At 65.9% G+C, this 56842-nt stretch carries 51 protein-coding genes, 2 tRNA genes and 1 other RNA gene (2 of these 54 cut by a window edge); 31 read left to right on the forward strand and 23 right to left on the reverse strand.

Annotated features, from left to right (window positions below; all coding sequences use genetic code 11):
• The 3 genes in view from pgi to pyk are tightly spaced (at most 40 nt apart) and all read right to left on the reverse strand, a layout consistent with a single transcriptional unit that may run on beyond the window.
• On the reverse strand, positions 1-459 hold the start of the coding sequence (pgi, locus tag HOP53_RS19465; protein ID WP_234271524.1) for a glucose-6-phosphate isomerase. 1206 nt of this gene lie to the left of the window's left edge; only the first 459 of its 1665 coding nucleotides appear in the window; its start codon is at positions 457-459; its stop codon lies beyond the left edge, outside the window.
• 40 nt (positions 460-499) lie between these two features.
• The gene (locus HOP53_RS19470) at positions 500-976 is read right to left on the reverse strand and encodes a methylglyoxal synthase (protein ID WP_234271525.1); all 477 of its coding nucleotides are present in this window, start codon (positions 974-976) and stop codon (positions 500-502) included.
• Positions 973-2436 carry a pyruvate kinase gene (gene pyk, locus HOP53_RS19475; RefSeq protein ID WP_234271526.1) on the reverse strand — a complete coding sequence of 488 codons (1464 nt, stop codon included), beginning with the start codon at positions 2434-2436 and terminating at the stop codon, positions 973-975. The genes HOP53_RS19470 and pyk overlap by 4 nt, the downstream gene beginning before the upstream one ends.
• A gap of 352 nt (positions 2437-2788) precedes the next feature.
• Between pyk and gap the strand changes: the two genes are divergently transcribed.
• Both gap and HOP53_RS19485 read left to right on the forward strand, forming a co-directional pair.
• The gene (gene gap, locus HOP53_RS19480) at positions 2789-3811 is read left to right on the forward strand and encodes a type I glyceraldehyde-3-phosphate dehydrogenase (RefSeq protein ID WP_234271527.1); all 1023 of its coding nucleotides are present in this window, start codon (positions 2789-2791) and stop codon (positions 3809-3811) included.
• A gap of 166 nt (positions 3812-3977) precedes the next feature.
• Positions 3978-4223 carry a hypothetical protein gene (locus HOP53_RS19485; protein ID WP_234271528.1) on the forward strand — a complete coding sequence of 82 codons (246 nt, stop codon included), beginning with the start codon at positions 3978-3980 and terminating at the stop codon, positions 4221-4223.
• Positions 4224-4295: 72 nt separating this feature from the next.
• Here HOP53_RS19485 and HOP53_RS19490 read toward each other — a convergent pair whose 3' ends face one another.
• The 3 genes from HOP53_RS19490 to HOP53_RS19500 form a co-directional block, all read right to left on the reverse strand.
• Positions 4296-5600 carry an aspartate kinase gene (locus HOP53_RS19490; RefSeq protein ID WP_234271529.1) on the reverse strand — a complete coding sequence of 435 codons (1305 nt, stop codon included), beginning with the start codon at positions 5598-5600 and terminating at the stop codon, positions 4296-4298.
• A gap of 145 nt (positions 5601-5745) precedes the next feature.
• Positions 5746-6906 carry a carboxynorspermidine decarboxylase gene (nspC, locus tag HOP53_RS19495; protein WP_234271530.1) on the reverse strand — a complete coding sequence of 387 codons (1161 nt, stop codon included), beginning with the start codon at positions 6904-6906 and terminating at the stop codon, positions 5746-5748.
• On the reverse strand, positions 6903-8102 hold the full coding sequence (locus HOP53_RS19500) for a saccharopine dehydrogenase family protein (protein ID WP_234271531.1): 1200 nt from the start codon (positions 8100-8102) through the stop codon (positions 6903-6905). Before HOP53_RS19500 ends, nspC begins: the two co-directional genes overlap by 4 nt.
• Positions 8103-8419: 317 nt before the next feature.
• Here HOP53_RS19500 and HOP53_RS19505 point away from each other — a divergent pair, with 317 nt between their 5' ends.
• A complete protein-coding gene (locus tag HOP53_RS19505; RefSeq protein ID WP_234271532.1) occupies positions 8420-9163 on the forward strand; it encodes a Crp/Fnr family transcriptional regulator in 744 nt (247 codons plus the stop codon).
• Between the two features lie 130 nt (positions 9164-9293).
• Here the strand turns inward: HOP53_RS19505 and ssrA are convergent.
• Positions 9294-9673, reverse strand: a transfer-messenger RNA (tmRNA) gene (gene ssrA / locus HOP53_RS19510).
• A 123-nt stretch (positions 9674-9796) separates the two neighbouring features.
• A complete protein-coding gene (smpB, locus tag HOP53_RS19515; protein WP_010625725.1) occupies positions 9797-10288 on the reverse strand; it encodes an SsrA-binding protein SmpB in 492 nt (163 codons plus the stop codon).
• A gap of 127 nt (positions 10289-10415) precedes the next feature.
• On the opposite strand from smpB, the gene HOP53_RS19520 reads away from it, so the two are divergent.
• Together HOP53_RS19520 and HOP53_RS19525 are read left to right on the forward strand one after the other, a co-directional pair.
• Positions 10416-10850, forward strand: a complete 435-nt coding sequence (locus HOP53_RS19520; RefSeq protein WP_234271533.1) for a type II toxin-antitoxin system RatA family toxin — start codon at positions 10416-10418, stop codon at positions 10848-10850.
• Position 10851: 1 nt separating this feature from the next.
• Positions 10852-11139 carry an RnfH family protein gene (locus HOP53_RS19525; RefSeq protein ID WP_234271534.1) on the forward strand — a complete coding sequence of 96 codons (288 nt, stop codon included), beginning with the start codon at positions 10852-10854 and terminating at the stop codon, positions 11137-11139.
• 18 nt (positions 11140-11157) lie between these two features.
• Here HOP53_RS19525 and HOP53_RS19530 read toward each other — a convergent pair whose 3' ends face one another.
• A complete protein-coding gene (locus HOP53_RS19530; RefSeq protein ID WP_234271535.1) occupies positions 11158-11643 on the reverse strand; it encodes an outer membrane protein assembly factor BamE in 486 nt (161 codons plus the stop codon).
• A gap of 72 nt (positions 11644-11715) precedes the next feature.
• Between HOP53_RS19530 and fur the strand changes: the two genes are divergently transcribed.
• A complete protein-coding gene (gene fur, locus HOP53_RS19535) occupies positions 11716-12162 on the forward strand; it encodes a ferric iron uptake transcriptional regulator (protein ID WP_010625721.1) in 447 nt (148 codons plus the stop codon).
• A gap of 97 nt (positions 12163-12259) precedes the next feature.
• On the opposite strand, the gene recN is transcribed toward fur, so the two are convergent.
• The gene (gene recN / locus HOP53_RS19540) at positions 12260-13936 is read right to left on the reverse strand and encodes a DNA repair protein RecN (protein ID WP_234271536.1); all 1677 of its coding nucleotides are present in this window, start codon (positions 13934-13936) and stop codon (positions 12260-12262) included.
• A gap of 235 nt (positions 13937-14171) precedes the next feature.
• Between recN and grpE the strand changes: the two genes are divergently transcribed.
• The 5 genes from grpE (at position 14172) to HOP53_RS19565 (ending at position 19479) form a co-directional block, all read left to right on the forward strand.
• Positions 14172-14801 (forward strand): nucleotide exchange factor GrpE, encoded by a 630-nt coding sequence (grpE, locus tag HOP53_RS19545; protein WP_234271537.1) that lies wholly within the window; start codon positions 14172-14174, stop codon positions 14799-14801.
• Between the two features lie 121 nt (positions 14802-14922).
• Positions 14923-16854, forward strand: a complete 1932-nt coding sequence (gene dnaK, locus HOP53_RS19550) for a molecular chaperone DnaK (protein ID WP_234271538.1) — start codon at positions 14923-14925, stop codon at positions 16852-16854.
• Positions 16855-16959: 105 nt separating this feature from the next.
• On the forward strand, positions 16960-18111 hold the full coding sequence (dnaJ, locus tag HOP53_RS19555; protein ID WP_234271539.1) for a molecular chaperone DnaJ: 1152 nt from the start codon (positions 16960-16962) through the stop codon (positions 18109-18111).
• 175 nt (positions 18112-18286) lie between these two features.
• On the forward strand, positions 18287-18568 hold the full coding sequence (locus tag HOP53_RS19560; protein WP_234271540.1) for a DUF2218 domain-containing protein: 282 nt from the start codon (positions 18287-18289) through the stop codon (positions 18566-18568).
• Complete coding sequence (locus tag HOP53_RS19565) at positions 18565-19479, forward strand: DMT family transporter (RefSeq protein ID WP_234271541.1); 915 nt, start codon at positions 18565-18567, stop codon at positions 19477-19479. Before HOP53_RS19560 ends, HOP53_RS19565 begins: the two co-directional genes overlap by 4 nt.
• On the opposite strand, the gene HOP53_RS19570 is transcribed toward HOP53_RS19565, so the two are convergent.
• Positions 19476-21440, reverse strand: a complete 1965-nt coding sequence (locus tag HOP53_RS19570; RefSeq protein WP_234271542.1) for an MBL fold metallo-hydrolase — start codon at positions 21438-21440, stop codon at positions 19476-19478. The two genes, HOP53_RS19565 and HOP53_RS19570, sit on opposite strands and share 4 nt — an antisense overlap.
• Positions 21441-21572: 132 nt before the next feature.
• On the opposite strand from HOP53_RS19570, the gene dapB reads away from it, so the two are divergent.
• The 4 genes from dapB to greA all read left to right on the forward strand — a co-directional run bounded on the left by dapB (position 21573) and on the right by greA (position 27541).
• On the forward strand, positions 21573-22379 hold the full coding sequence (dapB, locus tag HOP53_RS19575) for a 4-hydroxy-tetrahydrodipicolinate reductase (protein ID WP_234271543.1): 807 nt from the start codon (positions 21573-21575) through the stop codon (positions 22377-22379).
• A 255-nt stretch (positions 22380-22634) separates the two neighbouring features.
• Positions 22635-23780 (forward strand): glutamine-hydrolyzing carbamoyl-phosphate synthase small subunit, encoded by a 1146-nt coding sequence (carA, locus tag HOP53_RS19580; protein ID WP_234271593.1) that lies wholly within the window; start codon positions 22635-22637, stop codon positions 23778-23780.
• A gap of 57 nt (positions 23781-23837) precedes the next feature.
• Positions 23838-27068: a carbamoyl-phosphate synthase large subunit gene (gene carB / locus HOP53_RS19585; RefSeq protein WP_234271544.1), complete on the forward strand. Its 3231-nt coding sequence runs from the start codon at positions 23838-23840 to the stop codon at positions 27066-27068.
• The gene (gene greA / locus HOP53_RS19590) at positions 27065-27541 is read left to right on the forward strand and encodes a transcription elongation factor GreA (protein WP_234271545.1); all 477 of its coding nucleotides are present in this window, start codon (positions 27065-27067) and stop codon (positions 27539-27541) included. Before carB ends, greA begins: the two co-directional genes overlap by 4 nt.
• A gap of 109 nt (positions 27542-27650) precedes the next feature.
• On the opposite strand, the gene yhbY is transcribed toward greA, so the two are convergent.
• On the reverse strand, positions 27651-27977 hold the full coding sequence (yhbY, locus tag HOP53_RS19595) for a ribosome assembly RNA-binding protein YhbY (RefSeq protein WP_234271546.1): 327 nt from the start codon (positions 27975-27977) through the stop codon (positions 27651-27653).
• 164 nt (positions 27978-28141) lie between these two features.
• On the opposite strand from yhbY, the gene rlmE reads away from it, so the two are divergent.
• From rlmE to pnp, 15 genes are all read left to right on the forward strand, one after another.
• Positions 28142-28852, forward strand: a complete 711-nt coding sequence (gene rlmE, locus HOP53_RS19600; RefSeq protein ID WP_234271547.1) for a 23S rRNA (uridine(2552)-2'-O)-methyltransferase RlmE — start codon at positions 28142-28144, stop codon at positions 28850-28852.
• Positions 28853-29076: 224 nt separating this feature from the next.
• Positions 29077-31098, forward strand: coding sequence for an ATP-dependent zinc metalloprotease FtsH (gene ftsH / locus HOP53_RS19605; RefSeq protein ID WP_234271548.1), 2022 nt, complete (start codon positions 29077-29079; stop codon positions 31096-31098).
• Positions 31099-31181: 83 nt separating this feature from the next.
• Positions 31182-32048: a dihydropteroate synthase gene (folP, locus tag HOP53_RS19610; RefSeq protein ID WP_479688672.1), complete on the forward strand. Its 867-nt coding sequence runs from the start codon at positions 31182-31184 to the stop codon at positions 32046-32048.
• Complete coding sequence (gene glmM, locus HOP53_RS19615) at positions 32041-33390, forward strand: phosphoglucosamine mutase (protein WP_234271550.1); 1350 nt, start codon at positions 32041-32043, stop codon at positions 33388-33390. The genes folP and glmM overlap by 8 nt, the downstream gene beginning before the upstream one ends.
• Positions 33391-33462: 72 nt before the next feature.
• Positions 33463-34212 carry a triose-phosphate isomerase gene (gene tpiA / locus HOP53_RS19620; RefSeq protein WP_234271551.1) on the forward strand — a complete coding sequence of 250 codons (750 nt, stop codon included), beginning with the start codon at positions 33463-33465 and terminating at the stop codon, positions 34210-34212.
• 4 nt (positions 34213-34216) lie between these two features.
• Positions 34217-34576 (forward strand): preprotein translocase subunit SecG, encoded by a 360-nt coding sequence (secG, locus tag HOP53_RS19625; RefSeq protein ID WP_234271552.1) that lies wholly within the window; start codon positions 34217-34219, stop codon positions 34574-34576.
• A gap of 24 nt (positions 34577-34600) precedes the next feature.
• Positions 34601-34687: transfer RNA gene (locus HOP53_RS19630), tRNA-Leu, on the forward strand.
• Between the two features lie 137 nt (positions 34688-34824).
• Positions 34825-34901 (forward strand) — tRNA-Met (locus HOP53_RS19635).
• A gap of 214 nt (positions 34902-35115) precedes the next feature.
• Positions 35116-35577: a ribosome maturation factor RimP gene (gene rimP / locus HOP53_RS19640; protein ID WP_234271553.1), complete on the forward strand. Its 462-nt coding sequence runs from the start codon at positions 35116-35118 to the stop codon at positions 35575-35577.
• Positions 35578-35629: 52 nt separating this feature from the next.
• Positions 35630-37123 (forward strand): transcription termination factor NusA, encoded by a 1494-nt coding sequence (nusA, locus tag HOP53_RS19645; RefSeq protein WP_234271554.1) that lies wholly within the window; start codon positions 35630-35632, stop codon positions 37121-37123.
• A 27-nt stretch (positions 37124-37150) separates the two neighbouring features.
• Entirely contained in the window at positions 37151-39688 is a 2538-nt protein-coding gene (infB, locus tag HOP53_RS19650; RefSeq protein WP_234271555.1) for a translation initiation factor IF-2, read from the forward strand.
• 18 nt (positions 39689-39706) lie between these two features.
• Complete coding sequence (rbfA, locus tag HOP53_RS19655) at positions 39707-40123, forward strand: 30S ribosome-binding factor RbfA (RefSeq protein WP_234271556.1); 417 nt, start codon at positions 39707-39709, stop codon at positions 40121-40123.
• Entirely contained in the window at positions 40123-41037 is a 915-nt protein-coding gene (gene truB, locus HOP53_RS19660; protein WP_234271557.1) for a tRNA pseudouridine(55) synthase TruB, read from the forward strand. Before rbfA ends, truB begins: the two co-directional genes overlap by 1 nt.
• 103 nt (positions 41038-41140) lie before the next feature.
• Entirely contained in the window at positions 41141-41410 is a 270-nt protein-coding gene (gene rpsO, locus HOP53_RS19665; RefSeq protein ID WP_010625696.1) for a 30S ribosomal protein S15, read from the forward strand.
• 169 nt (positions 41411-41579) lie between these two features.
• Positions 41580-43712: a polyribonucleotide nucleotidyltransferase gene (pnp, locus tag HOP53_RS19670; protein WP_234271558.1), complete on the forward strand. Its 2133-nt coding sequence runs from the start codon at positions 41580-41582 to the stop codon at positions 43710-43712.
• Positions 43713-43790: 78 nt separating this feature from the next.
• On the opposite strand, the gene HOP53_RS19675 is transcribed toward pnp, so the two are convergent.
• The 11 genes from HOP53_RS19675 to dksA all read right to left on the reverse strand — a co-directional run bounded on the left by HOP53_RS19675 (position 43791) and on the right by dksA (position 55975).
• Positions 43791-44966: an acetyl-CoA C-acetyltransferase gene (locus HOP53_RS19675; RefSeq protein ID WP_234271594.1), complete on the reverse strand. Its 1176-nt coding sequence runs from the start codon at positions 44964-44966 to the stop codon at positions 43791-43793.
• 120 nt (positions 44967-45086) lie between these two features.
• Positions 45087-45467 carry an aspartate 1-decarboxylase gene (gene panD / locus HOP53_RS19680; RefSeq protein ID WP_234271559.1) on the reverse strand — a complete coding sequence of 127 codons (381 nt, stop codon included), beginning with the start codon at positions 45465-45467 and terminating at the stop codon, positions 45087-45089.
• A gap of 36 nt (positions 45468-45503) precedes the next feature.
• The gene (gene panC, locus HOP53_RS19685) at positions 45504-46352 is read right to left on the reverse strand and encodes a pantoate--beta-alanine ligase (RefSeq protein WP_234271560.1); all 849 of its coding nucleotides are present in this window, start codon (positions 46350-46352) and stop codon (positions 45504-45506) included.
• Positions 46353-46410: 58 nt separating this feature from the next.
• Positions 46411-47202: a 3-methyl-2-oxobutanoate hydroxymethyltransferase gene (gene panB / locus HOP53_RS19690; RefSeq protein ID WP_234271561.1), complete on the reverse strand. Its 792-nt coding sequence runs from the start codon at positions 47200-47202 to the stop codon at positions 46411-46413.
• A gap of 120 nt (positions 47203-47322) precedes the next feature.
• Positions 47323-47817, reverse strand: a complete 495-nt coding sequence (gene folK / locus HOP53_RS19695) for a 2-amino-4-hydroxy-6-hydroxymethyldihydropteridine diphosphokinase (RefSeq protein WP_234271562.1) — start codon at positions 47815-47817, stop codon at positions 47323-47325.
• A complete protein-coding gene (gene pcnB, locus HOP53_RS19700; RefSeq protein WP_234271563.1) occupies positions 47814-49214 on the reverse strand; it encodes a polynucleotide adenylyltransferase PcnB in 1401 nt (466 codons plus the stop codon). The genes folK and pcnB overlap by 4 nt, the downstream gene beginning before the upstream one ends.
• Before the next feature lie 855 nt (positions 49215-50069).
• The gene (locus tag HOP53_RS19705) at positions 50070-51461 is read right to left on the reverse strand and encodes a sigma-54-dependent transcriptional regulator (RefSeq protein ID WP_234271564.1); all 1392 of its coding nucleotides are present in this window, start codon (positions 51459-51461) and stop codon (positions 50070-50072) included.
• Positions 51439-54396 carry an ATP-binding protein gene (locus HOP53_RS19710; protein ID WP_234271565.1) on the reverse strand — a complete coding sequence of 986 codons (2958 nt, stop codon included), beginning with the start codon at positions 54394-54396 and terminating at the stop codon, positions 51439-51441. The genes HOP53_RS19705 and HOP53_RS19710 overlap by 23 nt, the downstream gene beginning before the upstream one ends.
• Positions 54386-54562, reverse strand: a complete 177-nt coding sequence (locus HOP53_RS19715) for a hypothetical protein (RefSeq protein ID WP_010625686.1) — start codon at positions 54560-54562, stop codon at positions 54386-54388. Before HOP53_RS19715 ends, HOP53_RS19710 begins: the two co-directional genes overlap by 11 nt.
• A 9-nt stretch (positions 54563-54571) precedes the next feature.
• Complete coding sequence (gene gluQRS / locus HOP53_RS19720) at positions 54572-55450, reverse strand: tRNA glutamyl-Q(34) synthetase GluQRS (RefSeq protein WP_010625685.1); 879 nt, start codon at positions 55448-55450, stop codon at positions 54572-54574.
• Between the two features lie 87 nt (positions 55451-55537).
• Complete coding sequence (gene dksA, locus HOP53_RS19725) at positions 55538-55975, reverse strand: RNA polymerase-binding protein DksA (protein ID WP_010625684.1); 438 nt, start codon at positions 55973-55975, stop codon at positions 55538-55540.
• Between the two features lie 229 nt (positions 55976-56204).
• On the opposite strand from dksA, the gene HOP53_RS19730 reads away from it, so the two are divergent.
• A protein-coding gene (locus HOP53_RS19730) for a pyridoxal phosphate-dependent aminotransferase (RefSeq protein ID WP_234271566.1) crosses the window boundary here: on the forward strand, positions 56205-56842 show its 5' portion. It continues 523 nt past the right edge of the window; the window shows 638 of its 1161 coding nt (coding positions 1-638); it begins with the start codon at positions 56205-56207; the stop codon falls past the right edge of the window.

The following is a 56842-nucleotide window of genomic DNA, read 5'->3' on the forward strand; positions in this document are numbered from 1 at the left end:
GCCGATGCCGATGTTGACCACGTCCTTGATGCGCTCGCCGCTGTAGCCGCGCCACTCGCCGCTGCGCACCGCCTCGGAGAACTGGCGGATCTGCTCACGGGTGCGCTGGATCTCGGGCATCACGTCCTTGCCGTCGACCATCAGCGGGCCCTCGCCGAGGTTGCGCAGCGCGGTGTGCAGTACCGGACGGTCCTCGGTGACGTTGATGATGTCGCCGGAGAACATCTGGGCGCGGCGCTGCACCAGCGCCGAGTGATCGGCCAGCTCGAGCAGCTTGGCCAGCACCGCCTCGGAGACGTGATGCTTGGAGTAGTCGAGGAACAGCCCGCCGACGCGCAGGCTCATCTTGTCGAAGCGCTGCGGGTCGGCGGCGAAATAATCGCTGATACGGTCGTGGGCGGTGGCCTGATGCAGCCGCTGGAGTGCCTGCCAGGTGACGCTGCGGGTCAGATGAAACATGGTTTCCTCGCACGTGCGGGCGCGGCCCGCCATCTCGTTATCAGGGGTTGCGTGAGGCCACCCAGGCCTCGGCGTCGGGAATGGCCATCTCGTAGGACTGGTCGAGCCAGGGCGAGCTGGCCAGGAAGTCGGCGCTGGCCGCATTGCACGCCACCGGTACGTTCCACAGCGCCGCCAGGCGCAGCAGCGCCTTGACGTCCGGGTCGTGGGGCTGGGGGGCGAAGGGGTCCCAGAAGAAGACCAGCAGGTCTAGGCGCTGTTCGGTGATGCGCGCGCCGATCTGCTGGTCGCCGCCGAGCGGACCGCTCATCAAGCCTTCCACTTCGAGCCCGAGGCTGGCCGAGAGGCGCCCGGCCGTGGTGCCGGTGCCGACCAGCTCATGCTTGGCCAGGGTGTCGCGCCAGCGTGCGGCCCATTCCAATAGTTCTGCCTTCTTGCCGTCGTGGGCGATCAGGGCGATGCGCTTGCGTGCCGGCAGGGTGCGGCGAACGCTGCGCTGGGGGCGGCTGTCGGTCATGGCTGGCCTACCTCGAGTATCTTCAGGGTATTGGTTCCACCGTGGGCGTTCATGTGATCGCCTCGGGTCAGAATGACATGATCCCCCGGTTCGGCAATCCCCTGTTGCACCAGCAGCGCCAGCGCCCGGTCGTTGAGCTCGCTGGCCGCCATCGCGCTGGTGTCGAACGGCAGCGAGACCACCCCGCGGTAGAGCGCCATGCGGCGCTGAGCGATGGGGCTGTGGGCCAGCCCGACGATGGGCAGCCCCGAACGGATGCGCGAGGCGATCAGCGGGGTGTAGCCGGTCGAGGTCATGCAGGCGATGGCGGCCACCCCGGTAAGGTGGTTGGCGGCGTACATGGCGGAGAGCGCGATGGTCTCGTCGATACGCGAGAAGCCCTCGTGAATGCGGTGCCCCGACTCCTGGGCCACACGCTCGCGCTCGGCGCCCAGACACACCCGACGTATCGCTTCGAGGGTCTCCACCGGGTAGTCGCCGGCGGCGGTCTCGGCGGAGAGCATTACCGCGTCGGTGCCGTCGAGCACGGCGTTGGCGACGTCGAATACCTCGGCGCGGGTGGGCAGCGGTGAGGAGATCATCGACTCCATCATCTGCGTCGCGGTGATCACCGCGCGGTTGAGGGTGCGGGCACGCTTGATGATACGTTTCTGCATGCCGATCAGCTTCTCGTCGCCGATCTCCACGCCGAGATCGCCACGCGCCACCATCACCGCCTCGCTGGCCTCGATGATGCCGTTGAGGGTGTCGTCGTCGGCCACCGCCTCGGCGCGCTCGAGCTTGGCCACCAGGCCGATCTCCTTGCCCGCTTCGCCGAGCAGGCGACGCGCTTCGCGCATGTCCTCGGCGTGGCGCGGGAAGGAGACGGCGAGATAGTCGACGCCGATCTCGATGGCGGTCTCGAGGTCGGCCTTGTCCTTGTCGGTGAGCGCCGGAGCCGAGAGCCCGCCGCCCTGCTTGTTGATGCCCTTGTTGTTGGAGAGTTTGCCGCCGGTGACCACGACGGTATGGACCTGCTGCCCCTCGATGCGCTCGACGTCGAGCACCAGGCGGCCGTCGTCGAGCAGCAGGCGGTCGCCGGGAGCGACGTCGTCGATCAGCTGCTTGTAGTCGCAGCCGACGCGGCTGGCGTCGCCGGCATCGCTGTCCAGCGCCATGTCGAGGACGAAGGGCTGGCCCTCGGTAAGCGTCACGGCGCCGTCGCGAAAGCGGGCGATACGGATCTTGGGCCCCTGCAGGTCGCCGAGGGCGGCCACGCTCCTGCCCAGGCGGTCGGCGATCTGACGCACGGCGATCAGCCGGCGGCGATGGTCGGCGGCGCTGCCATGGGAGAAGTTGAGGCGCACCACGTCGACGCCGGTGCGGATCATCGCCTCCAGCACGCCCTCACGGTCGCTGGCCGGGCCCAGGGTGGCGACGATCTTGGTGCGGCGGATGGGTGTGTGCGGTGGCTTCGGCATGTCGTAGCGCCTCCTGAAGGAAGGGGATGTCGTTAAGCTACAACAATATCGGTTCTGCGGTAAGTTTACTACATGTCGTTGCGATGGGGGATGTGTACTCCATGGCTGGTCACGCTTGATTATCCTGCTAAGCAGCAAAGCCATGGCGGAATGGCTGCCGATTGCGATGAATCGATTCATCATAATGCTTATGTTGTAAAGTTACTAAAAAACCCTTGAGTCTGTCGCCGTCCTGCGCCACATTGTGGGTATTGCCATGAGCCGTGGGCCTGCGCGTATTCCACCCAGTGAGCACGACCTCCGCCAATCGGCTCGACTCCATACCGACAGAACACTTACGGAGGAACGAACCATGACGCTCAAGATCGCCATCAACGGATTCGGCCGCATCGGCCGCAATGTGCTGCGCGCTCTGTACGAGAACGGCTATCGCAATCAGGTCCAGATCGTCGCCATCAACGACCTGGGTGATCCCGCGCTCAACGCCCACCTGCTGCGCCACGACACCGTGCACGGCCATTTTCCGTTCAAGGTGGAGCACGACGAGGAGAGCCTCAGCGTGGACGGCGATCGCATTGCCATCTTCTCCCAGCGCGATCCGGCCACACTGCCGTGGAAGACGCTGGGCGTGGACCTGGTGATGGAGTGCACCGGTCTGTTCACCAAGCGTGAGGACGCCGCCAAGCATCTCGAGGCGGGGGCCAAGCGCGTGCTCATCTCGGCGCCGAGCCCGGATGCCGACGCCACCATCGTGTTCGGGGTTAACGAGCACGTGCTGAAGCCCGAGCACAAGGTGGTCTCCAACGCCTCCTGCACCACCAACTGCCTGGCGCCGGTGGCCAAGGCGCTCAATGACACGGTGGGCATCGAGAATGGCCTGATGACCACGGTGCACGCCTACACCAACGACCAGAATCTCTCCGACGTCTACCACAGCGACCCCTACCGGGCGCGCAGTGCCACCCACTCGATGATCCCGACCAAGACTGGCGCTGCCGCCGCGGTGGGGCTGGTGCTGCCGGAACTGAAGGGCAAGTTCGACGGCCTGGCGGTGAGGGTACCGGTGATCAACGTCTCGCTGGTGGATCTGGTATTCACCGCCGGGCGCGATACCAGCAGAGAAGAGATCAACGAGATCCTCGCCAAGGCCGCCGAGGCATCCCCGGTGCTGGCGGTGAATGCTCAGCCGCTGGTGTCCATCGACTTCAACCACGACGCCAACTCCTCCACCTTCGACAGCAACCACACCCGGGTAAACGGTCGCCTGGTCAAGGTGATGGCCTGGTACGACAACGAGTGGGGCTTCTCCAACCGCATGCTCGACACGGCGCTGTCCATGCATGCCGCGGGTGACGCCAAGCGCGAAGCGGCCTGACGCGTCGATACGGACCGAGTGGCCGGAACCGTGCGCGCCGGAGCGAATCTTCGCTCCGGCGCTCGTTCATGTGGGCTTCACTTGTCCACCGCTTCGCTTCGCTTGGCTTGTCACCGGGGCCATTGACTATGCTGGAAAGGTACATCCATGGATCGGGAGGTATGTGATGAAGCGCTTTGGAATGCGTAGCGCCCTGGTGGTCTTTGCCGCATCGCTGATGCTGGGCTTGGCGGGCTGCGGTACCGGTACCGGCGAGCGGGCTGCCAGCGGTGCCGGCGTTGGTGCGGCCGTCGGCGGTGCCGCCGGTGCTGCCACGGGAGGCAGCGTGGTGCGGGGAGCCGCCATTGGGGCCGGCGCGGGTGCCGTGACCGGTGCAGCGACCGACGAGGACGATATCGACCTCAGCGATTGATGTCGCTGCCGTCAGGCAACGACCGATGGGCCGCGCATGCGAGCATGCGCGGTCTTTTCGCCTCTGCTGGCCTTACTCGGGGATGTGCCAGGTCTCCGGGCACTCTCGGCTGCGGAACAATCGCTGGGCGGTGGTGGCGTTGCGGCGCTCGGCAAGCGATTCGCGTCCTTCGCTGAGGAAATCCAGCATGCCGGGCCGGGGGTGGCGCACGGTGAGCAGTGTCAGTGCGTCCTCGCGGTCGACCTCGTAGTCGCCCCGCAGGGACTCGATGAGGGGCTCGAGCCGCTCGGGCTTGTCGTCGAGGCAGAAGGCGAAGCGCATGGCGCCGCTGTCGACCAGGTTGGCGTGAAGGCCGGCCTTCACCAGGCGGCCGAGAATGTCGTGCTGGCGCGGCTCGTCCATGAAGGAGAAGTCGCGCGGTCTCACCTCCACCCACACCTGCGCTTCGCGCAGGATGCAGCTGGCCACGTCGCTGTCGAAGCGCCGCTCGGCGTCGATGACGGTGGGTTCGGCATCGGGCGTCTCGAAGGAGCGCACCGTCAGCGGAATCGACTTCTCCTGCAGCGGCCCCAGGGTCTTGGGGTGGATCACCTTGGCGCCGTGCCAGGCCAGCTCGGTGGCCTCGGCGTAGGAGATTCGCTCGAGCTGTACGGCGTTGTCGAAGCGCCGTGGGTCGGCGTTGAACAGCCCGGTGACGTCCTTCCAGATCACCACCTCGCGGGCATCCAGGCAGTGGGCGAAGATCGCCGCGCTGAAGTCCGAGCCCTCGCGGCCCAGGGTGGTAGCCTCGCCCTCCGCGGTGCCGCCGATGAAGCCCTGGGTCAGGATCACCCGGTCGCTGCCCGCCAGGCGCTGGCGTACGGTCTCGGCGGTGGTGGACCAGTCGAGGTTGGCGGCCTGATGGTAGGCGTCGGTGCGCACCAGTTCGCGGGCGTCGTGCCAGTCGGTGGCGATGTCGTTGTGGTTGAGCCAGGCCGCGACGATGGTGGTGGAGATCAGCTCGCCGTAGCACACGGTCTGGTCGTAGTGCTTGGCATGGTCGCTGTCGCGATGCCGGCGATGCTGGGCGTCGAGTTCGTCGAACAGGGCGTCGACGTATTCGCGCGGTGAGTCGGCGGCGTCGCCGAACAGCGCCTCGATCGCCTCGCGGTGCTCGGTCTGCAGGGCCTCGAAGCAGCGGCGGTACTCGTCGCCCTGCGTCCCGCCCTCGCCGCGGGCGGCGGCCAGCAGCGCTTCCAGCTTGTTGGTGGTCTTGCCCATGGCCGAGACCACCACGACCAGCGGGCGGTCGCGATGCCGCTCGAGCAGCGGGGTCAGGTGGCGTATCGCATCGGCATCCTTGATCGAGGCGCCGCCGAACTTGAATACGGTCGTCATGTCGGGCTCTCCCTGTCTGGTGACGTCGTGCCCTACACCATGGGTCATAACGGCGGCCAGTGAAAGGGGAGCCCGCCGCGCCGTGCAAGTGGCGGTGCAGATACGAAAAAAGCCCCCGCAGGGGCTCTCTTCGTGCAGCGGTGTCTCAACTCAACCGCTGCATGTAGTCCTCGTAACCGAAGGTCTTCACCGTGCGTACCTCGCGGCTGCGCTCGTCGACCCGGCAGATCGACGGCAAACGAATGCCGTTGAAGGTGGTGGTCTTGACCATGGTGTAGTGGGCCATGTCGGTGAACACCAGGCGGTCGCCGATGGCCAGCGGCTGGTCGAACGAGTAGCGGCCGATCACATCGCCGGCCAGGCAGGTGGTGCCACCCAGGCGATAGGTGAAGGGTTTCTCGCCCGGCTCGCCGGCGCCAATGATGTGCGGGCGGTAGGGCATCTCCAGCACGTCCGGCATGTGCGCCGTGGCCGAGGTATCGAGGATGAGGTTGGGACCATCGTTTTCGACGATATCGAGCACCGAGCACACCAGGTAGCCGGTATTCAGCGCGATTGCCTCGCCCGGCTCCAGGTAGACGATGAGGTGAGGATGACGCTCGCGGAAGCCGCGAATCACCCGCACCAGCCGCTCGATGTCGTAATCGGCGCGGGTGATGTGATGGCCGCCGCCGAAGTTGACCCAGCGGAGCCCGGCCAGGTACTGACCGAACTTCGCCTCGAACGCCGCCAGGGTCTCCTCCAGGGCGTCGCTGTTCTGCTCGCACAGGGTGTGAAAGTGCAGTCCCTCGAGCCCTTCCAGGTCGCCCTCGGCGAGATCCGACACCCGCGTGCCGAGCCGTGAGCCCGGCGCGCAGGGATCGTAGAGCGGTACCGCGCCGGTGGAGTGCTCGGGGTTCACTCGCAAGCCGCAGGAGACCTGGCGCGGCGCCGCCGCGACGGTCTCGCGGAAGCGGCGCCACTGCCCCGGGGAGTTGAAGCTGATGTGGTCGGCGTACTGCAGCACCACCGCCATCTCCTCGGGGGTGAAGGCCGGCGAATAGACGTGCACCTCGCCACCGAAGGTCTCCGCGCCCAGTCGCGCCTCGTCCTGCCCGCTGGCGGTGGTGCCCACCAGGTACTGGCTGACCAGCGGGAAGGTGTCCCACATGGCGAAGCCCTTCAGCGCCAGCAGGATCCTTGCGCCGCTCGCCTCCTGGACCTGCCGCAGCAGCTCCAGGTTCTTGCGCAGCAGCGCGTCGTCGACCACGTAGGCCGGCGACGGACAGGCGTGGATGTCGAAGTCGGGGCTCGTCATGCTACTCATGCCAGCGGGTCGTGCTCCGGGTCGAGCTCGACCACTTGCCACGGCAGGCCCATGTCGCCGATGCGCGCCATGAAGGGGTCGGGATCAAGCTGCTCGACGTTGAATACGCCCGCGCCCTTCCAGATGCCTTCCAGCATCAGCATGGCGCCGGTCACCGCCGGCACGCCGGTGGTGTAGGAGATCGCCTGGGACTTGACCTCGCGGTAGCAGGCCTCATGGTCGCAGATGTTGTAGATGTACACCTTGCGCCGCTTGCCGTCCTTGATGCCGTCGGCAATGATGCCGATGTTGGTCTTGCCCTTGGTGCGCGGGCCCAGCGAGGCCGGGTCGGGCAGCACCGCCTTGAGGAACTCCAGCGGGGCGATCCTGGTGCCGCCCACTTCGATCGGCTCGATGCTGGTCATGCCGACGTTCTCGAGCACCTTGAGGTGGGTGATGTACTTCTCGGAGAAGGTCATCCAGAAGCGAATGCGCTCCAGCCCCTTGATGTTCTGGCTGAGCGACTCGAGCTCCTCGTGGTAGAGCAGGTAGATGTCCTTCTCGCCGATGCCGTCGAAGTCGAACTTGCGCTTCACCGCCAGCGGGTCGGTCTCCTTCCACTCGCCCTTCTCCCAGTAGCGACCCTTCGCGGTGATCTCGCGAATGTTGATCTCCGGGTTGAAGTTGGTGGCGAAGGGGTAGCCGTGGTCGCCGCCGTTGGCATCGAGGATATCGATGCGGTGGATCTCGTCGAACAGGTTCTTCTGGGCGTAGGCGCAGTAGATGTTGGTCATGCCCGGGTCGAAGCCGCAGCCCAGGGTGGCCATGTTGCCGGCCTTGACGTAGCGGTCGTGAAAGGCCCACTGCTCCTTGTACTCGAACTTGGCCTCATCCGGGTGCTCGTAGTTGGCCGTGTCGAGGTAGGGCACGCCGGTCTTGAGGCACGCCTCCATGATGGTCAGGTCCTGATAGGGCAGGGCCACGTGGATCAGCACGTCCGGCTTGAACGACTCGATGAGCGCGACCAGGTCGTCGACGCTGTCGGCATCCACCTGGGCGGTCTGGATCGGGCGATCCAGTTGGGCGGCGATGGCCTTGCACTTCGCTTCGTTGCGGCTGGCCAGGCAGATCTCGCTGAACACTTCGGGGTGCTGGGCACACTTGTGGGTGACAACGCCTCCGACGCCACCGGCGCCGATAATCAGGACTTTGCTCATGGGCCTCTCGAATCCAGATCGGGGATGTGTATGAAAGCGTAGGGTCTTATCGGTGTTTCGGCCATCTCGTATGCCCGTGCCCGATGCCACCCCGGTCTCGCTCGTCGCTTGCGCGCTGATGATGGCCCCCAGCGAAGCCGGGGGCAAGTGATTTTGTCATGGCGCGTTAGACCAAAGAAGGGGGTGGGTCGGCTCGGCGCCCATGAATAGTGGGGCGTTTTGGCATTATTTCTCGTCTATAACCTGCGTTATGAATCTCTATATAAGCTTGTGTTTTAGTATTGCGCGGAATCAACCATAAGCCGGAGAGGCAGAGCGTGACCCTACTGGACAGTATAGTGATGCAGGGCTTGGGCAGACACGGCGCTTTGACGGCAGAAGAGAAGACCCTGCTGCTTAACCTGGAACTCAATCCCAGACGAGCCATCGCCGGCGAGGTGCTGTGGCAGGAGAGTGCGGACGTGGACCTGTTCTGCGTGGTCAAGGAGGGCTGGGCCTACTCCTACCGCAACCTCGGCAACGGCTCGATGCAGATTCTCAAGGTCTATCTGCCCGGCGACATCATCGGCATGCGGGACTTCGGCTTCGCGCGCCGGCTGGCGGGTGTCGCGATGATCAACGATGGTGTGATCAGTCCCTTCACGCATCAGCAGCTGTTCGAACTCATCGGCCGCTCGCCGGCGCTGGCCGCGAGCATCATCGCCACGGTCGTGCGCCAGCAGGCGATGCTCACCGAGCGGCTGGTCTATCTCGGTCGCTACGCTGCTCACGAACGGCTGGCGCATTTCCTCTACGAGCTCTATCTGCGCTTGAAGCGGATCGGGGCGGTGGCGGAAAACGGTTTCCAGATGCCGCTCTCCCAGGAGCAGATCGGCGATGCGCTGGGGCTGAGCGCCGTGCACGTGAGCCGCACCTTCTCCATGCTGCGCGACGAAGGGCTGGTGGTACGCGACCGCCAGCATGTGGTGCTGCTCGATCCGCAGGCGCTGGCGCGGCTGGTCGAGTTCAACGACACCTATATCGACGAAACGCTATCCCCGGCGTTTCACAGTTTTCATTAGCCCCAGACTTTCATTGGCTCCAGGCTCCTCGCTGGCACCATGCTGCGTTGGCGGCGAGAGCGGCCGGCGTTGGGAAAGGTACGGCAGAAACGAAAAAAGCACCCCGTGGGGTGCTTTTTTCGTACTCGATTGGTGGAGGCGGCGGGGATCGAACCCGCGTCCGCCGACACTCGCTCTTCGGCTCTACATGCTTAGGTCCGTTTTTTGATTTAACGCATCTGGCTCCAACGGGCAGGATCCAGCTACGCGATTCCTCTAAAGTTTAGCGATTGGCGAGAGGACACCACCAACCGCGATCCCATCAGTCTTGGCTCATATCCCCTCCGCGATGAATGGGCACATCGCTTTGGGGCCGGACTAGAAGCTAACAGCTATTAAGCTGCCAGCGCGCCCTGAGCGTAGTTGTCGTCGTTTGCGACTATTTAGTCGTGATGTTGGATTTACGAGATACATCACGCTCTCGGCATGCACCTAGGAGGTTGTCATCGGCGTCGAAGCCATGTCGCCCCCGTAGCAGTCCCATCTTACCAGCATGGGTACGTCTATGACACCTGTTGGCAGGGCTGGTTCCCTCGCTTCCCCGATTCTTGCCGTTTTCGGGGAGCCAATCGACATCTCTTGCGGTAAGACGCCTCAGGCCTTGGTATGTTCCCGCATGATCCGGCCCTTCTGCCGCTGCCAGTCGCGGTCCTTTTCGGTGGCACGCTTGTCGTGCAGCTTCTTGCCCGTCACCAGGGCCAGCTCGCACTTCACTTTGTTGCCTTTCCAGTAGAGTTTGAGCGGCACGCAGGTGTGGCCTTTCTCCTGGGAGCGCGAGAAGATCTTGGCGATCTCCTTGCGGTGCAGCAGCAATTTGCGAGTGCGGGACGGATCGGCGATCTCGTGGGTGCTGGCGGTATTGAGCGGGGTGATGTGGCTACCCAGCAGCCAGGCCTCGCCATCCTTTATCAGGATGTAGGTGTCGGTGAGCTGGGCCTTGCCGGCGCGCAGGCTCTTCACCTCCCAGCCGGCCAGCACCAGGCCGGCCTCGAAGGTCTCGTCGATGTGATACTCGAAGCGAGCTTTCTTGTTCTGGGCGATGACGCCGCCGCCAGGGCCCTTGCCCTTGCCTTTCTTGTCGGCCATGGAACCTCTTGTCACGTTCTGCTGATGGCACGCCTCCTTCGATATGAGGGGAAGCGTGTTACCATTCAAGGCATGAAATAACCGCTCATGATACGCCCTGGGCACTGTGAAGTCAGCGGAGAGCTCAATGCCAATGGTCAATCGGTCCGCCCTGGTGCGGCACACCCCTCAGGACATGTTCGAACTGGTCAACGACTTCGAGCGCTATCCGGAATTCCTGCCCGGCTGTCGGCGGGCGCGGCTGCTCGAGCGCGACGACTCGCACCTGATCGGTGAAATGACCCTGGGGCGGGCGGGTATCGAGCAGAGTTTCACCACGCGTAACGACCTGATCGAGCCCGAGCGCATCGAAATGTCGCTGGTCAGCGGCCCCTTCAAGCGTCTGCGTGGGCGCTGGCTGTTCCTGCCGATGGGCGAGGGCGCCTGCAAGGTCTGCCTCGAGCTGGAGTTCGAGTTCGCCAACCGGCTGCTGGGCATGGCCTTCGGCAAGCTGTTCCAGCAGGTTGCCGGCCAACTGGTGGACTCCTTCACGCGTCGCGCCGACGAGCTGTACGGGCGCTGAGGTGGCGCTTCAGGTAGAGGTCGCCTTCGCGCTGCCCGAGCGGCAGCGCATCGTGACGCTGGAGGTGCCCGCGGGCACCACGGCGCGCCAGGCAGTCGCTCTGGCCGAGCTGGAGCGGCACTTCCCGGAACTGCCGGCGACGCACTTCGCCACGGCGGATCTGGGCATCTTCGGTCAGCTGCTGCGCGACCCCGATAACCATCGCCTGCGTGCCGGCGATCGGGTCGAGGTCTATCGCCCTCTCGAGATCGACCCCAAGGAGGCGCGGCTCCGGCGCGCCGGGCGTTAACCCGGCTGCGCGTTCGCGTTACTGTGCCAGCGGCTCGGTGGTTGCCGGCTCACCGCCCTGGGGCAGCGTGCCGCCGGCATCGGGTGCTGCCTCGGGAGCGGCTTCCGGCTGGGTGGCCGGCAGTTCGCCCATGGGGTCGGCGCCCTCGATGGCTGGGCCGACACCGTTCTGCGGCCGCAGTTCGATATCCCCGGAGAAGTCGCCCTCACGCTGCACGTTGACCAGGCGCTCACCGTCGAAGGTCAGCGTGACCCGGCGCTGCTGCACGCCGCCGTAGGCTTCGTCGAGGCGGAACACGTAGTCCCACTGGTTGGCATTGAAGGGCGCTTCCAGCAGCGGGCGGCCCATCACGTCGACGACCTGGGTGCGGCTCATGCCGGGCTGGAGCTGCTGCACCATGCCCTCGGTGATGTAGTTGCCCTGGGGCAGATCCCGCTTGTAGACGCAGCCGCTGACCACGGTCAGGGCGATGACGAGGGGTATGGTTTTGATCAGCTTTTGCATTTGTGTCCGTTCTTCACTATCGTGGATTCGGTCGATCATACCCGACCCTACCTGATACTGCGAAGAGCGAACATGGCCGACCAGAACCATGAACTGCGCAAGGCAGGCCTGAAGGTCACCTTGCCCCGAGTCAAGATCCTGCAGATCCTCGAGAATGCCACGGGTCAGCATCACCTGAGCGCCGAGGATGTCTACAAGACCCTGCTGGAAGCCGGAGAGGACGTCGGTCTGGCGACCGTTTATCGCGTGCTGACCCAGTTCGAGTCGGCGGGCCTGGTGATTCGTCACAATTTCGACGGCGGCCATGCCGTGTTCGAAATCTCCCAGGAGGAGCACCATGACCACATGGTGTGCCTCGATAGCGGCGAGATCATCGAATTCTTCGACGAGACCATCGAGCGGCGCCAGCAGGAGATCGCCGAGGAGCACGGCTTCGAGCTGGTCGATCACGCCCTGGTGCTCTACGTGCGCCCACGTGGTTCCAATGCCACTCGTCAGGACGGCACGCCGCGAAAATAAGCGACCCGCTATCAAAGCTTAGTGATAATGCGGCCCCGATCATCGATCGGGGCCGCTTTGCTTTACCTTGCGTCAACCGGTCGCAGGCAGTGGGCCCTCAGTGCGACGCACCCTGCTGGCTGGCATCCAGCATCTCGCGAGCGTGCGCCAGAGTGCGGTCGGAGAGGTTCACCCCGCCCAGCATGCGCGCCAGTTCGCTGACCCGACCGGCCTCGTCGAGCAGCGCCATGCGGGTCAGGGTGGTGTCGCGCTTGGCCTGCTTCTCGATGTGCAGATGGTGGTGCGCCTGCGCCGCCACCTGGGGCAGGTGGGTCACGGTCATCACCTGGCCCTGCTCGCCCAGCCGGCGCAGCAGTTGACCGACGATCTCGGCGGTGGCGCCGGAGATACCCACGTCGACTTCGTCGAATACCAGGCTGGGGATGGTCGAGTGGCGCGCGGCGACCACCTGGATCGCCAGGCTGATACGCGACAATTCGCCGCCCGAGGCGACCTTGGCCAGCGGGCGCGGCGGCTGGCCGGGATTGGCGCTGATCAGAAAGCGCACCTCCTCCATGCCGTCGGCCAGCGGGCTCTGGCGCGGCGCGACTTCCACCTCGAAGCGCGCCTTGCCCATGGCCAGGAAGGCGAGCTGCTCCTGCACCGCCTTGCCGAATCTGGCTGCCGCCTGTTGGCGGGAGTCACCCACCCGCCGCGCCTGCTCGCGCCAGCGGTCGCGAAGATTCTCGACCTCGGCGCGAAGTGCCTCGAGGTCGTGTTCGCCGCCCTCCAGGCCCTCCAGCTCAGCCTGCAGCCGGCGGTGCAGGGAAGGTAGTTCCTCGGGCATGACGTGATGCTTGCGGGCGATGCGATGCACCTCGCCCAGACGCGACTCGACCCAGGCCAGGCGCTCCGGGTCCAGCTCGGTAGCGTCGGCGAAGCGGTGTAGTTCGCGCACCGCCTCCTCGACCTGGATGCGCGCCTCGCCCAGCATGGCGAGGATCTCGGCCAGTGCGCCGCGGTCGCTGCCCGGCAGCGGATCGAGCCGATGCATCGCTTGGTTGAGCAGGGTCAATACGCCGCCTTCGTCGTTGTCGCAGCATTCGGCGGCGTGCTGCGCCTCGCGCAGCGTCTCCTCGGCGTGGGCGAGCTGTTCCTGCTCGTGCTCCAGGGTGGTGAGCTCCTCGTCGCCCAGTGCCAGTAAGTCGAGCTCCTCGACCTGGTAGCGCAGTAGCTGGCGGCGTGCCTGCACCTCGTCGCCGCTCTCGGTCAGCTGCTTCAGGCGTTTGCGGGTCGCCTGCCAGCGGCGGAACGTCTCGCTGAGTTCGTTCACCGCGGCGCGGTTGCCGGCGAAGTCGTCGAGCAGACGCAGATGGGTCTCCTCGCGCAGCAGTAACTGGTGGGCATGTTGGCCGTGGATCTCGACCAAGTGCTCGCCCAGCGCCTTGAGATCGGCCACCGTGGCCGGCTGGCCGTTGATCCATGCCTTGGAGCGGCCGCTGGCGGTCACCACCCGGCGCAGCAGGCAGTCGTCGTCGGGCAGCTCGCGCTCCGTGAGCCAGGTGCGGGCGGCGGGCAGGGCGGCGATGTCGAAGCGCGCCGAGAGATCGGCGCGCTCGCAGCCGTGGCGTACGCTGGCGGCGTCGCTGCGCTCGCCCAGGCACAGCCCCAGGGCGCCGAGCAGGATCGACTTGCCGGCGCCGGTCTCGCCGGTGATGGCGGTCATGCCACCGGCAAGCTCCAGATCGAGTGTATCGACGATGGCGTAATCGCGAATGGCAAGCTGAGTCAGCATGGGACCTCCCGGCGGCCGGTATCCTGGTGAGCTGGATATCCATACACGTTATTGCGTTTTTATACAGTAGTCGAGGTTCGCTCACAACACATGTGCAAGCCAGACCCCTAACGTTAAGGCCCGATCACTTGAGTTTGTGGCGAAGACCCCCATATAGGCCGCAGACCTTACAAGGCATTCGCCGATTCGAAATCTTTCCGGCCTCGCTGGGCCGGTGTTGCTTCAGGAGATGCGCATGGCTAAAGAACCCCAGACCCCGCTTGACGACGAGCTGGCGCGGCGCGAGGAAGAGGCCCGGCCGAAGCCGCTGGAAGGCGAGCTGGACGATGCGGCCAGCCTCGTTGAGAACGCTGCCGCGGCGTCCGAGGAGCCGGCGGAGGTGAGCGACAACCCCGAGGCCGACATGCTGGCAGCCCAGGTCGAGGAGCTGGAGCAGAGCCTGGCGGAGGCCAAGGATCAGGCGCTGCGCGCCGCCGCCGAAGCGCAGAACGTGCGGCGTCGCGCCGAGCAGGAGGCCGAGAAGGCGCGTAAGTTCGCCCTGGAGCGCTTCGTCAAGGAGCTGCTGCCGGTGGTCGACAGCCTGGAGAAGGCGCTGGACGCCATGGGTGAGGACGCCAGCGACGTTCACCGTGAGGGCGTGGCCATGACGCTGAAGATGCAGCAGGACGTGCTGGCCAAGTTCGGCGTCGAAACGGTCGAGCCGGCCGGCGAGCCGTTCGACCCGCAGTTCCACGAGGCGATGGCCATGGTGCCGAACCCCGAGCTCGAGCCCAACAGCGTGATGGAAGTGATCCAGAAGGGCTACCTGCTCAACGGACGCCTGGTGCGCCCGGCCATGGTAGTGGTCAGTCAGGCCGCCGGCTGAGGCCTAGCGAATGAAAACGGGGGCGGGGCTTGAAAAGCCACCCGACGCCCCCAGATAGACGTCAACCGCGGCAATCGCCGCAGCGATGGATTCAAGGCAAACGAATTTTCGAGGATTTCCTATGGGACGCATCATCGGTATTGACCTGGGGACCACCAACTCCTGTGTGGCCGTACTCGACGGCGACAGCGCCAAGGTGATCGAGAACGCCGAAGGTGCCCGCACCACGCCTTCCATCATCGCCTATACCGATGATGGCGAGATTCTGGTGGGGCAGTCGGCCAAGCGCCAGGCGGTCACCAACCCGCAGAACACCCTGTACGCCATCAAGCGCCTGATCGGTCGTCGCTTCAAGGACGACGTGGTGCAGAAGGACATCAAGATGGTGCCCTACGGCATCGTCGAGGCCGACAACGGCGACGCCTGGGTGGAAGTTAAGGGCAAGAAGCTGGCACCGCCGCAGGTCAGCGCCGAAGTGCTGAAGAAGATGAAGAAGACCGCCGAGGACTACCTGGGCGAGACCGTTACCGAGGCGGTGATCACCGTACCGGCCTACTTCAACGACAGCCAGCGTCAGGCCACCAAGGACGCCGGTCGTATCGCCGGTCTCGAGGTCAAGCGCATCATCAACGAGCCCACCGCGGCGGCGCTGGCCTACGGCATGGACAAGTCGCGCGGCGACAAGACCATCGCCGTGTACGACCTGGGCGGCGGTACTTTCGACATCTCCATCATCGAGGTGGCCGATGTCGACGGCGAGACCCAGTTCGAGGTGCTGGCCACCAACGGCGACACCTTCCTCGGCGGTGAAGACTTCGACATGGCGCTGATCAACTACCTGGTCGATCAGTTCAAGGCCGACAGCGGCATCAACCTGTCCGGCGACAACCTGGCCATGCAGCGCCTCAAGGAAGCCGCCGAGAAGGCCAAGATCGAGCTTTCCAGCGCCCAGCAGACCGACGTCAACCTGCCCTACATCACCGCCGACAACACCGGGCCCAAGCACCTCAACGTCAAGGTGACCCGGGCCAAGCTGGAGTCGCTGGTGGAAGAGCTGGTGCAGCGCTCGCTGGGGCCGTGCAAGACCGCGCTGTCCGACGCCGGCCTGTCCGCTTCCGAGATCGATGACGTGATTCTGGTCGGTGGCCAGACCCGCATGCCGATGGTGCAGAAGAAAGTCGCCGACTTCTTCGGCAAGGAAGCGCGCAAGGACGTCAATCCCGACGAGGCCGTGGCCGTGGGCGCGGCGATCCAGGGCGGCGTGCTGGGCGGCGACGTCAAGGACGTGCTGCTGCTCGACGTCACCCCGCTGACCCTGGGTATCGAGACCCTGGGCGGCGTGATGACCCCGCTGATCGAGAAGAACACCACCATCCCGACCAAGAAGACCCAGACCTTCTCGACCGCGGATGACAACCAGACCGCCGTGACCATCCACGTGCTGCAGGGTGAGCGCAAGCAGGCGGGCGGCAACAAGTCGCTTGGCCGCTTCGACCTGGCCGACATCCCGCCGGCGCCGCGCGGCGTGCCGCAGATCGAGGTAGCCTTCGATCTCGATGCCAACGGCATCCTCAACGTGTCCGCCAAGGACAAGGCCACCGGCAAGGAGCAGTCGATCGTCATCAAGGCCTCCAGCGGTCTGACCGACGAAGAGATCGAGCAGATGGTGCGCGACGCCGAGGCTCACGCCGACGAGGATAAGAAGTTCGAGGAGCTGGTGGCCCTGCGCAACCAGGCCGACGGCATGGTCCACGCCGCGCGCAAGACCGTGCAGGAAGCCGGCGAGCATGGCACCGACGAGGAGAAGCAGGCCATCGAGACGGCCGCCTCCGAACTCGAGGAAGCGCTCAAGAGCGACGACAAGGACGACATCCAGGCCAAGCTGGACAAGCTGACCGAGCTTTCCGGTAACCTGGCGCAGAAGATGTACGCCGCCCAGGCCGAAGCCGCCCAGCAGGCCGGTGGCGAGGGCCAGGAAGCCGGTGCCAAGCAGGAAGAAGACGTGGTCGACGCCGAGTACGAAGAAGTCAACGACGACCAGAAGAAGCAGTAATCGCCAAGGCGATGCCACGGACGACGGTAGCGCGGGGGGACGACTCCCGCGCTGCCGTTTCCGCGGATCGGGCAGCACTGCCTAGACCAGGAGGCGCATGGACCCATGTCCAAACGCGATTATTACGAGGTGCTCGGCGTCGAGCGAGGGGCCGACACCAAAGATATCAAGAAGGCCTACCGACGGCTGGCGCAGAAGTACCATCCGGACCGCAATCCGGATGACGACAAGGCCGCCGAGAAGTTTCGCGAGGTCTCCGAGGCCTACGAGATCCTCTCCGACAGCGAGAAGCGTGCCGCCTACGACCAGTTCGGCCATGCCGGGGTAGACGGACAGGCCGGAGGTTTCGGCGCCGGCGGCTTCGGCGGTGCGGGTGCCGGCGGCTTCAGCGACATCTTCGGCGACGTGTTCGGCGACATCTTCGGTGGCGGCGGCGGCCGGCGCAGTCCCCATGCGCCGCAGCGCGGCAGCGACCTGCGCTACAACCTCGAGCTCGATCTCGAAAGCGCGGTGGCCGGCACCACGGTGGACATTCGCGTGCCGCGTCACGTGGAGTGTAGCCGCTGCGACGGCGAGGGCGCCGAGCCGGGCTCCACCAAGGAGACCTGCCCCACCTGTAACGGGCTAGGCCAGGTGCGCATGCAGCAGGGCTTCTTCGCCGTGCAGCAGACCTGCCCCACCTGTCACGGCAGCGGCGTGCACATCAAGGTGCCGTGTCACAAGTGTCACGGCGAGGGCCGCGTGCGTGAGACCCGCACCCTGTCGGTGAAGATTCCCGCCGGGGTCGATACCGGCGACCGCATTCGTCTCAACGGCGAGGGCGAGTCCGGCATCAACGGCGGTCCGCCCGGCGATCTCTACGTGCAGGTGGCGATCAAGCCGCACCGTATCTTCCAGCGCGACGGCAAGCATCTGCAGTGCGAGGTGCCGATCAACTTCGTCGACGCTGCGCTGGGCGGCGAGCTCGAAGTGCCCACCCTGGACGGCCGGGTCAAGCTCAAGATCCCGCCCGAGACCCAGACCGGCAAGCTGTTCCGCCTGCGTGGCAAGGGCGTCAAGCCGGTACGCGGCGGTCCGCCCGGCGACCTGCTGTGCAAGGTGGTGGTGGAGACCCCGGTCAACCTCAGCGAAGAGCAGAAGGCCCTGCTACGCCAGTTCCAGGAGAGCCTGGGGGGCAGCAACAGCGCCCACCACTCGCCCAAGAAGAGCGGCTTCTTCGACGGCGTGAAGAAGTTCTTCGAGGACATGAAGCCGTAAGGCGGAACTGCGCCATGAAAGCCCCCGAGCCCTGGCGGTGTCGGGGGCTTTTGCATTTTCAGTGTGGTCGGTTCCTTCGAACCCAACGTTCCGCCCGGTGCTGCGCATCGGGGCTGGCGCCAACCCGCTCCGGCGTCTTAGTCTGTTGGCTCAGATACGAAGGGAGATCGTTGCTATGCCGATGTCGCGTGCGGTGATCGCTACCGAGTCCGGGGCGAGGGTGATGAACCGGCTGTGCAAGCACTGGGCGCACAAGCTGGAGGTGGAGCAGGGTGAGGAGCAGAGTCGCGTGGCGTTCGAGGGCGGCTCCTGCGTCATGCGCGTCGAGCCGGGCAAGCTGCTGGTGGCCATCGAGGCGCTGGACGATGAGGTGCTCGACCGCCTGGAGGGCGTGGTGGATTCCCACCTGCAGCGCATGGCGGGCGACGAGGAACTGGCCATCGTCTGGGAAAATTGAGCACCCCGCCGTCGCCCCGCCTGGCCCACCTCGGCATGCTGCTGTGGGCTCTGCTGGTGGGGCTGTCGTTTCCCGCCGTGGGGCTGATGAGCGAGCTGCCGCCGCTCTCGCTCACCGCGCTACGTTTCGCCATCGCCTGTGCCGGGCTGTGGTGGCTGGCGCGGCGCTCGTCCGACTTCCTGCCCACCTGGCGGCTGCTGCCGCTCTACACGCTGATGGGGCTGTGTCTGGCCGGCTTCTTCGGTGCCATGTTCTGGGCCGCCCATCACGCCACCGCGCTCTCCATGGCCACCCTCTACGTCACCGTGCCGCTGCTGGCCTACCTGCTGGGGCTGGGGTTCCGCGTCGAGCGACTGGGCTGGCAGCTGCCGGCCATCCTCGCGCTGGGCGCCGCCGGGGCATTGGCGCTCGCCTTCGCCGAGGCCCGCAGCCACGGTGAAGGCATGCGGGTGGGGATCGGCGAGGCGGTGTTCTTCTTCGGCTGCGTGGCGTCGGCGCTCTATCCGGTGCTGAGCAAGTGGGGGCTGGCGCGGGAGTGGTTGCCCGAGTCGGCGGCGGTACGCACCTTCTGGAGTCTGGGGCTTGGCGGGATCGCCATCGGCCTGCTGGGGCTCGCCATCGAGCCGGCTACCCACCTCGTCGCCATGCGCTGGCAGGATCTGGCCCTGGTGGTCTATCTCGGGCTCTTCTCCAGCGCGCTCACCTTCTGGCTGATGCAGCGTGCCACGGCGGTGCTCACACCGGGAGCCGTGACCGCCTACGGCTACATGGTGCCCTTCGTCTCCATGCTACTGCTGTTCGTTACCGCCCCCGAGCAGCTCGGCTGGCACTGGCTGCCGGGCAGCGCGCTGGTGCTCGCCGCCATCGGGCTGCTGCTGCGTCAGGACGGCAAGGCGGCCCAAGAGCGTTAATCCAGCTCCTCGGTGTCCGGTTCACTGCCTGGTGTGGCGGACAGCCGCGGAAAGTGGCGGCGAATCTCGGCGTAGAGCTCGCTCACGTCCGCCACGTGACGGCGCGAGAAGTGGAACGGCACCAGCTGGCCGACCCCGGCCGCGGCGGCGATCTCACCGCAGGCGCGGGCGGTCAGATGGCCGGTGCGCCGGGCCTGCTCGGCCTGGTCTTCACGAAACGAAGCCTCGCAGAACAGCACCTCGGCGCCGTGGGCAAGCGCACACAGGCGCTTGCGGTTCTCCGGTGTGTCGCCGAAGTCGGTGGCATAGACCAGGCGCTGGCCCGGCTGCGCGAACAGCAGTTGCTCGGCCAACCCGGCGACGGGCTGACGGCTGCCGTCGGGCAGGGTGATCTCGCCTGCGTCGCCGCCTTCCTGCGCGCGCTGCTTGAGCTCGCCGAGCCAGGGGCCGGGCGCCCAGCCGTGTGCGTTCAGGCGCTCCTTGCGCACCTTGAGCTGGGTCGCCGGCTCATAGGCGAAGGCCAGTACCGGGGTGCCATGATCCAGCGTGGCGGCGCGCACGCGAAAACCGGGCTCGGCGTGGATCACGTCGCCATCCACCTCGCATGGGGAGAGCACCTGCATCGGCTGGCCGGCGACGAGCCGATAGTGGGCCAGGCGTTCACCGTGCAGCTCGAAGACCTCGAAGCGAGGCGCCTTCTGCTCGACCCGGTCCCACAGGATGCCGCGCAGAAAGCCGTCCAGGTGAGCGGCGAGTCCGGGCGGGCCGTAGACCCGGCAGGCCGAGTAGTCGCCGATGCGTGAGCGCAGCAGCCACAGGAAACCGCCGATGTGGTCGACATGGGCATGGCTGATGAACACGTCGCTGATCTGGTGGGCCAGCCGCGCCGGCAGCCGGCCGGGGTCGCCCAGGTCGAACAGCAGGCTGCGCTTGCGGTGGCGCAGGCGCAGATGCAGCAGCGGATCGCCGAACACGCCGTTGACCAGCGTGGCGCGCAGGCCATCGAGGCGCAGCGTCGGGCGGGGGCCGGTGGCGCTCTCCTGAGGAGTGTACGAGAGCGCCGGCGCTTCACCGGATGCGGTCGAGGAGCGAGGATGAGGGCGCGCCGTGCCGAGCTGTCCTTCGGCGCTGCGCCGGGCATCGCGAATCACCAGGGTACGCGGCGTGCCCGTCAGGGGCGGCGTGCGCACGCTGAGCCGATCCCCCACCAGAGCCAACACTTCGCCCATGGCCAGGGTCGCCCCGCCGGCATCGAGCAGGCCGATCTGACGCCCTGGCCAGGCATGAGGCGCGCCGCCGGGCGGCGGGGCGCCGACGAAGGTCAGCGCCGACAGCTCGAGTTCCCGCATCTCGGCGCTGTCGAGATAAGCATCCCAGGCGTCGGTGCGCCACTGGCGGCGCAGCTGTTTGCCGGGGTGGCGCGCCTGAGGGTGCGCGGGCAGGTTCAGCGTTGCCAGGCCGAGGGCGGCGCGCTCATGCGGATACGGGTCGCGCTCCTGCGCCGGCGCCAGGCGTACCACGGCACTCACCCGGCCGGCGCCGACCAGTGCCGGCAGCAGCTCGGCACCGCCGATACCGCGCTCCACGCCGGGGGCGTCGATGACCAGCGGCGTCGCGTCGAGCCGTGCGACCATGCGGCGTACGGCGTCTGTCAGCGGCAGGCGGAAGCGGGCGCTGTCGAGGGTGGCGAGCGCCTCGATGGCCTCCAGCTGCCACTCGCCCAAGCGCTCATCCCAGTGCCCCAGGCATACGGCACCGGGCGGGCCGAAGCCGGGCAGGCCGGGGTCGGCGGCCAGGCAGCGGCACACCTGGCCGCGTTCGGCCAGGGCTGCCGCCGCACTTCGCGCCAGGGTGCTCTTGCCGCTGCCGGGCGGGCCGGTGAGCAGCACGCGCGGATGACGTTCGAGCAGCTCTAGCAGGGCGGCTGCGCGGGTGGTATCGGGCGGCATCGACTCAGACATGGCGTTCCTTGAGTGGTGTTGTCATGCCCAGTGTGGGCGATTCCGCCGTCGCTGCCCAAGCACTCGGCCAGGCGGGCTCTGGCTCTGATATACTGCCTCGATCCCCACTCGTCAGCTTTCGCAGGAGTCCGCATGACCCGTATCGCCATCGTCGGTGTCGCCGGCCGCATGGGCCGCACCCTGGTCAACGCCGTGCAGGAGGATGCCGGTGCCACCCTGGCCGGCGGTATCGTCGAGCCGGGCAGTTCGCTGGCCGGGGCCGATATTGGCGAGCTGGCGGGGCTCGGCAAGCTGGGTGTCGCCGCGGTGGACTCCCTCGATGCCATCGTCGACGACTTCGACGTACTGATCGACTTCACCGCCCCCCGGGTCACGCTGGCCAACCTGGCCTTCTGCGCAGCGCACGGCAAGCGCATGGTGATCGGCACCACCGGGCTCTCCGACGACGAGCTGGCCGAGCTCGACGGTTACCGCGAGCGGCTGCCCTTCGTCTTCGCTCCCAACATGAGCGTGGGGGTGAACCTGACCCTCAAGCTGCTCGAGACGGCGGCCCGGGCGCTGGGCGACGAGGGCTACGACATCGAGGTGATCGAGGCCCACCATCGCCACAAGGTCGACTCGCCCTCCGGCACCGCGCTGAAGATGGGCGAGGTGGTGGCCGAGGCGCTGGGGCGCACGCTCAAGGAGCACGGCGTGTTCGAGCGTGTCGGCCAGTGCGGGCCGCGGGATCCCAAGGAGATCGGTTTCGCCACGGTGCGCGCCGGCGACATCGTTGGCGAGCATACGGTGATGTTCGCCACCGAGGGCGAGCGCATCGAGATCACCCACAAGGCCTCGAGCCGCATGACCTTCGCCAAGGGCGCGGTGCGGGCGGCGCGCTGGGTGGCCGACCAGGAAAGCGGTCGATACGGCATGCAGGACGTGCTCGGATTGGACTAAAGGGGTGGTCGAGAAGGGCAGAATCCTGTAACATCTCCAAAATTTTGGCCGGGCGCCTGAAAACAGCAGTCCAACTGCGCGCTTGTTGCGTGGCCAGCCCCGAGCAAACAGAGACAACAAGCGGGATGAAACCGGTTCCATCGGCTTCGTCCCGCTTTTTTACGAGCCAAATCTGTCGCCGCGACGATAGCCGCCGAGCCTGCGCCCCTCAGGCTCGCACCAGCATGGGAGGACCTTGTCTTGAACAGCCCCGCATTGAGCAGACCCGCGATATTGGCCCTGGAAGACGGCAGTGTGTTTCACGGCACCGCCATCGGCGCCGATGGGCAAACCAGCGGCGAGGTGGTGTTCAATACGGCCATGACCGGCTATCAGGAGATCCTCACCGACCTCTCCTACACCCGACAGATCGTGACCCTGACCTACCCGCACATCGGTAACACCGGCGTCAACGCCGAAGACGTCGAGTCGGGCTCGATCGCCGCCGCCGGCCTGGTGATCCGCGACCTGCCGCTCATCGCCAGCAACTTCCGCTCCGAGCAGTCGCTCTCCGACTACCTCAAGAGCCAGAACGTGCTCGGCATCGCCGACATCGACACCCGCCGTCTGACCCGCATCCTGCGCGACAAGGGTGCCCAGAACGGCGCCATCCTGGCGGGGCGGGAGGCCGAGGGCGAAGACGCCGTCGAGCGTGCGCTGGCCGCGGCGCGGGCGTTCCCCGGGCTCAAGGGCATGGACCTGGCCAAGGAAGTCAGCTGCAAGCAGGCCTACGAGTGGAACGAGGCAGAGTGGGTGCTGGGCCAGGGTAACGCCGATGCCAGTGGCAGCGAGCGCCCCTTCCACGTGGTGGTCTACGACTACGGCGTAAAGTACAACATCCTGCGCATGCTGGCCTCCCGCGGCTGCCGCCTCACCGTGGTGCCGGCGCAGACCCCGGCCAGCGACGTGCTGGCGCGCAATCCGGACGGCATTCTGCTGGCCAACGGCCCCGGCGACCCCGCGCCCTGCGACTACGCCATCAAGGCGATCCAGGAGCTCCTCGAGACCAACGTGCCGGTGTTCGGCATCTGCCTCGGTCACCAGCTGCTGGCGCTGGCCGCCGGTGCCAAGACGGTGAAGATGAACCACGGCCACCACGGCGCCAACCACCCGGTGCAGGACCTCGACAGCGGCCACGTGATGATCACCAGCCAGAACCACGGCTTCGCCGTCGACGAGGCGAGCCTGCCGGGCAACGTGCGCGCCATTCACCGTTCGCTGTTCGACGGCACGCTGCAGGGCATCGAGCTGACCGATCGCCCGGCCTTCAGCTTCCAGGGGCACCCGGAAGCGAGCCCCGGACCGCGCGACGTGTCGCCGCTGTTCGACCGCTTCGTGACGATGATGCGTGAGCGCCGCTGAGCGGCGCCGCCTTCGTCTTATCGCCTGCTTTCAACGAATCCAGCCGCGGGAACCGACATGCCCAAGCGTACCGACATAAACAGCATCCTGATCATTGGCGCCGGCCCCATCGTCATCGGCCAGGCGTGCGAATTCGACTACTCCGGCGCCCAGGCCTGCAAGGCGCTGCGCGAGGAGGGCTACCGGGTCATCCTGGTCAACTCCAACCCGGCCACCATCATGACCGACCCGGTGATGGCCGACGCCACCTACATCGAGCCGATCACCTGGCAGGCGGTGGAGAAGATCATCGAGGCCGAGCGCCCCGACGCCATCCTGCCCACCATGGGCGGCCAGACCGCGCTCAACTGCGCGCTGGCGCTTGACAAGCACGGCGTGCTGGAAAAGTACGGCGTGGAGATGATCGGCGCCAACGCCGACACCATCGACAAGGCCGAAGACCGCGACCGCTTCGACAAGGCGATGAAGAACATCGGCCTGGAGTGCCCGCGGGCCAAGGTCGCCCACTCCATGGAAGAGGCCTGGGAGATCCAGGCCGAACTCGGCTTCCCGGTGATCATCCGCCCCTCCTTCACCATGGGCGGCTCCGGCGGCGGCGTGGCCTACAACAAGGAGGAGTTCGAGGAGATCTGCGATCGCGGCTTCGACCTCTCGCCCACCAAGGAGCTGCTCATCGACGAGTCGCTGCTGGGCTGGAAGGAGTACGAGATGGAGGTCGTTCGTGACAAAAACGACAACTGCATCATCGTCTGTGCGATCGAGAACTTCGACCCCATGGGCGTGCACACCGGCGACTCCATCACCGTGGCCCCGGCGCAGACGCTGACCGACAAGGAGTACCAGATCATGCGCGACGCATCGCTTGCGGTGCTGCGCGAGATCGGCGTCGAGACCGGCGGCTCCAACGTGCAGTTCGGCGTCGACCCCAAGACCGGGCGCATGGTGGTCATCGAGATGAACCCGCGGGTGTCGCGCTCCTCGGCGCTGGCCTCCAAGGCCACCGGCTTCCCGATCGCCAAGATCGCCGCCAAGCTGGCAGTGGGCTATACCCTGGACGAGCTCTCCAACGACATCACCGGCGGCCGCACCCCGGCCTCGTTCGAGCCCTCCATCGACTACGTGGTCACCAAGATTCCGCGCTTCACCTTCGAGAAGTTCCCCCAGGCCAACGACCGCCTCACCACCCAGATGAAGTCGGTGGGCGAGGTGATGGCCATCGGGCGTACCTTCCAGGAGTCGCTGCAGAAGGCCCTGCGCGGCCTCGAGACCGGCAACGACGGCCTCGACCCCAAGGTGAGCGAGTTCACCGAAGAGGCCATGCAGCACATCAAGGGTGAGCTGCAGGCCGCCGGCGCCGAGCGCATCTTCTACATCGCCGACGCCATGCGCGCCGGTCTGAGCGTGGAAGAGATCTTCGCCCTGACCAACATCGACCCCTGGTTCCTGGTCCAGCTCGAGGAGCTGGTGCGTATCGAGCACGACGTGGCCAAGCGCTCGCTCTCCGAACTCAGCGCCCAGGAGCTGTTCCGCCTCAAGCGCAAGGGCTTCTCCGATGCGCGCCTGGCCAAGCTGCTCGGCGTCTCCGAGAAGGAATTCCGCCGCACGCGCCAGAAGGCCGGCATCCGCCCGGTCTACAAGCGCGTCGACACCTGCGCCGCCGAGTTCGCCTCGGACACCGCCTACATGTACTCCACCTACGAGGAGGAGTGCGAGGCCGAGGTCAGCGATCGTCAGAAGATCATGGTGCTGGGCGGCGGGCCCAACCGCATCGGTCAGGGCATCGAGTTCGACTACTGCTGCGTCCACGCCGCCTTCGCCATGCGCGACGACGGCTATGAGACCATCATGGTCAACTGCAACCCGGAGACCGTCTCCACCGACTACGACACCTCTGATCGCCTCTACTTCGAGCCGGTGACCTTGGAGGACGTGCTGGAGATCGCCGACAAGGAGCAGCCGGTCGGTGTGATCGTGCAGTTCGGCGGTCAGACCCCGCTCAAGCTCGCCCGTGAGCTCGAGGCCGCCGGCGTGCCGATCATCGGCACCACCCCGGACGCCATCGACCGCGCCGAGGACCGCGAGCGCTTCCAGCAGATGATCGACAAGCTGGGCCTCAAGCAGCCGCCCAACGCCACCGCGCGCAGCTTCGACGAGGCCTTCGCCAAGGCCGAGGCGATCGGCTACCCGCTGGTGGTGCGGCCGAGCTACGTGCTTGGCGGCCGCGCCATGGAGATCGTCTACTCCGCCGACGAGCTGGAGAACTACATGACCCACGCGGTCAAGGTCTCCAACGACTCGCCGGTGCTGCTCGACCACTTCCTCAATGCCGCCATCGAGATCGACATCGACGCCGTTTCCGACGGCCACGAAGTGGTGATCGGCGGCATCATGCAGCACATCGAGCAGGCCGGCGTGCACTCCGGCGACTCCGCCTGTGCACTGCCGCCCTACTCGCTGCCCGCCGAAGTGCAGGACGAGATGCGCGAGCAGGTCAAGCGCATGGCCGTCGAGCTCGGCGTGGTGGGCCTGATGAACGTGCAGCTGGCGTGGCAGGACGGCGAGATCTACGTCATCGAGGTCAACCCGCGCGCCTCGCGCACCGCGCCCTTCGTCTCCAAGTGCATCGGCACCTCGCTGGCCCAGATCGCCGCCCGCTGCATGGCTGGCAAGACCCTGGCCGAGCAGGGCTTCACCCGCGAGATCGTGCCGCACTTCTTCAGCGTCAAGGAGGCGGTGTTCCCGTTCAACAAGTTCCCCGGGGTCGATCCGATCCTGTCGCCGGAGATGAAGTCCACCGGCGAGGTGATGGGCTCGGGCGAGACCTTCGCCGAGGCCTTCTACAAGGCGCAGCTGGGCGCCGGCGAGGCGATCCCGGCGCTGACCGGCGAGCGCAAGGCGTTCCTCTCGGTGCGTGAACCGGACAAGGCGGGAGTTATCGAGATTGCCCGTTCTCTGCTAGGATTGGGATTCACCCTGTGCGCGACTCGCGGCACCGCCGCAGCCCTCGAAGCCGCAGGCCTCGAGGTGGAAGTCGTCAACAAGGTCTATGAAGGTCGTCCGCATATCGTCGATCTGCTCAAGAACGATGACATCGCCTATATCGTCAATACCACCGAGGGTCGCCAGGCGATCAACGACTCTTCGGTAATCCGCCGTACCGCACTGGCCCGCAAGGTGCCCTATGCCACCACCCTGGCAGGGGCGAGTGCCGTTTGCATGGCGCTGGAATATGGCAACGAGATCACGGTGCGGCGGTTACAGGAACTGCATGCAGGAGCAACGCAATGAACAAGGTCCCGATGACCGTTGCCGGCGAAGCACGCCTGCGCAAGGAACTCGAGGAGCTCAAGAGCGAGGCGCGCCCCAAGGTGATCGCAGCAATCGCCGAGGCGCGTGAGCATGGCGATCTCAAGGAGAACGCCGAGTACCATGCGGCGCGTGAGCAGCAGGGCTTCATCGAGGGGCGTATCCAGGAGATCGAGAGCAAGCTCTCCAACGCCCAGGTGATCGACGTGGCCAAGCTGCCGCAAACCGGCAAGGTGATCTTCGGCGTCACCGTGGAGCTGATCAACCTCGGCAGCGACGAGGAGGTGAGCTACCAGATCGTCGGCGAGGACGAGGCCGACATCAAGGCCGGCAAGATCTCCGTCACCTCGCCCATTGCCCGTGCCCTGATCGGCAAGGAGGAGGGCGACGTGGTGGTGGTCAGCACGCCGGGCGGTGAGGTCGAGTACGAGATTTCCAGCGTCGAGCATCGCTGAGCCAAGCCGAGCTCAACCCGGTACGAAGAAAAAGCCCGCGACATCATGTCGCGGGCTTGTTTTTTGGGCTCTGGCTCCTTTGGGCCTTCCGGCGGCTTGCCGGTGGGTCTCAGTGCCGGCCGTGGTGGTTCTCGAAGCGCTTGATGTTGGAGAGCTTCGGGTTGGCCTGGGGGCTCTTGCGGTAGAGCAGCGCCATCTTGCCGATGGTCTGCACGCGCTCGGCGCCGCTGGCCGCCAACAGCTCCTCGAGCATGGCGGCGCGGTCGTCGCGCTCCGGCAGGGCCAGCTTCACCTTGATCAGTTCGTGATCGGCGAGCGCCCGGTCGAGTTCCGCCAGCACGCCCTCGGAGACACCGTTCTCCGACACTGTCACCACCGGGTTGAGATGGTGGCCGATGCTGCGAAATGCTTTCTTTTGTGCCTGTGACAAGCTCATGGTATCTTGCGTCTTCCCGGTTGCGCGTAACCTGTCATGGTACGGTGAAATGTGCGCCGGCGAAAGCATGGCAAGGCCCGGTGGGCCCTCGTCCAGCTCTGCATCACAACGAACCGGGCCGGCATGTCTGCGCTTCGCTCGGCGTCTTCAGTCAAGGTGATCGTGTGGCTCGATCCACTTCCTCGTCCCGCAACGGCGCATCCGATGGCTCGCGCCGCCAGCAGCCTGGTGCCAGCAAAGGCGGTGCCGGCAAGAGCAGTGCCAGCAAGAGCAGCGCCGGCTGGCTCAAGGAGCACTTCGACGACCGCTTCGTCCAGCAGAGCTGGCAGGACGGCTATCGCTCCCGTGCCAGCTACAAGCTGCTGGCGCTCGACGAGAAGGACCGGCTGTTCAAGCCCGGCATGAGCGTGATCGACCTGGGCGCGGCCCCGGGCGGCTGGAGTCAGGTGGCGGCCGACCGCGTAAGCCCCGACGGGGTGGTGATCGCCTCGGACATCCTCGAGATGGATGCCCTGGCCGGCGTCGAGTTCATTCAGGGCGACTTCACTGAGGAAGCCGTGCTGGAGGCGATACTCGCCGCCCTCGACGGCAGGCCGGTGGACCTTGTGATGTCCGACATGGCCCCCAATATGAGCGGTATGAGCGCCATCGACCAGCCCCAGGCCATGTACCTGGTGGAGCTGGCGTTGGACCTGGCGCGCCAGACCCTGCGCCCCGGCGGCCGCTTCCTGGCCAAGGTGTTCCAGGGCGAGGGCTTCGATGCCTACCTGCAGGAGCTGCGTCAGAGCTTTACCAAGGTGGTGACACGCAAGCCGGAGGCGTCCCGCGCCCGTTCGCGCGAGGTCTACCTGCTGGCAGACGGATTTCGGGGCTGAGCCGCGGCTCGGCCCGACGACACGAGCCAGGGTGCGGCGCCGCCGGTCCTGGGCGATCGATAATAGCTATAGACTAATAGCGCGATGGCCAGACATGGCCGCCCAACTGTGCCACAGTGTGGGATGGTGCGGGTACGGCCCGCGAGGCGGAACATGGCCTCTCCATTCGTGGTCTTAAAGCCAGGCATCGTTGGCCGAGAGTAGCTTGCAATGAGGGTAGTCCCTTGAATGATATGGCGAAGAATCTGATCCTGTGGTTGGTCATCGCGGCAGTGCTGCTGACGGTGTTCAACAATTTCACCGTCGACACGACGCCGCAGACGATGAACTATTCCCAGTTCGTCCAGCAGGTGCAGAACCAGCAGGTCCGCAGCGTGACCATCGACGGCTACCGGATCACCGGCGAGCGCGCCGATGGCTCTCAGTTCCAGACCATCCGGCCGGCGGCGGAAGACCCCAAGCTGATCGACGACCTGCTCTCCCATAACGTCACCGTGATAGGGCGCGAGCCGCAGGAGCAGAGTCTGTGGACGCGACTGCTGATAGCCAGCTTCCCGATCCTGCTGATTCTTGCCATCTTCATGTTCTTCATGCGCCAGATGCAGGGTGGCGCCGGCGGCAAGGGCGGGCCGATGAGCTTCGGCAAGTCCAAGGCCAAGCTGCTCTCCCAGGATCAGATCAAGACCACCTTCGCCGACGTCGCCGGCTGCGACGAGGCCAAGGAGGAGGTCGAGGAACTGGTCGACTTCCTGCGCGACCCATCCAAGTTCCAGCGCCTGGGCGGCACCATTCCCCGCGGCGTGTTGATGGTTGGGCCGCCGGGTACCGGTAAGACGCTGCTGGCCAAGTCCATCGCCGGCGAGGCCAAGGTACCGTTCTTCTCGATCTCCGGCTCCGACTTCGTCGAAATGTTCGTCGGCGTGGGTGCGTCCCGCGTGCGCGACATGTTCGAGCAGGCCAAGAAACAGGCCCCCTGCATCATCTTCATCGACGAGATCGATGCCGTGGGCCGTTCGCGCGGCGCCGGCATGGGCGGCGGCAACGACGAGCGCGAGCAGACGCTTAACCAGCTGCTGGTGGAGATGGACGGCTTCGAGGCCAACGAGGGCATCATCGTCATCGCCGCCACCAACCGTCCCGACGTGCTCGACCCCGCGCTGCTGCGCCCGGGCCGCTTCGACCGCCAGGTGGTGGTGCCGCTGCCCGACATCCGCGGCCGCGAGCACATCCTCAACGTGCACCTGCGCAAGGTGCCGCTGGCCGACGACGTCAAGCCGTCGCTGATTGCCCGCGGTACCCCCGGCTTCTCCGGCGCCGACCTGGCCAACCTGGTCAACGAGGCGGCGCTGTTCGCCGCGCGGCGCAACAAGCGCCTGGTGGGCATGGAAGAGCTGGAGCTGGCCAAGGACAAGATCATGATGGGCGCCGAGCGCCGCTCCATGGTCATGACCGACAAGGAGAAGCTCAACACGGCCTACCACGAGTCGGGCCACGCCATCATCGGTCTGGTGATGCCTGAGCATGACCCGGTCTACAAGGTCACCATCATTCCGCGCGGCCGCGCCCTGGGCGTGACCATGTTCCTGCCCGAGCAGGATCGCTACAGCCTGTCGCGTCAGCAGATCCTCAGCCAGATCTGCTCGCTGTTCGGCGGCCGTATCGCCGAGGAGATGACGCTGGGGCCGAACGGTGTCACCACCGGGGCGTCCAACGACATCAAGCGCGCCACCGAGCTGGCCCACAACATGGTCGCCAAGTGGGGCCTCTCCGAGGAGATGGGGCCGATCATGTACGACGAGGACGAGTCGCATCAGTTCCTCGGCGGCCCGGGCCAGGGCGGCGGCAAGCTGAAGTCCGGCGAGACCGTCTCACGCCTCGACAAGGAGGTGCGCAAGGTCATCGACGAGTGCTACGCCAAGGCCAAGCAGATCCTCGAGGAGAATCGCGACAAGCTCGACGCCATGGCCGAAGCGCTGATGCAGTACGAGACCATCGACGCCGATCAGCTCAAGGACATCATGGAAGGCCGTACGCCGCGTCCGCCCAAGGACTGGGAAGACGGCGACTCGGGCACCGGCGCGCCGGTCGGCGGTGGCGCCGAGCCCAAGCCCGAAGCGGAGCCGGCACCACAGCCGACCGACAGCGGTGGCGAAGGCGGCGATGGCGGAGACCACGGCGACGAGGATGAGGACGACGAGCCTCGCCGACGTCCCTCTGACCCGCTGGGCGGTCCCGCCGGATCGTGAACCGCGATGCCGACACAGGCGCCCCACCGGGGCGCCTTTGCCGTGGGGCGACCTGACGCGACCCATGTCACAGGATGCATGACATGACAGATTCTCCTTCAGCGATTTGGCTGCCGTGTGGGCGGCATCGACTGGATCTCTCCTACCCCCGCGTGATGGGGATTCTCAACGTCACTCCCGACTCTTTCTCCGACGGCGGCCGCCATGTCGCCATCGACGATGCCCTGCGTCACGCCGAGCGCATGCTGGCGGAGGGCGCGGCGATCATCGACGTGGGAGGCGAATCGACTCGTCCCGGTTCGCAGCCGGTGGCCACCCAGGAGGAGCTGGACCGCGTGGCGCCGGTGGTCGAGCGGCTGGTGTGCGAACTCGATGCGCTGGTGTCGGTGGATACCAGCAATCCCGACGTCATGCGCGAGGCCGCTCAACTCGGTGCCGGCATGCTCAACGACGTGCGCGCTCTGCAGCGCGAGGGCGCGCTGGAGGCGGCGATCGGCACCGGCCTGCCGGTGTGCCTGATGCATATGCAGGGCGAGCCTCACGAGATGCAGCAGGCGCCTCACTACGATGAGCCCATCGAGGAGGCGGTGGCCGGCTTCCTCGCCGCCCGGGTGGCGGCCTGCGAGGCCGCCGGGCTGCGACGCGAGCGGCTGCTGCTCGACCCCGGTTTCGGCTTCGGCAAGACCGTGGAACACAATCTGCGCCTGCTCAACCGCATGGAGCGGCTGGCTGACATGGAGCTGCCGCTGCTGGTGGGCATGTCGCGCAAGAGCATGATCGGCAAGGTGCTGGGTCGGCCGGTGGAGGAGCGTCTGCCCGGCGGGCTGGCGCTGGCGTCGCTGGCGATCGAGCGCGGTGCGCGTATCCTGCGCGTCCATGACGTTGGCCCTGCCATGGATGCGGTGAACATGACTTGGGCCGTGCTTAGGGAAGGCTGCGAGAATGACTAGAAAATACTTTGGTACGGATGGCATTCGTGGGACGGTGGGCGAGTATCCCATCACACCGGATTTCATGCTCAAGCTGGGCTGGGCCGTGGGGCGGGTGCTGGCCCGTGAGTCGGGGCGCGCTCGCGTGCTGATCGGCAAAGACACGCGCATCTCGGGCTACATGTTCGAATCGGCGCTGGAGGCGGGCCTCTCCGCCGCCGGCGTCGACGTGGCGCTGCTCGGCCCGATGCCCACCCCGGCCATCGCCTATCTCACGCGTACCTTCCGTGCCGATGCCGGCATCGTCATCTCGGCATCCCACAACCCCTTTGCCGACAACGGCATCAAGTTCTTCTCCACCGAGGGCACCAAGCTCGCCGATGAGCTCGAAGAGCGTATCGAGGCGATGCTGGACGAGCCGCTGACCACGGTGGCGGCGGACAAGCTGGGTAAGGCGATGCGCATCGACGACGCTGCCGGTCGCTACATCGAATTCTGCAAGTCGACCATTCCCAACCGGGTCAGCCTTCACGGGCTGCGCATGGTGCTCGACTGTGCCCACGGCGCCACCTATCACATCGCCCCCAGCGTGTTCCGCGAGCTGGGCGCCGAGGTCAGCCTGGTCGGGGCCAGCCCCGACGGTCTCAACATCAACCGCGACGTCGGTTCCACTTCGCCGGCCACCCTGCGGGCGGCGGTGATCCAGCAGAGCGCCGATCTGGGTATCGCTTTCGACGGTGACGGCGACAGGGTGTTGATGGTCGATGCCGACGGTCGAGAGATCGATGGCGACGACATTCTTTACCTGATTGCCCTCGACCGGCATCAGCGCGGCCAGCTGGTGGGTGGCGTGGTCGGCACCCTGATGACCAACTTCGGTCTGGCCATGGCGCTCGAGAACATGGGCATTCCCTTCGAGCGCGCCAAGGTCGGCGACCGCTACGTGGTCGAGCGCCTGTTGGCCAACGATTGGCAACTGGGCGGCGAGTCGTCCGGCCACATCGTCTGTGCCGACGTACAGAGTACCGGCGACGGTATCGTCTCGGCGCTGCAGGTGCTGGCGATCATGATCAGCGAAGGCAAGCCTCTGCACGCGCTGCTCGCCGGCTTGGAGAAGGTGCCGCAGGTGCTGGTCAACGTGCGCCTGACCCCGGGCAGCGATGCCAAGGCGCTGATGGCGAGCCCGGCCGTCAAGGATGCCGTGGCCGAGGCGGAGGCGGAGCTGGGCGACGAAGGACGCGTACTGCTGCGCCCTTCGGGCACCGAGCCGCTGATTCGCGTGATGGTCGAAGGGCGGGCGCACCTCGACGTCGAGGGGTTGGCGCAGCGCCTGGCCGCTCAGGTCGAGGGAGAGTTGGGTTGACAACCGCCGCAACGGTTGTCTTGACTAGGCACCTCCTATACCATTTCGCTCCACTTTGAAAGAGGACGCAGCATGCGCACGCCGCTGATTGCCGGGAACTGGAAGATGAACGGTTCGGCCGCGCTGGTCGAGGAGTTCGGACATCGTTTCGCCGAAAAGTCGCTCCCGGCGTCGCTGGACGTGGTCATTCTGCCGCCTTTTCCCTATCTGGACGCGGCGCGACGTGCCTTCGAGGGCACGCCGATCCGCCTGGGGGCGCAGACCCTGAACCCGCTGCACTCCGGTGCACGCACCGGCGAGGTGAGCGGGCGCATGCTCAAGGAGTTCGGCGTGGAGTTCGCCCTGGCGGGCCACTCCGAGCGTCGTCAGCTCTATCGTGAGGACGACGAGGCCGTGCTCGATCGGCTGCTGGCCGCGCTGAACGTGGGGATCACCCCGATTCTGTGCGTGGGCGAGACGCTGGAAGAGCGCGATGCCGGCAAGACCATGGAAGTGGTGCTGCGCCAGGTGGGCTATGTGATGGCCCGGCTGGAGCCCGATCAGCGTGAGCGTGTCGTCATCGCCTACGAGCCGGTCTGGGCGATCGGTACCGGGCGTACGGCGACGCCCGAGCAGGCCCAGGAGGTCATGGCCGGTATACGCGACTATCAGGCCGGCTATGATCGCGCTCTGGCGGCGGGCCTGCGTCTGCTCTACGGCGGCAGCATGAATGCCGACAACGCGGCTGAGCTGCTGGCTCAGCCCGACATCGACGGCGGCCTGGTGGGCGGTGCTTCGCTCAAGGTCGACGATTTCCTAGCCATTTGTCAGTCAGCAGGTTGAACTCATGCAAGTTGCCATTCTCATGATCCATGTGGCGATTGCCGTCGCCCTGGTCGTTCTCATCCTGCTTCAGCAGGGCAAGGGCGCCGAAGCCGGTGCCGCCTTCGGTGGCGGCGCCTCGCAGACCGTATTCGGCTCGCGCGGGACCGGCGGTTTTCTGTCACGCACTACGGCGGTGTTGGCCGCGGCCTTCTTTGCCACTTCGCTGACCCTGGCCTACTTCGCTACCCAGGCCGGGCAGGCGCCGGAAGCGGGTATTCCCGATTCGCGCCTCATCGAACAGCAGCGCGGCTTGCCGACGCTTGACGATGAAGCCCGCGACGTGGATAATACCGCGCCAGTGCTGGAGGAAAGCGACGGCTGAGTCGCGCTTCCGGCAGTCAAGCAAGCCGAAGTGGTGGAATTGGTAGACACGCTATCTTGAGGGGGTAGTGACCTTACGGTCGTGCGGGTTCAAGTCCCGCCTTCGGCACCATCTGAAACGCTGCGAGCCCATTGGGGTCGTGAGTCGTCAGAAGCAGGATTGGCACCAGGAAGATTGCAGGTCCGTGTCTAGCGCAAGTCTCCTTGACGCAAGCGCTTTTCGCGCCTACAATCGCCGACCTGGAATGTTGCGGGGTGGAGCAGTCTGGTAGCTCGTCGGGCTCATAACCCGAAGGTCATCGGTTCAAATCCGGTCCCCGCTACCATTTTCAGCCAAGTGTTCCTATAAGGGATGCAGAGTGGCGAAAGTGGTACTACAGGTTTCTTGTGAAAGGCCCCTTCCTGCGAAGGGGCTTTTTGTTAGCAGCTTACTGCCGGCATGGGTCGGCAGTGCTTATCCGGGCAACGCCAATCAGCCACCTAGCTTTCCTGTTCACTCCCGGCCAGGTGCCTGATGCAACGGCTGTAGGAGCTTTCTCTGTGGCACTCAAGGACGCTGCGCTGCATGCGCTGATCGAACCGGTGGTCACCGCCATGGGTTTCGAGCTCTGGGGCATCGAGTATCGCCCTCAGGGCAAGCACTCCCAGTTGGTGATCTACATTGATCATGCCGACGGTGTGAGCGTGGACCACTGCGCCGACGTGAGTCGTCAGGTCAGTGCCGTGCTCGACGTGGAGGATCCCATTCCGGGCGAGTATCGCCTGGAGGTGTCGTCACCGGGGATGGATCGTCCGCTGTATACCCTTGATCAGTTCGCTCGCTACGCTGGGCACGAGGTGGCACTGAAGCTGCGCGTGGCCTTCGACGGACGGCGCAAGTTCCAGGGGTTGCTGACCGGTATCGAGGAAGACGAGGTCTTGCTGCAGCTCGACGGCGAGGAATACTGCTTTCCCATCGAAAGCATCGATCAGGCACGGGTAGTCCCGCGATTCGAGGACTGAGGCGCAGGCCAGGTTCGGTGCACAAGAACAGGTTTTCTGGCGAGGCAAAGGCATGAGTAAAGAAATTCTGATGGTCGTCGATGCGATCTCAAACGAGAAGGGCGTACCCCGCCAAGTGATCTTCGAGGCGGTTGAGGCGGCGCTGGCCAGCGCGTCACGCAAGCGCTTCGAAAATCGCGAGGTCAGCGTGCGCGTGCACATCGATCGTCAAACGGGCGACTACGAAACCTTCCGCCGCTGGGAAGTGGTGGAGGACGACGAGTTCGAGAACCCCGACGCCGAGATCAAGGAATCCTTCGCCGCACGTCGCGAGCCGCCGCTCAAGCTGGGTGACGTGGTCGAGGAGCAGATCGAGAATGCCGCCTTCGGTCGCATCGCCGCCCAGACCGCCAAACAGGTCATCGTGCAGAAGGTGCGCGAGGCCGAGCGTGCCGAGGTGGTACGGCAGTACGCCGAGCGCGAAGGCGAGCTGGTTGCCGGCATTGTCAAGAAGACCACTCGCGACGGCCTGATCATCGACCTGGGCGACAACGCCGAGGCGTTCCTGCCGCGCAGCGAGATGATTCCCGGCGAGCGCTACCGCATGAACGATCGTGTTCGCGCGCTGCTGCTCAAGGTCGACGCCGAGGCGCGTGGCGCCCAGCTGATCCTGTCGCGCACCTGCCCGGAGCTGATCATCGAGCTGTTCAAGATCGAGGTGCCGGAGATCGCCGAGCAGCTCATCGAGATCAAGGGTGCGGCACGCGATCCTGGCTCACGGGCCAAGATCGCGGTCAAGACCAACGACCGTCGCATCGATCCGGTCGGTGCCTGCGTCGGCATGCGCGGCTCACGCGTTCAGGCGGTGTCGAGTGAGCTGCAGAACGAGCGGGTCGACATCATCCTGTGGGACGACAATCCCGCTCAGCTGGTGATCAACGCCATGGCGCCGGCCGATGTTGGCTCGATCCTGGTCGATGAGGATGCGCATGCCATGGACGTGGCCGTGGCCGAGGACAACCTAGCCCAGGCCATCGGTCGCAGTGGTCAGAACGTGCGTCTGGCTTCCGAGCTCACCGGCTGGCGGATCAACGTCATGACCGAGAGCGAGGCGGAAGACAAGCGCGAGCAGGAAATCGACAGTCTGGTCGAGAACTTCATTCAGCATCTGGAGATCGAGGACGACCTCGCCCGGCTGCTGGTGGAAGAGGGTTTCACCACGCTGGAAGAGATCGCCTACGTGCCCCTCGAGGAGATGCTCGAGATCGAGGAGCTCGACGAAGAACTGGTGGAAGAGCTGCGTGCCCGCGCCAAGGACGAGCTGTTGACGTTGGCCATCGCCTCCGAAGAGGAACTCGACGGTGCACAGCCGGCCGACGACCTGCTGGAGATGGATGGCATGGAGCGTCATCTGGCCTTCATCCTGGCCAGCCGGGGCATCGTTACCATGGAGGATCTCGCCGAGCAGTCCGTCGACGACTTGATGGACATCGAGGGCATGGACGAGGAGCGCGCTGCAGCACTGATCATGACTGCCCGTGCGCCCTGGTTCGAGAACGAACAGTAAACGGGTCACGGGCTGAGGAGGGTCGAGATGTCGGAAATGACCGTTAAGGATTTTGCAGCGAAGGTTGGGCGCGACGTGCCCCGCCTGCTGGAACAGATGAAAGAAGCCGGGCTCGAGCACAAGTCGGAGGGCGACGCTGTGTCCGAGGAGGACAAGCGCAAGCTGCTCGACTACTTGACCAAGAGCCATGGCGGCGCCGGTGCCGGCGCGCGCAATCGCATCACGCTGACGCGCAAGACGCGCAGCAAGATCAAGACCGGCGAGCGTGGCAAGACCATCGAGGTGCAGGTGCGCAAGAAGCGTACCTACGTCAAGCGTGCGGAAGAGGAAGAGGCGCCCAAGGCGGAGCCGGTGGAAGAGAGCGGGCCGCGCCAGCTGGTAGGCGACATGGCCGATTCCCAGGCCAAGCGCGAGGCCGAGCAGGCCGAGCAAGCCAAGGCGCGCGCCGCCGAGCAGGCCGCCAGCGCAGAGGCCGCCAAGGCCGAAGCTGCCGAGGCCGCTCAAGCCGCCAAGGCTGAAGCGCCCAAGATGGCGGTGCCCGAACTGGTGGAGCCGGAAGAAGAACCGGCTGCCCAGCCCGAGCCGCCAGCGCCGCCCAAGGAAGGCCGTACCGACCGTCGTACCGCGCCGCCCAAGAAGGCCTCGGCCAAGAAGGGTCGTCACGACCGCGATGACGACGACCGTGGCGATCGCGAAGAGCGTCGCCGTGGCGGCGGCAAGAAGGTCAAGCGCGCCGAGCGTCGCGGCGGCCGCCGTGGTTCCGGCCAGAGCGGCGGTGGCAAGCACGGCTTCCAGAAGCCGACGCAGCCGATCGTGCGTGAGGTTACCATCCCCGAGTCGATCAGCGTTGCCGAGCTGGCAGACAAGATGTCGATCAAGGCGAACGAGGTCATCAAGACCATGTTCACCATGGGTGCGGCGGTGACCATCAACCAGACCATCGATCAGGACACCGCGGCCATCGTGGTCGAGGAGATGGGCCATAAGCCCAAGCTGATCAAGGACGATGCACTCGAGACCGAGATGCTCGAAGGCATCTCCTACGAGGGCGAGGAGATCACCCGTTCGCCGGTGGTGACCGTGATGGGTCACGTCGACCACGGCAAGACCTCGCTGCTCGATTACATCCGCAAGGCCAAGGTGGCCACCGGTGAAGCCGGCGGCATCACCCAGCACATCGGCGCCTACCACGTCGAGGACGAGCACGGCGGCGTGACCTTCCTCGATACCCCGGGTCACGCGGCGTTCACCGCCATGCGTGCGCGCGGCGCCAAGGCGACCGACGTGGTCATCCTGGTGGTGGCGGCTGACGACGGCGTCATGCCCCAGACCATCGAGGCGATCGAGCACTCCAAGGCGGCCGAGGTGCCCATGGTGGTGGCGGTCAACAAGATCGACAAGCCGGCGGCCGACCCGGATCGGGTCAAGAACGAGCTGTCCCAGCACGGCGTGATCTCCGAGGAGTGGGGTGGCGACACCCAGTTCGTGCATGTCTCGGCCAAGAGCGGCGAAGGCATCGAGGATCTGCTGGAGGCGATCCAGCTGGTTTCCGAGGTGCTCGAGCTCAAGGCCGTGCCGGAAGCGCCCGGCAAGGGCGTAGTGGTCGAGTCGCGCCTCGACCGTGGTCGCGGCCCGGTGGCCACCGTGCTGGTCCAGAACGGTACCCTGAAGAAGGGCGACATCGTGCTGGCCGGCCTGCACTACGGCCGCGTGCGCGCCCTGACCAACGAGCTCGGTCAGCAGGTCGACTCGGCGGGTCCCGCCATGCCGGTGGAGATTCAGGGTCTCGACGGCACCCCGGATGCCGGTGACGACTTCATGGTCGTGGCCGATGAGAAGAAGGCCCGCGAGGTCGCCAACTTCCGTCAGGGCAAGTACCGCGAGGTGCGTCTGGCGCGTCAGCAGAAGGCCAAGCTGGAGAACATGTTCAGCCAGATGGGCCAGGACGAAGTGGCCAAGGTCAACATCGTGCTCAAGGCCGACGTGCAGGGCTCGCTGGAAGCGATCAAGGGCGCTCTCGAGGAGCTCTCCACCGACGAGGTGCAGGTCTCCGTGGTCTCCTCCGGTGTGGGCGGCATCACCGGCACCGACGCCAACCTGGCGCTGGCCTCCGAGGCCATCGTGGTCGGCTTCAACGTGCGTGCCGACGCCGCCGCTCGCGAGATCATCGAGCGCGAAGGGCTGGATCTGCGCTACTACAGCGTCATCTACCAGCTGATCGACGAGGTCAAGCAGGCCATGAGCGGCATGCTGGCACCGGAGTGGAAGGAAGAGATCGTCGGCGTGGCCGAGGTTCGCGATGTCTTCCGCGCGCCCAAGATCGGCGCCGTGGCCGGCTGCATGGTGGTCGAGGGTACCGTCTTCCGTAACAAGAAGATCCGCGTGCTGCGCGACAACGTCGTCATCTACGAGGGCGAGCTCGAATCGCTGCGCCGCTTCAAGGACGACGTGCAGGAAGTGCGCAGCGGCATGGAGTGCGGTATCGGCGTCAAGAACTACAACGACGTCCAGGTCGGCGACAAGATCGAGGTCTTCGACCAGGTCAAGGTCGAGCGGACGCTGTAATCGCAGCGGGAGTTGAGCATGCGCGAGTTCAAGCGTACCGACCGGGTCGGCGATCAGATGCAGAAGGAGCTGGCCGTACTGATCCAGCGTGAGGTCAAGGACCCGCGCCTGGGCATGGTCACCGTCAGCGGGGTCACGGTCAGCCGTGACCTGGGCTACGCCGATGTCTACGTGACCCTGCTGGGCGAGGACAGTCCCGAGCGCATCAAGGAGAACCTCAAGGTCCTCAAGCAGGCGGCGGGCTTCCTGCGCAGTCAGATCGCCCGGCGCATCAAGCTGCGTCACGTGCCGGAGCTGCGCTTTCACTACGACGAGAGCGTGGTGCGTGGCCAGCGGCTCTCCTCGCTGATCGACGAGGCCGTCTCCAGCGATCGTGCGCGTCACGACGATGACGAGCACGGCCCGGACGGCAGCGACGAAGGAGAGCGCGGCTGATGGCGAGGCGCCGTCGCGGCCTGCCGGTCAACGGCGTGCTGCTGCTCGACAAGCCCAAGGGCGCGTCGAGCAATCATGCCCTGCAGCGGGTACGACGCCTGCTGCAGGCGCAGAAGGCGGGCCATACCGGCACGCTGGATCCGATGGCCACCGGGCTGCTGCCGGTGTGCCTCGGCGAGGCGACCAAGTTCTCGGCACACCTGCTCGAGGCCGACAAGGTCTATCGCACCCGGGTTCAACTGGGTGCGGTGACCGACACCGGCGACGCCGAAGGCGAGGTGATCGAGCGCTGCGCGGTGCCATCGCTGACGGCGGCGGACGTCGAGCGTGTGCTCGAGCGCTTTCGCGGCGAGATCGAGCAGACGCCACCGATGTACTCGGCGCTCAAGCATCAGGGGCGCAAGCTCTACGAACTGGCCCGCGAGGGCAAGAGCGTCGAGCGTGCAGTGCGTCGCGTGACGGTGTATGATGCCCGGCTGCTTGCCTTCGAGGGCGATGCCTTCGAGCTGGAAGTCCGGGTCAGCAAGGGCACCTACGTGCGTACCCTGGCCGAGGACATCGGTCGGGCGCTCGGCAGTGGGGCGCACATCACTGCCCTGCGGCGGCTGGCCACCGGCCCTTTCGGCACGGAGGGCATGCTGCCCATCGAGGCGCTGGAGGCGCTGTCGGATCAGGATGAGCGAGAAGCTGTGCTGCTGCCGGTCGACGTGCTGGTGGCGCATCTGCCCAAGCTCATCGTCGACGAAAGTGCCAGGCAGCGGCTCGTGCACGGCCAGGCGGCAAGCGTCGATGCCGGCGGCGAGCCGGCCGGCAAGCTGACGAGACTCTACTGCGGCGAGACCTTCATCGGGCTCGGCGTGGTGACGGGGCCACAGGAGGTGGCGCCGAAGCGGCTGCTCACGGCAGCCGATTGAGGGATGGCGCGAGCGCCGTCCCGCAAGGAGAGACGCCCGAGACTGCAAATATGCGTGGTCTCACACATTCACGTTTCAGGCATATTGCTTACTGGAGAAACAGATGGCACTTACCGCTGAACAGAAGGCCGAGATCGTCAAGGAATTCGCCCGTGGCGACAACGATACCGGTTCCCCCGAGGTTCAGGTGGCCCTGCTGAGCGCCAACATCGACGGCCTGCAGGATCACTTCAAGACCAACAAGCAGGATCACCACTCCCGTCGTGGCCTGATCCGCATGGTCAACCAGCGCCGCAAGCTGCTGGACTACCTGAAGCGCAAGGACCTGGCGCGCTATCAGGCATTGATCCAGCGCCTCGGCCTGCGTCGTTAAACGACGCGAAGCTGGAAACGAAACGGGCAGCCCCATGGGGCTGCCCGTTTTGCGTTTCCAGGGGTGAAATCGGTGGTATAGGTGGCTCTCGCGCGCGTCAACCCCTAAAATGGTCGCCGAGTCAAAAACGACCCATACATGAAGTAGAGACAAGTTGAAGGAAGTCGCCGTGAATCCGGTCAAGAAAACGTTTCAGTACGGTCGCAGCACCGTCACCCTGGAAACCGGGCGCATCGCCCGCCAAGCCACCGGTGCCGTCATGGTCACCATGGACGACACCGTGGTGCTGTGCACCGTGGTGGCCCGCAAGGACACCAAGCCCGGGCAGGATTTCTTCCCGCTCTCCGTGCACTATCAGGAGAAGACCTACGCGGTGGGCAAGATCCCCGGCGGCTTCTTCAAGCGTGAAGGGCGTCCCACCGAGAAGGAAACCCTCACCTCGCGACTGATCGACCGCCCCATCCGTCCGCTGTTCCCCAAGGGGTTCATGAACGAGGTGCAGGTCATCTGTACGGTGCTCTCCACCGACCGCAACCATGACCCGGACATCGCCGCCATGCTCGGCACATCGGCGGCGCTGGCGATTTCCGGCGTACCGTTCAACGGCCCCATCGGCGCCGCCCGCGTGGGCTTCGACGAGGAGAAGGGCTACTTCCTCAACCCCACCGTGGAAGAGCTGGCCAGCTCCGAGCTGGACATGGTGGTGGCCGGCACCGAGAAGGCCGTGCTGATGGTCGAGTCCGAGGCCGACGAGCTGCTCGAGGACGAGATGCTGGGCGCCGTGCTCTACGGCCACCAGGAGATGCAGGTCGCCATCCGCGCCATCAACGAGCTGGTCGCCGAGGCCGGCAAGCCCAAGTGGGACTGGCAGCCCGCGCCCGAGAACACCGCGCTCAAGCAGGCGCTGGCGACGGCCTTCGAAGTCAAGGTCGGCGAAGCCTATCGCATCACCGACAAGATGGCGCGTCAGGATGCGCTGGCCGCGCTCAAGGAGCAGGCGCTCGAGCAGCTGGCCGGTGAGGAAGAGGGCAAGTTCGACGCCGACGAGGTGAAGGGTGCCTTCGCCGGTCTCGAGAAGCGCGTGGTGCGTAGCCGAGTGGTCAAGGGCGAGCCGCGCATCGACGGTCGCGACCACAAGACCGTGCGGCCGCTGGCCATCGAGGTGGGCAGCCTGCCCAAGACTCATGGTTCGGCGATCTTCACCCGCGGCGAGACTCAGGCTATCGTCATTGCCACCTTGGGCACTCTGCGCGACGCCCAGCTGATCGAATCGCTGGAAGGCGAACGCAAGGATCGCTTCCTGCTGCACTACAACTTCCCCCCCTACAGCGTGGGCGAGGCCGGCTTCATGGGCGGACCCAAGCGTCGCGAGATCGGTCATGGCCGTCTGGCGCGTCGCGGCGTCCAGGCCATGCTGCCCGACGAGGCGGATTTCCCCTACACCATTCGCGTGGTCTCCGAGATCACCGAGTCCAACGGCTCCAGCTCGATGGCATCGGTGTGCGGTTCGTCGCTGGCCCTGATGGATGCCGGTGTGCCGATGAAGGCGCCGGTGGCGGGTATTGCCATGGGTCTGGTGAAGGATGAGAACGGCTTTGCCGTGCTTACCGACATCCTCGGCGACGAAGACCACCTTGGCGACATGGACTTCAAGGTGGCCGGCAGCGCCGCCGGTGTCACCGCGCTGCAGATGGACATCAAGATCGAGGGCATCAACGAGGAGATCATGGAGATCGCCCTGCAGCAGGCCAACGAGGCCCGTCTGCACATCCTCGAGCAGATGAACACGGTGATCGCCCAGAGCCGTTCCGAAGTCTCCGAGAACGCGCCTTCCATGGCCACCATCAAGATCGACCCGGAGAAGATCCGCGACGTCATCGGCAAGGGCGGTGCCACCATCCGCAAGATCTGCGAGGATACCGGCGCGTCCATCGACCTGGACGACGACGGCACCGTGCGCATCTACGCCGAGGACAAGGCGGCGGCCAAGAAGGCCATCGACATCGTGCTGTCGATCACCGCCGAAGCCGAGATCGGCAAGCTCTACCGCGGCAAGGTGGTGCGCATCGCCGACTTCGGCGCCTTCGTCAACATCATGCCGGGTACCGACGGCCTGGTGCACATCTCGCAGATCGTGCCCGAGCGGGTCAACGACGTGCGTGACTTCCTCAACGAGGGTGACGAAGTGGTGGTCAAGGTGCTCGACATCGACAACCGCAACCGTGTGAAGCTCACCATCAAGGAGATCAGCGCGGAAGAGAAGGCTGCCTTCGAAGCCGCCGAGGCAGAGGTCGCGGTGTAAGCACTACTCGACGCCGAAACGCGAACCGCCCCCATGGCCTGGCCATGGGGGCGGTTTTTTTTTGACGCCGCGGCTTTATTATCTCTCGATTGCCAGGGCAACGCCTTGGCCACCGCCAATACACAGCGTGGCCAGACCCTTCTTGGCGTCACGGGCGATCATCTCGTGCAGCAGTGACACCAGCACGCGGCAGCCGGAGGCGCCGATGGGGTGCCCCAGGGCGATGGCGCCGCCGTTGACGTTGACCTTGGAGGTGTCCCAGCCGAGCTCCTTGTTGACCGACAGCGCCTGGGCGGCGAAGGCCTCGTTGGCCTCGACCAGGTCGAGGTCGTCCAGGCTCCAGCCGGCCTTCTCCAGACAGCGGCGGGTAGCCGGTGCCGGGCCGATGCCCATGATCGCCGGGTCGACGCCGGCGTTGGAGTAGGCCACGATGCGGGCAAGCGGCTCGAGGCCGAGCTCGCGGGCCTTGTCAGCGGAACACAGCATCACCGCAGCGGCGCCGTCGTTGATCGAGGAGGCGTTGCCGGCGGTGATGGTACCGTCCTTCTTGAACGCGGGGCGCATGCCGGCGAGCTTGTCGGCGCTCACTTCGCGCGGGTTCTCGTCGGTGTCGAACACCACCGGATCACCCTTGCGCTGGGGGATCTCCACCGGCACGATCTGGCCCTTGAAGCGGCCTTCCCTGATGGCGGCGGCGGCCTTCTGCTGCGAGGCGGCGGCGAACTCGTCCATCTCCTCACGGGTGATGCCGTATTTCTCGGCCAGGTTCTCGGCGGTGATGCCCATGTGGTAGTCGTTGAAGGCGTCCCACAGGCCGTCGTGCACCATGGTGTCGATGGCCTTCCAGTCACCCATGCGCTGGCCGTTGCGCGAGTTGGGCAGCACGTGGGGCGAGGCCGACATGTTCTCCTGGCCGCCGGCAATGATCAGCTCGGCGTCGCCGCAGCGAATCGCCTGCGTCGCCAGGTGCAGAGCCTTGAGGCCCGAGCCACACACCTTGTTGATTGTCATGGCGGGCACGGCGGCGGGCAGGCCGGCCTTGATGGCAGCTTGACGGGCCGGGTTCTGGCCCACGCCGGCGGTCAGTACCTGACCGAGCAATACCTCGTCTACCTGCTCCGGGGCCACACCGGTGGTGGCCAGTATGTCCTTGATTACCAGCGCACCGAGGTCGCTGGCGGCGATACCGGAAAGTGAGCCCCCGAATGCGCCGATGGCGGTACGGCGGGCGGCAACGATCACCACGTCTTGCATTGTCATTCTCCCGAGTCGTTCACTGGCGTCAGCCCGACCAGCATAGGCGACTATTGTGCAGCGCGGCAATCCCCCCGCTGACGTGACGGTTCACGATACTGCCGCGAGTCACCCACCCGATCAGGCGAACTGGACGGGAATGGCGTTGCTGGTGTGGCTGACGGTGTTACCTTCCTGCAGGTAGACGAGGCGTGGCTGGTGGTGCTCCAGTTCGGCCTCGCTGTAATGAGCATAGCTGCAAATGATCACGCGGTCGCCGGGGCCGGCGAGATGCGCGGCGGCACCGTTGATGGAGATGACCCTGGAGCCCTCTTCGGCACGAATGGCGTAGGTGGTGAAGCGCTGGCCGTTTTCGACGTTGTAGATCTGGATCTGCTCATTCTCGCGAATGCCGGACATGTCCAGCAGCTCACCGTCGATGGCACAGGAGCCTTCATAGTTGAGCACGGCATGAGTGACGCGGGCCATGTGCAGCTTGGCCTTGAGCATGATGGTGAACATGCGGGGTATTACCTCCGGATAGCGCTGGGAACCGCCTCAGTGCGGCAGGGTCAGGGTCAGATTGTCGATCAGGCGGGTCTTGCCCAGGCGTGCGGCGACGAGCAGCACGGCCTCGCGGGTGGTGGCATTCACCGCCGCCAAGTCGTTGCTGCGAAGCTCCAAATAGTCGGGCTCGAAGCCGGCCACCCGCAGCCGGGCCAGCCCCGTCTCGAGGGTCGCCTCGATCGGCGCGCCGGCTTCCAGGGCTTCGCGCAGGGCGATGAGGGTGCGCTGCAGCTCCGCTGCCGTGGCGCGCTCGCGGGCATCGAGATAGCCGTTGCGTGAGGAGAGCGCCAGCCCGTCCTCGGCGCGCACGATGGGTACGCCAACGATCTCGATGGGGAAGTGCAGATCCGTAACCAGTTTGCGGATCACCGCCAACTGCTGGTAGTCCTTCTCGCCGAAGCAGGCCACATCGGGCTGCACGAGGTTGAAGAGTATGGCAACCACGGTGGCGACGCCGTCGAAGTGGCCGGGGCGCGAGCCGCCGCAAAGCCCTTCGCTGACCACCGGCACACTCACCTGGGCGAGGCCCTGCAGGCCGTGAGGATAGAGGGTGGCATCGCTGGGCGCGAACAGCAGGTCGCACCCGGCGGCCTCGAGCTTGGCCTGGTCGTCGGCGAGGGTGCGGGGATAGGCATCCAGATCCTCGCCGGCGCCGAACTGCAACGGATTGACGAAGATGGTGGCAACCACTACGTCGGCATGACGCCTGGCGCTCTCCACCAAGGACAGGTGGCCGGCGTGAAGGTTGCCCATGGTTGGCACCAGTCCGATGCGCTGCCCGCGTCGGCGATACTCACCGAGTGCCTCACGCAGCGCCGGAATGTCTCGCAGAGTACGCATCGGCATGACTCCTGGAAGGAAAGCGCAGTATCAGAAGCTGTGTTTCAGAAGCTCAGTTTCAGAAGCTATGCTCCTTGGCCGGAAAGCGGCGTGCCTTGACCGCTTCGTGGTAGCGCCGGAACGCATCGGGGATGTCGTCGGCCTCGGCCATGAAGTTCTTGACGAAGCGCGGCGTGCGCCCATGAGTGACGCCCAGCACGTCATGCATGACCAGGATCTGACCATCGGTGTCGGGGCCGGCGCCGATACCGATCACCGGTACGTCGAGGGCCTCGGTGACGGCGCGGCCGAGGCTGGCCGGTACGCACTCCAGCAGAATCACCGAGGCGCCGGCCTCGGCCAGGGTGCGGGCATCCTCGAGGATCTGCGCCGCCCGTTCGGCATCGCGCCCCTGCACCTTGTAGCCGCCCAACTGATGCACGGTCTGCGGCGTCAGGCCCAGATGGGCACAAACGGGAACGCCGCGGCGCGTCAGCTCACGGATGCCTTCGGCCATCCAGGCTTCGCCCTCTACCTTGACCAGCTCGGCACCGGCACGCATCAGTTCGCCGGCGTCGTTGAGCATGCGTTCGGTAGTGGCGTTGCTCATGAAGGGCAGATCGACCATCAGCAGGCTGGCGCCCTTGGCGCGCGCCACGCAGCGGGTGTGGTAGCAGATGTCGTCGAGGGTCACCGGCAGCGTGCTGTCATGCCCCTGCAGCACCATGCCCAGGGAGTCGCCGACCAGCAGGACCTCGATACCCGACTCGGCTGCGGTGCGGGCGAAGGTGGCATCGTAGGCGGTCAGGCAGCTGAAGGTTTCTCCAGCGCGCTTGCAGGCCTGCAGTGTGCTTAGCGTGACGGTTTTCATGGCGTGCTCTCGTTGTGTCTCGGGCGAGCGGTCTGGAGCCGCCTGCACCAATGCTGCGCATGATTGTTACCAGAATAAGGCAGTCGTGTCGACTGGTAACACTTGGCCGCTCACTCAGCGCTACTCAGGTAACACTTCAATCTCATCGCTCGTCGCAAGAGCGCTGGCCAGAGTCGCCACAGGGCGGCCATCCGGCAGCTGCAATGATGGCGCAAGCTCGGCGAGCGGCAGCAGGACGAAGCAGCGCACGGTCATCTCGGGGTGCGGTACCCGCAGGCGCGGCAATTCCAATTGCTCGTCACCGTACAGTAGCAGGTCGAGGTCGAGCGTGCGGGGTCCCCAGTGACGCCGGCGCACCCGGCCATGGCGCTGTTCCAGGGCCTGCAGCTGGTCGAGCAGGGCGAGAGGGGACAGACGGGTACGCAGGTGGGCGACGGCATTGATGAAGTCGGGCTGGTCCTGTGGACCGAGCGGCCGACTGACGTACAGCCGCGAGGCGTCGACACGCTCGGTCAGCGGCAGTGTGCCGAGCGCTTCGAGCGCCAGGCGCACCTGGGCGATGGGGTCTTCGAGATTGCTGCCCAGCCCGACATAGACGTCGACGAGAGGCGTCATGAGGGGCCGGAGGAGCTGCGCCGACGCCGTTTGCGCGGGCGCCGACGGCGCGAGTCGCTACCGCCGGGTCCGGCATCGGCACCGGCCTTGTCGAGCAGACGCCGCTGCTCGTGCTCGTCGCCTTCCTGGTAAGCGGTCCACCATTCGCCCAGTCCCGCCTCGATCTCGCCGGCGGCTTCACGCAGCAGCAGGAAGTCGTAGGCGGCACGGAAGCGCGGATGCTCGCGGGTCTGCAGGGCGCGCTTGCCGCGCCGCTGAGGCAGGCGCTGCTGCAGGTCCCAGATGTCGCGCATCGGCATGCTGAAGCGCTTGGGAATGGAGATGTGCTGCAGCTGGCGCGACAGGACCTGCTGCGAGGCCAGCTGCAGCGCCGGAACGGGAGGCATGCCGTCGGCTTGTAGTGCGGCCTGGCGGCGCTGCACGGGCCCCCACAGCAGGGCGGCGAAGAGAAACGCCGGCGTGACCGGGCGCTCCTCGTGGATGCGCTTGTCAGTGCTGGCCAGGGCGTGCTCGATGAGCGGCTCGGCCCAGGGCTGCTCCACCATCGCCTCGTCGGTCTCTGGGAAGAGCATGGCGAACAGGCCATAATGGCGCAGCAGGCGGAAGGTCGCCACGCCATGGCCGGCCATGAACAGCTTGAGTACCTCATCGAACAGTCGTGCCGGCGGAATCTGCAGCAGCAGCGGTGCCAGCTTCTCGATCGGCGCTTCCGAATCGGCGGCAATCTGGAAGTCCAGCTTGGCGGCGAAGCGAACCGCGCGCAGCATGCGTACCGGGTCCTCGCGGTAGCGCACGGCCGGATCGCCGATCAGTCGCAGGGTGCGTGACTCGATGTCACGCATGCCGTCGGCAAAGTCATGAATCGAGAAGTCGGCGATGCTGTAATAGAGGGCATTGACGGTGAAGTCGCGGCGAATGGCGTCTTCCTGAATGCTGCCCCAAACGTTGTCGCGCAGCAGCAGGCCGTGTTCCGACTGCTGGGCCACGTGATCGTCATGGTCGTCGTTGTGGGTGCCGCGGAAGGTGGTGACCTCGATCACCTCGCGGCCGAAGCGCACGTGCACGATGCGAAAGCGGCGGCCGATGATGCGCGAGTTGCGGAACAGCTCGCGTACCTGTTCGGGGGTCGCATCGGTGGCGACATCGAAGTCCTTGGGCATCTTGCCCAGCAGCGAATCGCGAATGCAGCCGCCAACCAGATAGGCTTCGAACCCGGCATTGTGCAGGCGATAGAGCACCTTGAGCGCCGGCTCGCTGAAGTGCTGACGCGACACGGGGTGCTGATCACGGGGGATGATTCGAGGGCCTGCGTGCCCCCCTGAGGCATCCTGGGGGCCGAAAAGTGTCCTGAAATGCGCGCCAGGGCTCTGCAGAAAGCGGGTAAATCCTTTGAACATGCGGCGATATCGACTCGCGGTGTGCGAAAGTACTAGAGTGTAGCGGACCGCCGACACCTTGCAAAGCGGCGTGCGGATTCCATGTGAACTTATCGCAGCGGAAGCAAGCAAAAGAGGAGGCCCGCGGGCCTCCTCTCACAAGCAAAGGTGATGCTGCGTCCTTGCGGCTGTTTCTTCTTCGTGATGGCGCATCGCCTTGAATACGCACCACAGTCACCAAGCGTCACAGGCAAACAGTGTTGTTGTGATTGTTGACGTTCCTGGTTATGCGACCGCCTCGTATTCAAAACAATAATCCAACCACGACGGCATGGAAGATATGCCTCCCTTCGGCTTGTTGGCATTGTTGCCGAAGGTGCGCGTTTGCGGCCGTTGTTCTTGTTGTGGGCCGGGGTTGGCGCGTCGCGTCCTGATGGATCCGGTGCTTCGCTCGGTCTTGTTGTTGTTGCAGTCGAAGCGAAGGGCGGCGTTCTCCGGAGCGTCTTGTTGTTGTTGCCCCTCGCCGCGTCTCTATCCACAGCCTGCCATTGTTGTTGTTGGCGCAGGCCCTGCTCCCCCGATGCCTTGTTGTTGTTGTTGACTCGGGATGCAGCCGGATATTGTTTTTCTTGCCATGAATGTTGCACGGCATGTGCCAAGGTTTCTTTAATCCATACAAAACAGGGGTTTATTTTGTCGCCTCGAATGCGGTCCGGCATGCCATGGCGAATGTGTTACCCCGGGTGCGCCATGAGGGGGCAGGTTCTGGGTGGGAAGGTAACACCTGGTGCATGAGCACATGGAAGGGCACAAAAAAGCGCCTCGGCGAAGCCGCACGAGACGCTTGGACATTAGTCGTAGAAAGGGGCGGGGCGGTCAGGCGCTGCTGCGGCGGGCCTGCTTCTTGCGCGGGATGCCCAGGCGTTGACGCCGCTCCCACAGGCACTTGCGGCTGATGCCGAGTTTCTGGGCCAGCTCCGTCTCGCTCATGTGATCCTGATGCTCGAGCACGAAGTGCTGGAAGTAGTCCTCCAGCGACAGGTCCTCTTCGGCGTCCAGCGCTTCGCTCTCGACCTGGGCGGTGGCCGGCTGGGATTCGACGATGGTGCGGGGCGCCGATGCCAGGCTCGGCCTGAGGCCCAGGTCGTCGGGATGAATGAGATGGCCCTCGGCAAGGATCACGCCGCGTTCGAGCGCGTTCTCCAGTTCCCGCACGTTGCCGGGCCAGGGGTAGTCGTGTATCTCGCGCCGCGCCGCTCGCGACAGGCGCAAGCCATCCCGATGGTGGCGCTGGCAGGCTTTCTCCAGCAGCACGTCGGCGATCAGCAGGATGTCGTCCTCGCGCTCGCGCAGCGGCGGCAGGTCGATCTGCATCACGTTGAGCCGGTAGTAGAGATCGAGGCGGAACTCGCCGGTCTTCGACAGTGCGCGCAGGTCGCGATGCGTGGCGGCGATCAGCCGGACGTCGACATGGCGGGTCTCCACCGAACCGATACGGCGGATCTCGCCCTCCTGCAGCACGCGCAGCAGGCGGGCCTGGGCGTCCAGCGGCAGCTCGCCGATCTCGTCGAGAAACAGCGTGCCGCCATCGGCGGCTTCGACCAGACCGGTACGGGCGGCACTGGCGCCGGTGAAGGCACCCTTCTCGTGGCCGAACAGCTCCGACTCGATCAGGGTTTCGGGGATGGCTGCGCAGTTGACGCAGATGAGCGGGGCGTGGGCGCGCTGGCTCTGCTGGTGGATGGCGCGCGCGACCAGCTCCTTGCCGGTTCCCGACTCGCCCTGGATCAGCACGGTGACGTCGGCCGGGGCAGTCTTGCGAATACGGGTATAGACCGCCTGCATTGCCGCGCACTCGCCGATCATCGGCTGGCGCGTGCCGCCGGCATCGGTGATGTCGGGAGGGGTGGTACTGTGTGTCGACCGCTGGTGGAGCACCCGGGCCACGGTTTCCAGCAGCTCGTCATGGTCGAAGGGCTTGGCCACGTAATCCACGGCGCCCTGCTTGAGTGCCTCTACCGCGGAGCGCATGCTGGCATAGCTGGTCATGATCAGCACCGGGGCCGGTGCGGCGTGCTCGATCAGGTCGGTACCGGGTTCGCCGGGCAGGCGCAGGTCGCTGATCACCAGATCGAAGCCGCGCGGCTCGAGCGCCAGCGCCTCGTCCACGCAGCCGGCCTCGCTCACCTGGTAGTCGTGACGCTCCAGCAGCCGGCGCAGTGCGGTGCGGATGATGGCTTCGTCTTCAACGATCAGAATCCGGCTCATCGGTATGTTCACCATCCTCTCGTTCGGTGGGCAGCCACAGACAGATGCGGGTGCCCCGCTCAGCCCCGGGGGGCGGCGATTCGATCTCTATCCTGCCATGATGCTCGGCCACGATGCTGTAGACCAATGGCAGACCGAGCCCAGTGCCTTCGCCCGGTGGCTTGGTGGTGGTGAAGGGCTCGAAGAGGTGCTCGCGAACCCGGTCGTCGAGCCCATGTCCCTCGTCGGTCACGGTGACCTTCACCGTGTCGCCATCCAGCTCGGCATCGATCTCCACCTTGCCGCCAGGTTCGCTGGCATCCCGTGCGTTGCTCAGCAGATTGATCATCACCTGCTGCAGCCGCTGGGTGTCGCCGAGCACCTTCAACTCGGCAGGACAGTGATTGCGGTACCTGACATCCTCGCCCGAGCGTGCCAGCCGGATCAAGTGCAGCGCCTCGTCGGCGATGGCGGCAATGGAGACCGGCGCCAGGGTGGTGTCCTTCACATGACGCCCACCGTGGGCGAAACCCACCAGTGAACTGACGATGCGCGAGATGCGGTCGGTCAGCTGCTGTATCTGCTGAGCGGTTTCCAGCACTTCGGGATCATCGGTGTCATAGCGCAGGTTCTGGGCCAGCGAGGAGATACCGGTCACCGGATTGCCGATCTCGTGGGCCACCCCGGCCGCCAACTGACCGATCGAGGCCAGCCGGGCGGCATGCACCAGCTCGTCTTCGAGCCACTTCATCTCGCTGTGGTCCTCGACCAGGATCACGGTGCCGCCGCGCACGTCGTCGTCGGCCTGCAGCTCGGCGCGATGGAAGGTCAGGAAGCGGGTGTTGCCGCGTAGCTCTACCGGCTGCTTGTAGAGGTGGTCGTTGGGCTCGACCAGGGCGCGGCCCAGTAGCTCGGACCAGGGCGCCGGCAGGCCGTCGCGTCTGGCTCCCACGACGCTGCCGCCGTCGATGCCGGAGAGCTCGGCCAGGGCATCGTTCCACATCAAGAGCTCGTCATCGACGCCGAAGGCACATAGGCCCACCGGCAGGCGGGTGAGGATGCGCCGATGATAGCGGCGCAGGCCGTCGAGCTCGCGGGCCAGGCCGGTGAGCCGCGAGCGGTAGGCCTCGAGCCGGCTTTCGACGAAGTGGATGTCGTCGGTGGGCTCCTGGCCGCTGCGGCGATAGGGTAGGTAGCGGTCGACGATGTCCTGGGCTACCGAGGGCCCCATCAGGCCGGAGAGGTTGGCCTGGATACGGTCGCGCAGCCGGCGCAGGGCATAGGGGCGGCCATCCAGCGGCGACATGCCGAGGTCGGTCAGGGCGCGCTCCACCTCACGCTGGGCGACCTCCTCGCCCAGCGCCTGGGCCAGCGGCTGCTTGAACTCCTCGCCGGTGGCGGCCAGCAGTTGCATGCGCTTGGGCCGGATCACGGCATCCACCGAACAGGCTTCGGCAGCCGCGCGCTCGCCCTCCGAGGTACGCGTGGCCAGCGAGACGATGATGAAGACGAGCGCGTTGAGCGCCAGCGACACCAGGGTGACCACGTACCAGTCCGGTTCGCCGTCGAGCAGCTCGAGCCCCGGTGGGATCAGGATCAGGGTGGGCAGGCCGGTGAGCAGCGGCAGCCACAGGCCGACGAGCCAGATGACGACGCCGACGACCAGCCCCGAGACCATGCCCTTGCGGTTGGCCCCGGGCCAGTAGAGCAGTGCCAGCAGCCCCGGCAGACACTGGGCCATGCCGACGAAGGCGGCCAGCGCCAGGGTGGTCAGGTCGTGGTTGACGCCGACCGTACGATAGAACAGCCAGCCGCTGAGAATCACCGCGGCCATCAGCGCCCGGCGCAGCCAGCGCAGCCAGCGGTAGAGGTTGGGCTGGGCCTCGGGCGGGTGGGCCACCAGCAGCACGTGGTTGAGAATCATGCCGGACAGCGCCATGGCGATGATGACCATGGTGCCGCTGCTGGCGGCCAGGCCGGCCAGGAACGCCAGTGCCTGGACCCAGAAGGCGTCGGAGAGACCGAAGGCCAGATAGGCGGCGCCCACCAGTTCGTGGCTGCCCAGCCGCTGGCCCGCCCACAGGATCAGCGGTACCGGAATCGCCATCAACAGCAGGAACAGCGGCAGCGACCAGCTCGCCTGCAGCAGGGTGTGCCGCGACAGGGTCTCGGCGAAGGTGATGTGGAAGATGTGCGGCATCAGCAGCGCGGCGGCGAAGAACAGCAGCAGCAGGGTGCGCCAGTGGGCGGCATCCGGCTGCACCACGCCGGCCTGGTAGAGCTGGCCGGGGCCGTCGAGCCAGTGCTGCAGGTCGGCGGGGCCATCGAAGACGACGAACAGGGCGATGGCGCCCAGTGCCAGCATGGCGAAGAGCTTGACCACCGAGGTCAGGGCGATGACCGCCAGCAGGGTATCGTGCCGCGCCGGGCCCTTGCCGTGGCGGGCGCCGAAGATCATCGCGAACAGTGCGATCAGGGCGCACAGCGCCAGGGCGAGCAGCGACGGTGAGGCGGTGCCGGTCATCAGGAAGATGGCATCGCCCAAGGTCTGCACCTGCAGCGCCAGCAGAGGCATCACCGCCAGCAGGCTGATCACCGTGATCATGGTGCCGACCCAGCGCGAGCGGAAGCGGAAGGCGAACAGGTCGGCCAGCGAGGCGAGCTGGTGGGTACGGGTCATGCGCTGGATGGGCACCAGCAGTACCGGGGCCAGCAGAAAGGCGCCGGCCACGCCCAGGTAATAGGCGAGATAGCCGTAGCCCGAGCTCGAGGCCAGCTCCAGGCTGCCGTAGATCGCCCAGGCGCTGGCATAGACGCCCAGCGCCAGGGTGTAGACGGCCGGATGACGGGTCACGCGGCGGCTCAGCCAGCCCCGCTCCACCGCCAGGGCGCAGAGAAACATCAGCAGCAGGAAGCCGGTACCGAGGGCGAACACGCTGACCAGGCTAGCGTTCATCGAGCTTCCTCTTCTGCTCCAGCCACAGCGTCAGGGCGATCAGTACGCCCCAGATGACGAAGGGGCGGTACCAGGCGACTCCGGGGCTCGACCAGCCGCTCATCAGCAGCGGCGACAGCAGATAGCCGGCCAGAACCAGGAACAGCATGATGCGATAGACGTACATGGGCGCTCCTCACTCCTGGCGGTGGGCCTCGGGGCGGATTCGGCTCGGTTCCCAGTGGTCGATGGCCCAGGCCAGCTGCTCTGGCACCGGCACCGTGTCCAGTTCGGCGGGCGGCGCCTGGTCGAGTGCCGCCAGGGCGCGGTACAGCAGCGGCCGTACGGCGCTCTCCTCGCACGGCAGCGCCGGGGCCAGATTCTGCTTGGAGAGCTTCTGGCCGTCGCGATTGACGATCAAGGGCAGGTGCAGATAGCGCGGCTCGGCCAACTCCAGCGCCTGCTGCAGCTGGCGCTGCCAGGGCGTGTTGTCGAGCAGGTCGAAGCCGCGAACGATATCCGTGATGCCCTGATCGGCGTCGTCGACTACCACCGCCAGCTGGTAGGCCCACAGGCCGTCCTTGCGCTTGAGCACCACGTCGCCGAGCTCGGCCGGATCGAAGCGCTGCTCGCCGAACAGGCGGTCCTGCCATACCACCGGACGCAGGCCGAGGTCGCTGCGCAGGCGCCAGGCAAGCGGCTTGTCCGGTTCGCGCGGACCTTCACGGCACCAGCCGGGGTAGACCGAAAAGTCACGCCACTGCTTGCGCGAGCAGCTACAGGGATAGGCCAGCCCCAGCGCCTCGAGCCGCTCCAGTGCCGCAGCATAAGCCGAGTCGCGTGAGTGTTGCCACAGCACGGGACCGTCCCAGTGCAGGCCGAACGCCTCGAGCTGGCGCAGGATGGTATCGGCGGCTCCTGCGGGGCAGCGCGGCGGGTCGATGTCCTCGATGCGTACGAGCCACTCGCCGCCGGCCCGGCGCGCATCGAGAAAGCTGGCCAGGGCGGCGATCAGCGAACCGAAGTGCAGGGCGCCCGAGGGGGTCGGGGCGAAGCGACCGCGATAACCGGTCATGACGCGCTCCCGGAGACGATGGCCGACATGCGAACGGGCACCCAGGGGTGCCCGTTGCGAAGTGACGCGACCCACACGCTAGGGACCTCAGCCGCCGAGCTGCTTTTCCTTGAGTTCGGCCAGGGTCTTGCAGTCGACGCACAGCGTAGCGGTGGGGCGAGCCTCCAGCCGGCGGATGCCGATCTCGACGCCGCACGCCTCGCAGTAGCCGTAGTCTTCCTCGTCGATCTTCTCGAGAGTCTCGTTGATCTTCTTGAGCAGCTTGCGCTCGCGATCGCGGGTCCGCAGCTCCAGGCTGAACCCCTCTTCCTGGGTGGCCCGGTCCGCAGGGTCGGCGTAGTTGTTCGCCTCTTCCTGCAGGTGGCGCACGGTGCGATCGACTTCTTCCATGAGCTCCTGTTTCCAGCCCAGCAGGATCTGTCGGAAGTGCTCAAGCTGCTGCTCGTTCATGTACTCTTCACCCGGTGCCGACTCGTACGGGGTGAATTTTTTGGGCGCTTCCGTTTTCTTGTCTGCTACTGGCATGGGACTGCCTCATTACTTGAGTGACTGCTGATCAATACCCGCCGCAACCTGGTGCAAGGTATCTCACGCCAAAGGCATGCTTGTTTATCGGATATTGGCCAACTTTGCAATACCTGGCAGCAACGCCTGGCATCCCCAGGTGAGTCAAATCAATGGTATGGTTTTTTGACCGTTGGAACGGAAAAAGTGCCCAACGTCGGCCATCTATCTTGTGTTTTAGGAGTTCGCCATGTCGTGGAATCCGCGCGTTGATCGCGTCGCCCCCTTTCGTGTGATGAGCCTGCTGGAGGCCGCTCAGGCGCGCGAGGCAGCCGGCCACGACGTCATCCATCTCGAGGTGGGCGAGCCCGACTTCGCCACTCCCGAGCCGGTGGTGGCGGCCGGGCAGGCGGCGCTCGCCGCAGGGCACACGCGCTACAGCCCGGCGGCGGGGTTGCCGGCCCTGCGCGAGGCGATTGCCGGCCACTACGGCGAGCATTTCGGTGCCGACATCGACCCCAGGCGGATTCTGGTCACGCCTGGGGCTTCCGGGGCGCTGCTGCTGGCCAGTCAACTGCTGGTCGGGCCCGGCGACCGGGTGCTGATGGCCGACCCCAACTACCCCTGCAACCGCCACTTCATGGCGCTGGCGGGGGCCGAGGTGGATACCGTGACCATCGGCCCGGAGAGCGGCTGGCAGCTCGATGCCAGCCTCGTCGCGCAGCACTGGCAAGAGGCGACCCGGCTGGCGATGCTCGCCACGCCGTCCAACCCCACCGGCCATATGCTCGATGCGGGACAGTTGAAGGCGGTGGCCGACACGGTGGCCGAGCGCGGCGGCCACCTGCTGGTGGATGAGATCTACCAAGGGCTCAGCTACGACATCGC

Source organism: Billgrantia ethanolica (assembly GCF_021404305.1).
Lineage (GTDB): Bacteria > Pseudomonadota > Gammaproteobacteria > Pseudomonadales > Halomonadaceae > Halomonas > Halomonas ethanolica.

Coding starts and splice junctions, on each gene's coding strand:
- HOP53_RS19470 (WP_234271525.1), bottom strand. CDS start 976: ATGACCGACAGCCGCCCCCAGCGCAGCGTTCGCCGCACCCTGCCGGCA.
- pyk (WP_234271526.1), bottom strand. CDS start 2,436: ATGCCGAAGCCACCGCACACACCCATCCGCCGCACCAAGATCGTCGCC.
- gap (WP_234271527.1), top strand. CDS start 2,789: ATGACGCTCAAGATCGCCATCAACGGATTCGGCCGCATCGGCCGCAAT.
- HOP53_RS19485 (WP_234271528.1), top strand. CDS start 3,978: ATGAAGCGCTTTGGAATGCGTAGCGCCCTGGTGGTCTTTGCCGCATCG.
- HOP53_RS19490 (WP_234271529.1), bottom strand. CDS start 5,600: ATGACGACCGTATTCAAGTTCGGCGGCGCCTCGATCAAGGATGCCGAT.
- nspC (WP_234271530.1), bottom strand. CDS start 6,906: ATGAGTAGCATGACGAGCCCCGACTTCGACATCCACGCCTGTCCGTCG.
- HOP53_RS19500 (WP_234271531.1), bottom strand. CDS start 8,102: ATGAGCAAAGTCCTGATTATCGGCGCCGGTGGCGTCGGAGGCGTTGTC.
- smpB (WP_010625725.1), bottom strand. CDS start 10,288: ATGGCCGACAAGAAAGGCAAGGGCAAGGGCCCTGGCGGCGGCGTCATC.
- HOP53_RS19520 (WP_234271533.1), top strand. CDS start 10,416: ATGCCAATGGTCAATCGGTCCGCCCTGGTGCGGCACACCCCTCAGGAC.
- HOP53_RS19530 (WP_234271535.1), bottom strand. CDS start 11,643: ATGCAAAAGCTGATCAAAACCATACCCCTCGTCATCGCCCTGACCGTG.
- fur (WP_010625721.1), top strand. CDS start 11,716: ATGGCCGACCAGAACCATGAACTGCGCAAGGCAGGCCTGAAGGTCACC.
- recN (WP_234271536.1), bottom strand. CDS start 13,936: ATGCTGACTCAGCTTGCCATTCGCGATTACGCCATCGTCGATACACTC.
- grpE (WP_234271537.1), top strand. CDS start 14,172: ATGGCTAAAGAACCCCAGACCCCGCTTGACGACGAGCTGGCGCGGCGC.
- dnaK (WP_234271538.1), top strand. CDS start 14,923: ATGGGACGCATCATCGGTATTGACCTGGGGACCACCAACTCCTGTGTG.
- dnaJ (WP_234271539.1), top strand. CDS start 16,960: ATGTCCAAACGCGATTATTACGAGGTGCTCGGCGTCGAGCGAGGGGCC.
- HOP53_RS19560 (WP_234271540.1), top strand. CDS start 18,287: ATGCCGATGTCGCGTGCGGTGATCGCTACCGAGTCCGGGGCGAGGGTG.
- HOP53_RS19570 (WP_234271542.1), bottom strand. CDS start 21,440: ATGTCTGAGTCGATGCCGCCCGATACCACCCGCGCAGCCGCCCTGCTA.
- dapB (WP_234271543.1), top strand. CDS start 21,573: ATGACCCGTATCGCCATCGTCGGTGTCGCCGGCCGCATGGGCCGCACC.
- carB (WP_234271544.1), top strand. CDS start 23,838: ATGCCCAAGCGTACCGACATAAACAGCATCCTGATCATTGGCGCCGGC.
- greA (WP_234271545.1), top strand. CDS start 27,065: ATGAACAAGGTCCCGATGACCGTTGCCGGCGAAGCACGCCTGCGCAAG.
- yhbY (WP_234271546.1), bottom strand. CDS start 27,977: ATGAGCTTGTCACAGGCACAAAAGAAAGCATTTCGCAGCATCGGCCAC.
- folP (WP_479688672.1), top strand. CDS start 31,182: ATGACAGATTCTCCTTCAGCGATTTGGCTGCCGTGTGGGCGGCATCGA.
- glmM (WP_234271550.1), top strand. CDS start 32,041: ATGACTAGAAAATACTTTGGTACGGATGGCATTCGTGGGACGGTGGGC.
- tpiA (WP_234271551.1), top strand. CDS start 33,463: ATGCGCACGCCGCTGATTGCCGGGAACTGGAAGATGAACGGTTCGGCC.
- secG (WP_234271552.1), top strand. CDS start 34,217: ATGCAAGTTGCCATTCTCATGATCCATGTGGCGATTGCCGTCGCCCTG.
- nusA (WP_234271554.1), top strand. CDS start 35,630: ATGAGTAAAGAAATTCTGATGGTCGTCGATGCGATCTCAAACGAGAAG.
- infB (WP_234271555.1), top strand. CDS start 37,151: ATGTCGGAAATGACCGTTAAGGATTTTGCAGCGAAGGTTGGGCGCGAC.
- rbfA (WP_234271556.1), top strand. CDS start 39,707: ATGCGCGAGTTCAAGCGTACCGACCGGGTCGGCGATCAGATGCAGAAG.
- truB (WP_234271557.1), top strand. CDS start 40,123: ATGGCGAGGCGCCGTCGCGGCCTGCCGGTCAACGGCGTGCTGCTGCTC.
- rpsO (WP_010625696.1), top strand. CDS start 41,141: ATGGCACTTACCGCTGAACAGAAGGCCGAGATCGTCAAGGAATTCGCC.
- HOP53_RS19675 (WP_234271594.1), bottom strand. CDS start 44,966: ATGCAAGACGTGGTGATCGTTGCCGCCCGCCGTACCGCCATCGGCGCA.
- panD (WP_234271559.1), bottom strand. CDS start 45,467: ATGTTCACCATCATGCTCAAGGCCAAGCTGCACATGGCCCGCGTCACT.
- panC (WP_234271560.1), bottom strand. CDS start 46,352: ATGCGTACTCTGCGAGACATTCCGGCGCTGCGTGAGGCACTCGGTGAG.
- panB (WP_234271561.1), bottom strand. CDS start 47,202: ATGAAAACCGTCACGCTAAGCACACTGCAGGCCTGCAAGCGCGCTGGA.
- folK (WP_234271562.1), bottom strand. CDS start 47,817: ATGACGCCTCTCGTCGACGTCTATGTCGGGCTGGGCAGCAATCTCGAA.
- pcnB (WP_234271563.1), bottom strand. CDS start 49,214: ATGTTCAAAGGATTTACCCGCTTTCTGCAGAGCCCTGGCGCGCATTTC.
- HOP53_RS19705 (WP_234271564.1), bottom strand. CDS start 51,461: ATGAGCCGGATTCTGATCGTTGAAGACGAAGCCATCATCCGCACCGCA.
- HOP53_RS19710 (WP_234271565.1), bottom strand. CDS start 54,396: ATGAACGCTAGCCTGGTCAGCGTGTTCGCCCTCGGTACCGGCTTCCTG.
- HOP53_RS19715 (WP_010625686.1), bottom strand. CDS start 54,562: ATGTACGTCTATCGCATCATGCTGTTCCTGGTTCTGGCCGGCTATCTG.
- gluQRS (WP_010625685.1), bottom strand. CDS start 55,450: ATGACCGGTTATCGCGGTCGCTTCGCCCCGACCCCCTCGGGCGCCCTG.
- dksA (WP_010625684.1), bottom strand. CDS start 55,975: ATGCCAGTAGCAGACAAGAAAACGGAAGCGCCCAAAAAATTCACCCCG.